Raw genomic sequence first — 55,979 nt, 5'->3', positions numbered from 1 at the left:
GGCTGTCCGGGTCGGGCCGCAGGCTGCTCTGCGAGGCGGCCTCGGCGGTGGCCGGCAGCGCGACCGACGCGGTGGTGGCGGCGCCGAGCAACGCGGTGGCTCTCAGGAAACTGCGTCGACCGGCGCCGGCCTGCGCGGCCTCGCCCTGTTCATGGGCATGCGAAGTACACACGAGTGCTCCGTGGGAGTGCGAAGAGGTCCGTGGAAGAAGTGCGAAGAGGTGCGTGGACGTCCGAAGAGGATCAGAGCGCGCGCAGCGTCCAGCTCCAGCGGTGGACGCCCGGGGGGACGAGGTAGGAGGGGAAGGTGTCGGGGCCGCAGGAGGCGGTGCCGAGGCCGCGGTGGGCCGCGTCGAGGTGCACCACGCAGCCGGGGCGCGGCACCAGTTCGTCGTGGTGGGCGGCGGCGGTCAGGTCCTCGGCGCGGTGGCGTGTGACGGAGACCTGGCGCGGCTCGTCCAGCGTGACCTGGAGACCCGTCGCGTCCGGCGCGGACAGCGTGAACCGCCGCACTCCGTGCCGGCCACCGCTCTCCTGCGGACGCAGATAGGGCGTGAACAGCGCGTCCACCGGCACGGAGTGGTGGCCCACCGGCGCGCCCGCGCTGCGGTCGGGGTACGACTCCCAGGGGCCCGGCCCGAACCACTCCAGCAGGTCCAGCCCCGCGACCGTCTCGAAGACCGAGCCGACCCGCGCCACGTCGTCCCACTCGTCCGGCAACTCGGCCTCCTCGTCGACCCGGATCCCGCCCTCGACCGGCGTGAACACCTGCCGGTGCCGGACCACACCGGTCGTGCCCGCGTACTCGGCGACGACCGTCACCGACACGCCGTCCCGGTCCACCGAGACCGGTTTGCGTACGAGCGTGTCCAGCCCCCAGGCCCGCCAGCGCGCCGCCATCCCGCCCAACTCGTCGTTGTCGGTGGGCGCCCGCCACAGCGAGAGCGTCGGAGCGACGGTGAGCAGGGGGTGGACGAGCAGCCCGTCGCCGTCGACCTCGATCCGCGCGGCCACCGCCGGTTCCTCCACGGGCTCGGCCGCGCGCAGCCGCAGCTGCGGCGCGCACACCTCGGTACCGCGCGGCGCCCACGGCAGGTCCTCCGCCGTCCGCACCCGCAGCGTCAGCCACGCCTCGCCGCCGTCCCTCGGCAGTTCGAACGGCAGCGGAACCACCGCCGTCTCACCCGGCCGCAGGTCCGGCAGCTCGGCCGGGGCAGTGAGCGAGCCGCCGTCCGCGAGGGACAGCTCCCACTCGGCCGCGAGCCAGTCCAGTCCGCGGAAGTGCTGGTGGTTGGAGACGACCAGCCCCTCGTGCCGGAAGCACTTCAGGCGCACCGGCGCCGCGAGCTCCCGGTGCTCGTACAGCACCGGCTTGGGGGTGCGGTCCGGGAAGACGACCCCGTCCGCGATGAACGCGCCGTCGTGGTACGGCTCCCCGAAGTCGCCGCCGTACGCCCAGCGGTGGCCGGGTGCGGCGACACCCCTGTCGTAGAGCCCGGCGCCCCCACGCCCGGCCGGTCTTCCGTCGTTCACACGCTGGAGGATTCCGTGGTCCCAGAACTCCCAGATGAACCCGCCCTGAAGACCCGGGGTGGCCTCGATGGCCGCCCAGTGGTCGGCCAGCGTGCCGTTGCTGTTGCCCATGGCGTGCGAGTACTCGCACTGGATGAGCGGCTTGGTCTGCACCCCGGACAGCGCGTGCGCCACGCACTCCTCCAGCGGCGCGTACATCGGGCAGGCGATGTCCGAGGCCAGGTCCGGGTCCGCCCAGCCGCGCTTGGCGGCGCCCTCGTACTGCAGGGGGCGGGTCGGGTCGTGCCGGCGCACCCAGCCCGCCGCCGCGTCGTGGTTCGCGCCGTAGTCCGACTCGTTGCCCAGCGACCAGACGATGACCGACGGGTGGTTCTTGTCGCGCAGCACCATGCGCGAGACCCGGTCCACGAAGGCGTTCAGATAGCGCGGGTCGTCGGCGATCTCGTGGGCGTGGTCGTGGGACTCGATGTCCGCCTCGTCGACGACGTAGAAGCCGAGCTCGTCGGCGAGGTCGTACAGGGACGGGTCGTTCGGGTAGTGCGCGGTGCGGATCGCGTTGAAGCCGAAACGCTTCAGCAGGACCAGGTCCGCGCGCATGTCGTCGTACGACACGGTGCGGCCGGTCAGCGGGTGGAAGTCGTGGCGGTTGACGCCCCGGATGAAGACCCGCTCGCCGTTGACCAGCAGGTCCCGGCCGACGATCTCCACGTCGCGGAAGCCGACGCGGTGGTGCGAGGTGTCGGCGACCGTTCCGTCGGCGCGGTGCAGGCGGACGGTCAGGCCGTACAGCTCGGGCGTCTCCGCCGTCCAGGTGCGCACGTCGGGGACGGTGACGCGCAGTCGTGCCTCGCCGAGGAAGTCGGAGACGCGCTCCTCCTCGGCGTTGATCCGGTCGAACTCCGCGTCCTGCGCCAGCAGATGCCCGTCGAGCTCCCCGGTGACGTACCACCCCTGGGGCAGGGGACCGCCCGCGTCCCGCACCTGGCAGTCGACGCGCAGATCACCGTCGTGGCGGGCCCGCACGGTCACGTCCGCGAGATGCAGCGGGTCGGTGGCGTACAGCAGCACCGACCGCGTGATCCCGCCGTGCCACCACTGGTCCTGGTCCTCGATGTGCGAGGCGTCCGACCACTTCACCACGGTCAGCCGTACGGCCGCCCGCTCTCCGGGGCGTACGACGCCGGACAGGTCGAACTCGGCGGCCAGATGGGAGTCCTTGGAGATGCCGACGGGCCGCCCGTCCACGTGCACCAGCAGCACGCTCTCGGCGGCGCCGACCTGGAGCACGATCCGGCGGCCGGCCCACTCGGCGGGGACGTCCACCTCACGTTCGTACACACCCGTCGGATTGGCCGCGGGCGACTGTGGAGGGAATTCTGTATACGGCATACGGACGTTGGTGTACTGCGGCAGGTCGTCCGTGCCCTGCAGGGTCCAGACGCCGGGGACGTACGACGAGGACCAGGAACCGCCGACCGGCGCGTCCGGAGCGGGCAGCAACCGGAAGCGCCAGTCACCGTCCAGGGGGAGTGCTCCGGAGCGCCGGTCGACGGCGTTCATGGGCAGTCGCCCCCAGGAGGTCACCTCGGGTGCCTCCCAGGGGCGCAGGGCGATCAGGGGGTCGAGGGGTGCGTCGCTCATGACCGTTCCGAAGTCGGTGTGGTGGGCCGGGGCAGGGCGCGGCCCTGCAGGCCCCAGGCGGGGTCGACGGGGATGCCGAGACGGTCCAGGACCGTGGGGGCGATGTCGATGAGGCGGGGCGTGTCGAGCCGGATGCCGTCGGGCCCGCCGGGCTCGGCGAGGATGACGAAGACCTCCCGTTCGGCACGCGTGTCGCCGCCGTGGCCGCCGGTGTCGAGGTGACCGTGGTCCGTGGTGACCAGCACGGTCCAGTGCTCGTCGGCGCGGCCGGGGTCCGAGCGCCGGGCGTCGATCGCCTCCAGCAGCCGCCCGAGGTGGGCGTCCTGGGCGAGCAGGGCGTCGTCGTAGGCGGGAGAGAGGGGGCCCGTGGCGTGGCCGGCCTCGTCGGTGGCGCCGAAGTACACGAACACGACGTCCGGGTCGTCCTCGGCGAGCCAGCGTGCCGCGGTGCGGGCGACGAGGCGGTCCGCGGTCTCGTAGCCGTCGGTTTCGCCGTCGTAGTGCACACGTCGGCCGATCGCGGCGCCGAGGACACCGCGGCGGACCAGTTCCGGCCAGGACACCACGGCCGCGGTGCGCAGACCGGGCCGGGCGGTGACGGCGCGGCTCAGGAAGTCGGGGTAGCGGGCGTAGTCGGCGCCGGCGAAGTCGTTGCCGGTCACCCCGTGCCGGTCGGGCCACACCCCGGTCAGCACGCTCGACCAGCCGGGTCCTGAGTCGGTGTAGGCCATGCTGGTCGACGGCCCGTTCTCGGCCTGGCCGTCCGTCTCGCCGTAGGGCAGCAGGCTGGTGCCGTGGGCGCCCGTGGCCATCAGGCCGTGCAGCACGGGCGCCGTGGACGGAGGGCGAAGCGGGACGGGGGTCCCCCCGGCCGGAGGCCGGGGGGACGGCAGCCGGTCGTGGCGCAGCCCGTCCATGCCCACCACGAGCACCTTGCCGGGCGCGGTGCCGTCCCTCGGCGCCCGTCCCCCCTCCGTGTCGACGTCCGTCACCGCGCACCCCTCTCGTCTCTCGTGCCTGCCGCACAGTCTGTGCCGACCCGCTCCGACCCGGTCGCGACGGTCCACGGCACGGCCCGGTCAACTCCCCTGTACCGCCCCCTCGGTGGCGCCCGCGATGAAACCGCGGGCGAAGACGGTGAAGACCACGACCAGCGGGATGGACGCCATGAGCACGCCGGCCATGACCATGCTGTAGTCGGTGGTGTGGCCGACATGGAGCTGGGCGAGCGCCACCTGGAGGGTGAGGTGGCTGGGGTCGGTGAGCACGACCAGCGGCCAGATGTAGTCGTTCCAGGCGCCGACGAAGGCGTAGATGGCGAGGAAGGACAGCGCCGGCTTGATCATCGGCAGCACGATGTTCCAGTACTGGCGGAAGAACCCGGCGCCGTCGATGCGCGCGGCGTCGAGGAGTTCGTCCGGCACGCCGTTCTCGATGTACTGGCGCAGCCAGAAGATGCCGAAGGCGTTGGCGAGGGCGGGCGGGACCAGGGCCTGGAGCGTGCCGACCCAGCCGATGTTCGACATCAGGATGAACTGCGGAAGGACGGCCAGCTGGAGCGGCAGCATCATGAACCCCAGCAGAGTGGCGAACAGCACCCTGCGGCCGGGAAAGTCGAACTTGGCGAAGGCGAAGGCCGCCAGGGAGTCGACGAACAGCACCAGAACGGTGGTGACGCACGCGACGATGACCGTGTTGAGCATCGACCCGAAGAAGTCGATGGTGTCCAGCACGTGCCGGACGTTCTCCAGCAGGTGCGAACCGGGGGTCATCTTCGGGGGGCTCTTGTAGATGTCCTCGGTGGTGTTGGTCGCCATGATGATCGTCCACACGAACGGGAAGACCGAGATCACGACGGCCAGGATCAGCACGATGTGCGCGGTCAGGCCCTTGGGGCGCCGGGACCGCCTGAGGTTCGCCGCGGTCATGACTTCCTCCCGCGCTGCACGATGCGCCAGTTGACGGCGACCAGCACCATGATCAGTACGAAGAAGGCCCACACGATGGCCGCTCCGTAGCCGTAGTCGTTGTTCACGAAGGCCGACTGGTAGAAGTACAGCAGCGTGGTCAGGCCCGCCTGGCCGGGGCCGCCGAGGTTGGGGTTGGCGGCGTTGGAGCCGAACAGGACCTGGGGTTCGCTGAAGCTCTGGAGACCGTTGATGGTCGAGATGACGACGGTGAACAGGATGATGGGCCGCATGATCGGCATGGTGATCTGGAAGAAGGTGCGGACGGGCCCGGCGCCGTCCAGCTTGGCCGCCTCGTAGATCTGCGCCGGGATGGCCTGGAGACCGGCCAGGTAGATGATCATGTTGTAGCCGGTCCACATCCAGGTCATCAGCAGTGCGATGACCAGCTTGATCAGCCACGGATTGCTCAGCCACGGGACGGGCGAGATGCCGACCGCGCCCAGGATCGCGTTGACCAGGCCGAAGTTGTTGCTGAACACCGCGCCGAAGAAGATCGACACGGCGACGATCGAGGTGACGTTCGGTACGTAGAGGGCGATGCGGTAGAAGCCCTTGAAGCGCCGCACCGAGTGCAGCAGCGTCGCGAGCACCAGGGCGCCGAACAGCGTGGGAACGGTGGACAGGACCCAGATCACCAGGGTGTTGCGGATCGACAGCCAGAAGACCGGGTCGTCCCACAGGAACCGGAACTGCTGCAGACCCACGAACTGCATGTCGCCCAGGCCGTCCCAGCGCTGGAAGGCCAGATACAGCGAATAGAAGACCGGGAAGAACGAGAAGGAGATGAAGATCAGAAAGAAGGGGGAGATCGCCAGGTACTGCCGCCAGTAGGACAGCAGCCCACGACGCCTGGGCCGCGCGGTGCCCGCAGGCGGCGTACGCCGCGGGCGGAAGCGAGCCGGGCCCGGCCCGCCGAGGTGCCGGGACACCTCGGCGGAGCCGGTGACCGGAGGGGACGACACCTCAGTTCACCCCCTGCCGGCGGGCGATCTGCTTGGCCTGGCTGACGGCGTCCTTCCAGGCGTCGTCGGGCTTCTTGCCCTTGGCCTCGACGGCGGTCAGTTCCGTCATGTAGGGGGCCATGACGGCGGCGTCGGCGGGCGCCTCGTAGCTGACCGGGATGGCCTCGGCGGCCGGGCCGAACACCTCGATGATCTTCTGCCCGCCGAAGAAGGCGTCGGGGCCCGTCATGGCCGGCATGGAGTACGCGGCCGGCGCGGCCGGGAAGATGGCGGCGTCGGTGAAGCCGCGGGCGTCGTTGGCCGGGCTGAGGATCCAGCTGATGATCTTGAACGCCTCTTCGGGGTTGCGGCACTGCTTGGGCAGGGCGAGGTAGGAGCCGCCCTGGTTGGCCGGTCCGCCCGGCATCGCGCAGACCCGCCACCGGCCCTTGGTGCCCGGGGCCGCCTGCTCGATGTCCAGCGCGTGCCAGGCCGCGCCGAGTTCGGTGGTCAGGTTCTTGCCGATGGCGGCGTTCCAGGAGTTGTCGTTGATCTTGGCGTCGAGACCGAGGGTGTAGGGGCGTATCGCCGTGGTCCACGCGGCGCGGATGTGGTGCTGGTCGCCGATGAAGTGGTTGTCCTTGTCGATGAACCGCTGGGTGCCCTGGCCGACGGCCATGGTGAACACCGAGCTGATGTTGTTGACCAGGTAGGTGCCGGGGACCTTCTTCTTCAGCTCGGTGCCGAGCGCGAAGTAGTCCTCCCACGTCTTGGCCCGGGCGGCGACCTTGTCGGGGTCGGTGGGCAGCCCGGCCTTGTCGAACAGGTCCGCGCGGTAGAAGAGCGCGGTGGGACCGATGTCGATCGGGAACCCGATCTGCTTGCCGTCCTCGGTCTGGGCGAGCTTGGTCTTCCACTCCAGGTACTGGGACGAGATCTTCTTGAAGCCCAGGTCGTTCAGGTCGAGGAAGCGGCCGGCGTTGGGCAGGAAGGACGCCATGTCCTCGCCCTTGATGCCGGTGATGTCGGGCACGGAGGTGCCCGCCGCGAGGGTGGTGGTGAGCTTCTGCTTGAAGTCGCCGCCGATGGAGGCGACGGTCAGCTTGACCTCGCTGCTGAAGTGCGTCCTGGCCTCCGCGACCACCTTGTCGCTGAGCGCGCCACCCCAGTACCACAGGGTGAGGTTCTTGCCGTTCTTGGTGCCGCCCGAGCCTGAGCCGCCGCCGCATGCGACGGTCAGGCCGGAGGCGGCCGCGGTGAGCGCGGCGGCCTGGAGGAAGCCTCTACGAGAAAGGTCCACGGGTCACTCCTGTTGTTCCTGTTCGACGTGCTGAGGGGAGGTTGAGGGTCAGTGCCGCCATGCGGAGGCGCGTGGGCCCACGGGCGTGTGCGGGGCCGGCGGGGTGACGGGAGCGTGGCGCACGGGCGGGCCGACGTCGGCCGGGACGCGGTCGGCCAGGAAGCCGTAGGCGCGTCGCAGTTCCGGGTCCGTCAGTGAGCCCCACCAGCGGTCGACGCCGTACCAGCCCGGGGCCGCGAGCGCCCCGCCGTGGTGCTGGACGGACAGCCCGGCCGCGAGGACCGCGAACCGCAGCCGCTGCTCCAGCGGCCAGCCGCCGAGCGAGGCCGCGACGAAGCTCGCGCCGAAGACGTCCCCGGCGCCCGTCGCGTCGAGGACGTCGACGCCCAGGGCCGGGACCTCCGCGTACTCGCCGGTGATCTGGTCGACGGCCACGGCGCCGTCCCCGCCCCGGGTCACCACGGCCACCGGCACCAGCTCGGAGAGCGTGCCGAGGGCGGCGACCGCGCTGTCGGTGCGGGTGTAGGCCATCGCCTCGGTCTCGTTGGGGAGGAAGGCGTGGCACAGGGCGAGCTGGTCGAGGAGGTCGCGGGACCACTGCTGGGTGGGGTCCCAGCCGACGTCGGCGTAGATCTGCGTGCCGTTGGCGGCCGCCTTGCCGATCCACGCGCGCGGTTCGGCCTCGATGTGCACGAGCGCCGTGCGCGCCTCGGGCGGGTCGCCCATCAGCGCGTCCTGCGAGTACGGCGGCTCCTGGCCGTGGGTGACGAGGGCCCGGTCGTGTCCGTGCGCGAGGGCGACGGTGACCGGGGTGGGCCAGTCGTCGGCCACGCGGGAGAGGGCGAGGTCGACGCCCTCCTGGCCGGCGAGGATCTCGCGGCAGTACGCGCCGTAGAAGTCGTCGCCGAAGACCGTGGCCAGCGAGGTCCGCAGGCCGAAGCGGGACGCGGCCACCGCCAGGTTGGCGATGCCGCCCGGGCCGCAGCCCATGCCGGCGGTCCAGATCTCCTCGCCCGGCGTGGGCGGCTTGCCCAGGCCCGTGAGGACGAGGTCGTAGAAGAGCAGCCCGGTGAGCAGCACGTCGGGCCGGTCGTCGTCCACGGAGGCCGTCCTCTCGTCAGTCAGCTCGTCAAAACTCTTCATTTCGGTGACCGGAATCGTGCGCCCCTCCGCGAGATTGGTCAATACCCGAGCAGAAGTGAGCATGGATTTGATTGAAGATGACGAGTACTGTTCATGCCGTGCTGGCAGAACGACGACACCAACTCATCCTGCGCGCCCTGCGCTCCGGCGGCCCCGCGGCCGTGACCGATCTCTCGGAGCAGCTGGGTGTGAGCCCCGCCACGATCCGGCGTGACCTGGTCAAACTCGAGGAGGAAGGCCTGCTCACACGTGTACATGGCGGCGCCGTCGTCGACGAGGGCGACCAGCCCTTCGCCGAGGTCGCCGAGGTGCGGGTGTCCGAGAAGGACGCCATAGCGGTGCGTGCGGCGGAGATGATCAGGGACGGTCAGTCGGTGCTGCTGGACATCGGCACCACCGCCTACCGGCTCGCCCGACAGTTGCACGGCCGCCGTCTCACCGTGATCACCAGCAACCTGGTGGTCTACGAGGAGCTCGCCGACGACGAGGGCATCGAGCTGGTGCTGCTCGGCGGCATGGTCCGCCGCGAGTACCGCTCCCTGGTCGGCTTCCTCACCGAGGACAACCTGCGCCAGCTCCACGCCGACTGGCTCTTCCTCGGCACCAGCGGGGTGCGGCCGGGCGGACAGGTGATGGACACGACGGTCGTCGAGGTGCCGGTCAAGCGCGCCATGATCAAGGCGAGCGACAAGGTCGTCCTGCTGGCGGACGCGGCGAAGTTCCCGGGTACGGGCATGGCGAGGGTCTGCGGTCCCCGGGACCTGGACGTGGTGGTGACCAACGCGCCGGTGGACGCGGCGACCCGCTCCTCCCTGGAGGAGGCGGGCGTCGAGGTGGTCCTGGCAGGAAAGGTGCAAGAGTGAAACTGACGATTCTGGGCGGCGGCGGGTTCCGGGTGCCGCTCGTGTACGGAGCGCTGCTGACGGACCGCGCCGAGGGGCGGGTGACCGAGGTCGTGCTGCACGACCTGGACGCCGGTCGACTGTATGCGGTCGCCCGTGTACTGGCTGAACAGGCCGCCGGAGTCCCCGACGCTCCCCGGGTGACCACCACGACCGACCTGGACGAGGCCCTGCGCGGCGCCGACTTCGTCTTCTCCGCGATCCGCGTCGGCGGCCTGGAGGGCCGCGCCGACGACGAACGGGTGGCCCTCGCGCAGGGCGTCCTCGGTCAGGAGACGGTCGGCGCCGGCGGCATCGCCTACGGTCTGCGGACGGTCCCCGTCGCCGTCGACATCGCCCGACGCGTCGCCCGCCTCGCCCCCGACGCCTGGGTCATCAACTTCACCAACCCGGCCGGCCTGGTCACCGAGGCCATGTCCCGCCATCTCGGCAACCGTGTCATCGGCATCTGCGACTCCCCGGTCGGCCTCGGCCGGCGGATCGCCCGCGTGCTCGGCGCCGACCCGCGCGAGGCCTTCATCGACTACGTCGGCCTCAACCACCTCGGCTGGGTGCGCGGCCTGCGCGTCGCCGGCCGCGACGAGCTCCCGCGCCTGCTCGCCGACGCCGACCTGCTCGGCTCCTTCGAGGAGGGCAAGCTCTTCGGCGCCGACTGGCTCCAGTCGCTCGGCGCGATCCCCAACGAATACCTGCACTACTACTACTTCAACCGCGAGGCCGTCCGCGCCTACCAGCAGGCCGAGAAGACCCGCGGCGCCTTCCTGTGCGACCAGCAGGCCCACTTCTACGAGGAGATGCGCGACCCCGACGCGGCGGCCCTGGCCGCCTGGAACCGCACCCGCGCCGAGCGCGAGGCCACCTACATGGCCGAGAACCGGGAGACGGCCGGCGCCGGCGAACGCGACGCCGACGACCTCTCCGGCGGCTACGAGAAGGTGGCCCTCGCCCTGATGCGGGCCATCGCCCGCGACGAACGCACCACCCTGATCCTCAACGTCCGCAACCGGAGCACGCTCTCGGTGCTCGACTCCGAGGCCGTCATCGAGGTGCCCTGCCTGGTCGACGCCAACGGAGCGCACCCGGTCGCCGTGGCCCCGCTGCCCGACCACGCCACCGGCCTGGTCTGCGCGGTGAAGGCGGTGGAGCGGGAGGTGCTCGCCGCCGCCGAGTCCGGCTCCCGTGCCACGGCGGTGAAGGCCTTCGCGCTGCACCCGCTGGTCGACTCGGTCAACGTGGCCCGCAGGCTGGTCGAGGACTACACCGAGGTCCACCCCGGGCTCGCGTACCTTAAGTAAGCGCCCCGACGGAAAGCGCTTCCCCTCCGCTCGCTTCCTGGAGACCCTTCATGCACGACGAACGCCGCCGGATCGAGGAGCGCGTCGAGCGCGCCCACAACCAGCGCATCAAGCCCGCGATCTACGCGGCCACCGTCCCCTTCGAGGTCGAGGCCTGGCAGGCGCCGGGGGAGCCGGTCACGTTCGAGGAGGCCGCGGCCGCGCGGTACACGCCCTTCGCCATGGACACCCCGTGGGGCCCGCCCTGGGGCACCACCTGGTTCCGGATGCGCGGCCAGGTGCCCGCCGAGTGGGCCGGAAAGCGGGTCGAGGCGGTCATCGACCTCGGGTTCGTGGGCGACTGGCCGGGCAACCAGGCCGAGGCGCTGGTGCACCTGCCCGACGGCCGGCCCCTGAAGGCGGTCAACCCGCTCAACCAGTACGTGCCGATCGCCAACCCGGCGACGGGCGGGGAGCAGATCGACTACCTGGTCGAAGCGGCCTCCAACCCCGACATCCTGGCCAACGACTTCGCGGCGCCGACGCCGCTCGGCGATGTACTGACGGCAGGCGACCGTCCACTGTATACATTCCGCCGCGCCGACCTGGCCGTCCTCGACGAGGAGGTCTGGCACCTCGACCTGGACCTCCAGGTGCTGCGCGAACTCATGGTCCACCTCAGCGAGCACGAACCGCGCCGGCACGAGATCCTGCACGCCCTGGACCGTGCGATGGACGCCCTCGACCTGGACGACGTCTCCGGCAGCGCCCCGGCCGTCCGCGAGGTGCTCGCCCCCGTCCTGGCCAGACCCGCCCACGCCAGCGCCCACACCGTCTCCGGTGTCGGCCACGCCCACATCGACTCCGCCTGGCTCTGGCCCATCCGTGAGACCAAGCGCAAGACGTCCCGCACCTTCTCCAACGTCACCTCGCTCGCCGACGAGTACGACGACTTCATCTTCGCCTGCTCCCAGGCCCAGCAGTACGAATGGGTCCGCGACAACTACCCGCACGTGTGGGCACGCATCCAGGAGTCCGTGAAGAAGGGCCAGTGGGCGCCGGTCGGCGGCATGTGGGTCGAGGCCGACGGCAACCTGCCCGGCGGCGAGGCCATCGCCCGCCAGCTCATCCACGGCAAGCGGTTCTTCATCGAGCACTTCGGCATCGAGACCAAGGGCGTCTGGCTCCCGGACTCCTTCGGCTACACCGCCGCCTACCCGCAGCTCGCCAAGCTCGCCGGCAACGACTGGTTCCTCACCCAGAAGATCTCCTGGAACCAGACCAACAAGTTCCCCCACCACACCTTCTGGTGGGAGGGCATCGACGGCACCCGGATCTTCACCCACTTCCCGCCGGTCGACACCTACAACGCCCGCTTCAGCGGCGAGGAGATGGACCGCGCGGTACGCAACTACTCCGAGAAGGGCGGCGGCACACGCTCCCTCGCCCCGTTCGGCTGGGGCGACGGCGGCGGCGGCCCCACCCGCGAGATCATGGAACGCGCGCGCAGGCTCGCCGACCTGGAGGGCTCGCCCAAGGTCGTCGTCGAACACCCCGACGACTTCTTCGCCAAGGCCCGCGAGGAGTACCCGGACGCCCCGGTCTGGAACGGCGAGCTCTACCTGGAGCTGCACCGCGCCACCTACACCTCCCAGGCCCGCACCAAGCAGGGCAACCGGCGCAGCGAGCACAAGCTGCGCGAGGCCGAGCTGTGGGCGACCACCGCGGCCCTGCACGCGCCGGGCTACACCTACCCGTACGAGAAGCTGGACCGCCTGTGGAAGACGGTGCTGCTGCACCAGTTCCACGACATCCTGCCCGGGTCGTCGATCGCCTGGGTGCACCGCGAGGCGGAGGCCGAGTACGCCCGGGTGGCGGCGGAGCTGGAGGAGCTGACGGCGGAGGCGATCACCGCGCTCGGCGCCGGCGGCACCCGGGTGTTCAACACGAGCCCGTTCGACCGGGCCGAGGTGGTCCGCACGGCCGACGGCGCACCGGCGTACGTGGAGGTGCCCGCGAACGGCAGCGCGCCCCTCACCCGCACCGAGCCTCCGCGTCCGGTCACGGTCACCGGCCGCGTCCTCGACAACGGTCTGGTCCGTGTACAGGTGGCGGACGACGGAACACTGTCCTCTGTATACGACATACGGGCGAACCGCGAAGTCCTCGCCGACCAGGGCAACCTGCTCCGCCTGCACACCGACCTCCCCAACTACTGGGACGCCTGGGACATCGACAAGCACTACAAGAACCGCTACACGGACCTGCTGGACGCCGAGTCGGTGACCGTCGTCGAAGAGGGCCCCCTCGTCGGCGCGATCCGCGTCACCCGCTCCTTCGGCAAGGGCTCCACGATCACCCAGACGATCACGGTCCGGGCGGGCAGCCCCCGCATCGACATCGAGACCGACATCGACTGGCACGAGGCCGAGAAGATCCTCAAGGCGGCCTTCCCGGTGGACATCCGGGCCCCGCACTCCTCCGCCGAGATCCAGTTCGGCCACATCCAGCGCCCCACCCACACCAACACCAGCTGGGAGGCGGCCCGCTTCGAGGTCTCCGGCCACCGCTGGGTGCACATCGGCGAACCCGGCTACGGCGTCGCCGTCATCAACGACTCGACGTACGGCCACGACGTCTCCCGTACGGTCCGCGAGGACGGCGGCACGACCACCACGGTCCGCCTCAGCCTGGTCCGCGCCCCGCGCATCCCGGACCCCGAGGCCGACCAGGGCCGGCACCGCTTCACCTACGCGCTCCTGCCCGGCGCGCGCATCGAGGACGCGGTCGCCGAGGGCTACGCCCTCAACCTGCCGCTGCGCGTGGCGGACGCGGGGGACGCGCCCGCTCCGGTCGTCTCCGTGGACGGCGAGGGCGTCACCGTGGAGGCGGTGAAGCTCGCCGACGACGAGTCCGGTGACGTCGTCGTACGGCTCTACGAGTCCCGCGGCGGCCGGGCCACCGGCACCCTGCGCACGGGCTTCCCGCTCGCGAGTGCGCAGGTCACCGACCTGCTGGAGCGCCCGCTGGAGCCGGCGGCCGTCGACGGGGACGGCGCGGTACCCGTCGCCCTGCGGCCCTTCCAGGTCCTGACCCTCCGTCTGAGGCGCGCGGAGGTGAGCTGACCCGTGGCCATGCAACGCTGGTTCACCGACGCCAAGTTGGGGATCTTCGTCCACTGGGGCATCTACGCCGTCGACGGCGTCCAGGAGTCCTGGTCGTTCTACGACGACATCGTGCCGCACGACCGGTACATGTCCCAGCTCGGCCGTTTCACCGGCGCCCACTACGACCCGAAGGCCTGGGCGGACCTCTTCGCCCGCGCCGGCGCCAGGTACGCCGTCCTCACCAGCCGTCACCACGACGGCGTCGCCCTGTGGGACACGGCGTACGGCGACCTCAACCTGGGCCGCGACTACCTCGCCGGCTACGCCGACGCCCTGCGCGAGAAGGGCCTCAAGGTCGGCCTGTACTACTCCCACTCCGACTGGAACCACCCCGACTACGCCTCCACCCGCAAGCCCGGCCGCCCGCCGGAGCTGGAGGACAACCGCTACTCCGAGGTCGCCGCCGAGGACGAGGACCTCGAGGCCTGGGAGCGGTTCATCGCCTACCGCGACGGTCAGATCCGCGAGCTGGCCTCCCGCTACCGGCCCGACCTGATGTGGTTCGACGGCGAGTGGGACCGCAGCGAGGAGCAGTGGCGCATCCCCGAACTCGCCGCGCTCATCCGTTCGTACGTACCCCACGTCGTCTTCAACGCCCGCATGCTCAGCGAGGGCGACTACGCCACTCCCGAGCAGGGCGCCCCCATCGTGCCGCCGGACGGCCCCTGGGAGCTGTGCCTGACGATCAACGACTCGTGGGGCTACCAGCACCACGACCACAACCACAAGTCGCTCACCCAGATCATCCGCTACTTCACCGAGACCATCGGCGGGGGCGGCAACCTGCTGCTCGACGTCGGCCCGATGGAGGACGGCACCATCCCGCAGCCGCAGGTGGAGCGCCTCGAAGGCCTGGGGGAGTGGATCCGCAAGCACGCCGAGGCCGTGTACGGGACGGTGCGGGGGCTCCCGGCCGGGCACCACTACGGGCCCAGCACCCTCTCCGCGGACCGCCGCACCCTCTATCTCACCCTGTTCGACATCCCACGCGCCGAGATCGGTGTCCGGGGACTGGTCACCCCGGTCCGCAGGGTCACGGTGCTCGGCACCGGGACGGAACTCGCCCACCGCGTCGTCGGCGGCCTGCACGAGGCCGTCGGGGTGCTGTGGATCGACCCGCCCGCCGGGTCCGACCTGGACCCGCACGCCACGGTGCTCGCCGTGGAACTCGACGGCGAGCTGGAGCTGTACCGGGGGGCGGGACGCTTCTGACGCTTCGGGCCGGCCGGTCGCTCCCCGTGACAGCGGCCGACCGACCCGATCCCCCGTTCCCCCGGGGATCCCCCGTCGATCCCCGATTCCCCCCGTTGGTCCCTTGGTGCTCCCACGGAGGTCCCCCGTGATCCCCCGCGTCCTCCGTGGGCCTTCGGTGTTACACCGTTAAGAGCACGCGCCCCGGGCCCTGATACACCCCGAGCGGAAAAAAGTCCCCCGGACTTTCGTCCGGGGGACTTCTTCGTACGATGAGCGGCCGTTGGCTAGAGCGGCAACACCGCCGCCGCAGAAGCCTGAACCCGGTCCTGGGTCTGACCCTGGCCCTGGTCCTGCACGGAGTCCGCCTGCGTCGGCACCGCCGCCAGCAGCGTCTCCGTCTCCTCGAGCCGCTGCGGCGGCAGCGACTGCGGCCGCAGCGGACGCGGACCCGACACCACCGTGTAGTCCTGCCCCAGGAACGGCGGCACGATCTCCCCCGGGTCCTCGCCGAGCGCCAACTGCACGGCGGCCCACGGCGCGTTGACCCCGCAGAGGGACAGCTGGTGCAGGCCGCCGGCCGGACGCGTGTTGACGTCCATCAGGACCGGCTGCTCGCCGAACATCCGGAACTGGATGTTGGACAGGTAGTGCAGCCCGAAGCCCTCGGCGATCCGCCTGGCCGGCTCCAGCCACTGCTCCTGGAGGGTGAAGCCCCGGCGGCGGCCGTTCTTGGTGCGGCCGATGGCCATGCGGACCCGGTTGTCGGGGCCGGTGAGGCAGTCCACGGACACCTCGGGCTGCTCCAGCCGGGGCATCACCAGCCAGTCCACCGGCTCGTCGGCCTGCTTCAGCGTCTCGACGACCACGTCCAGCTGGACGTAGGGGCTCGGGAAGCCGTTGAGGTGCATGAGCGAGAAGGGGGCGCGCGTGATCACGCGGAAGCCCACCCCGCCGGCGCCGGACGCGGGCTTGAAGCACGCCTTGTGTCCGCCGTCCTCCAACGCCTCGACCGCGGCCACGAGTTCGTCGGCGTCGCGGACCCGACACCACGGGGGCACGGGGACACCGATCGCCTGGACGGCCTCGTAGGCGATCACCTTGTCGTGGAAGACGGCCACCGCCTCGGGCGGCGGCGCCAGCAGCGCCGTGCCGACCGCCGCGAAGTCCGTGCGGTGGGCCACGATCGCCGCCTGGTGCAGCCGGGGCACGAACACGTCGATGCCGCGCCGCGCGCACTGGTCGAGCGCGTACTCCACGTACGCGGCCGGGGACAGGCCCTCCGGCTCCAGGTCGGCGGTGTCGGCGGCGGCCAGGACGGGTGAGTCGGCGTCCGCGTGCGTGGCATGGATCTCGACGGCGCGGTCGCTGGGATTTCGCCGCAGCTGATCCATGAAGAACACGTTCTCCGCGTACGTGCGGTTGAGCCAGACGCGTACGCGAGAGACCATGCAGGCCGCCTTTCAAGGGTTCGCGGGCAGGGCGAAGCAGGCCCGTGCCCGGGCAGGGTGGATGGAGGTACACCAAACCGCCCCGTGCGAAGGGACGTTCATGGCGGTGGTGTTGGGGCGATCATACGGCGTCCCGAGGGTGCCGCGTGCAACGCGCGTGTTACGGATTTGCCGATCATGTTCAGGTCGGTCCGGGCATCGGGTAATGACGCCTTGTCCCATGCGACGGAATGTGTTGTCGTGGTGCCGTTCGTGTGTTCGTCAGGGGCATGCGTGCCCGAGCGGGGGAACGGGGAGCGGGACGTGACGTCGACGGCCGGTGATGCCGGACAACTGCTGGCCATCAGCGATCTGCACATCGGGTATCCCGAGAACCGCGCCCTGGTCGAGCGCATGGTCCCGGAGTCCGACGGCGACTGGCTGCTCGTGGCCGGTGACGTCTCGGAGAGCGTCGCCGACATCAGCTGGACGCTGAAGACCCTCGCGAGCCGCTTCACCAAGGTCGTCTGGGCGCCCGGCAACCACGAACTGTGGACCCACCCCAAGGACACCGTCACCCTACGGGGCGTCGCCCGTTACGAGTACCTCGTCGAGCTGTGCCGCGACCTGGGCGTGACCACCCCCGAGGACCCCTACCCGGTGTGGGAGGGCCCCGGCGGCCCGGTGGCGGTCGCCCCACTGTTCCTGTTGTACGACTACTCGTTCCTGCCGGCCGGCTGCGCCACCAAGGAGGAGGGACTGGCGTACGCGCACCGGACCGGGGTGGTCTGCAACGACGAGTACCTGCTGCACCCCGACCCGTATCCGACCCGCGAGGACTGGTGCCGGGCCCGTGTCGCGGAGACGGAACGCCGGCTGGCCGCCCTGCCGCCCGACCTGCCCACGGTCCTCGTCAACCACTACCCGCTGGACCGGCACCCCACGGACGTGCTGTGGTATCCCGAGTTCGCCATGTGGTGCGGCACGACGCTGACGGCGGACTGGCACCGCCGCTTCCGCGTCGCCGCCATGGTCTACGGCCATCTGCACATCCCGCGGACCACCTGGCACGACGGCGTCCGCTTCGAGGAGGTTTCGGTGGGCTACCCCCGCGAGTGGAGCAAGCGCCCGCAGCCGCCGGGCCGGCTGCGCCGCATCCTGCCGACGGAGGACGGAACCGCGTGATCGAGCAGCTGCTGCCGGAGACGGTCGTCGCCGTGGAGGCCCACGGCGAGGAGGGCGTCCGTGAGTTCGGGGACGGGCCGCTGTACCCGGAGGAGGAGGCGCTCGTCGCGCGTGCCGTCGCCAAGCGCCGCCGTGAGTTCACCGTCGTACGCTCCTGCGCGCGGCGCGCCATGGAGAAGCTCGGGGTGCCCGCGCAGGCCGTGCTGCCCGGCGAGCGCGGCGCCCCGCAGTGGCCGGCCGGCCTGACCGGCAGCATGACCCACTGCGACGGCTACGGCGCCGCCGCGCTGGTCCGCGCCGCCGACCTGGCCTCCCTCGGCATCGACGCCGAACCCCACCAGCCGCTCCCGGAGGGCGTGCTGTCCGCCGTCGCCCTGCCGGCCGAGGCGGAACGCCTTCGCGGCCTGGCCGCGGACCATCCCGGGATCCACTGGGACCGGCTGCTGTTCAGCGCCAAGGAATCCGTCTACAAGGCGTGGTTCCCTCTCACTCGAAAGTGGCTGGACTTCAGCGAGGCCGACGTCGACATCGACGCGGGCCTCGCGCACGGCACCCAGGGCACCTTCCGGGCCCGGCTCCTCGTCCCCGGTCCGCTCCTCGGCGACCGCCGGCTCGGTCACTTCGACGGCCGCTGGACCGTGGGCCAGGGGCTGGTGGCGACGGCCATCGCGGTGCCGCACGCCTGAGCCCCGCCGTCGACCTCGTCACGGGCGGACGCCCGGGCGCGTTTCCCCACGCGCCCGAGCCTGTCCGTCATCCCCCGAGCCTCTCCGTCATCCCGTCAGGTCTCCGGGCACCAGCTGTGCAGCAGACGGAAGAACTCCTCCTCGTTGCCCGTCAGGCCGGCGGCCGCCAGGGCCCGTTCCGCCTCGGCCAGGACGGTGGGTGGGACCACCGGAGGGAAACGGTCGTGCGGCGGGTCGCAGATGTCGTCGCCGAAGGCGGCTCGGACGGTGTGCAGCAGGCGCAGGTAGGCCTGGACTGCGGTGCGCTCGCGGTCGGTCAGTACGGCAGTGGGCATCGGTCGGCTCTCCCCGTGTCGGCGTCGTCTCCCACGCGCCCTGACGGCGCGTACGCCACCCATGCGGCGGCGCACCCCCCAGCTTGCCGTCCACCACTGACAATCCGGCCTCGCTCCACCTCGGTTCGCCCGCTTAGCCGAGGTGGCAGCTCGCGGAATCCGATGGGGAAATCGGGCCCTGCGCTGGGATGACGGGCTTTTGGCGGACCGTCGGCGGCCAGGGTGACGGGAGGAGAGCGGGTGGTGCGGCGCGGGGACCTGTCGTCCGACGACCGAGGCCAGGCGACTGTCTACAGGCGACCGGCGGCAGTGCGGTCGGTGGTCGCCGGACGACTGACGGTTGGCGACTGTCTACAGATGACCGGAGGCAGGCCCGCGGTGGGCGGCAGGCGACTGGAGATTGTCTACAGGCGACCGGCGGTCGACGACAGGTGGCCGACGGCAGGTGACGGTCTACGAAATACTGATGGCCGACGGCAGGTGATGGTCTACAAAAGACTGGCGACCGCTGACCGGCAACCGGAGATCGACGACCGGCGTCCGGAGATCAACGCCCCGACGCCTCCCCGCCCCCGGTCCGCCCGATCCTCAGACCCCGCCCCGCTCTCGCCGCCCCAGATATCCCAGCGACGCCTCGATCCGCCCCGCCAGATGGTCCCGCTGCCCGCGCCCTCGTGCCGACGAGCCCGCCAGCCAGGCGCGGCACTTGCTGGCCAGCAGCAGCCCGAAGCGCTCGGCGTCCCGCTCGTCGGCCTGGTCGAAGCGGGTGCGCGCGGCGACCCTGTGGACCGTCGCCTGGAGGTCCGCCCCGTCGTGCAGTAAACGGGCGGCGACGGCCGCGCCCTCGACGTGGTGGCTGCAGTGGCCCGCCTTCATGTGCCACAGCTCGTGGCCGAGGATCACCAACTGGTGGTCGGGCGCGGTGCGTTCCTCGATGACGACGAGGTCCTGGTCGGTCATGTCGAGCCACAGCCCGCTGGCGGTGCCGGGCGGGAAGGGGGCCGTGCGGAAGTGGACGGGGCGGCCGCGGCGTCTGCTCATGCTGTCGCACAGGGCGGTGTACAGCTCGGCCGGCGCGGCCGGGGCCGGGAGGGTCAGCTCCGCGACCAGCTCGTCGCACAGGCGGCGCATGTCCTTGGCGATGCCCACAGTCAACTCCCGGATCACGACTCGGGCCGCTTCACGCTCTCCAGGAGCATGTCCAGCCACTCGGCGACCTTGTCCCGGTGCTGGTCGGTGGGCAGCTGTGCGGCCCGCCAGGCGATTCCGCGCACACCGTGGTCCTGCAGCAGCCGCTCCAGCGGGTCCTCTGCGGCCGCGGCCGCCTCCCGGGCGGCGAGCTTCTGCAGCAGTTCCTGCTCGATGTGCTGGAGAGCGCCCGCGAGGGCCTCAGGGTCCTCGGCCGTCAGGAAGCCGGCGTGGACGCGGAAGAAACGCTGGAGGGCGTCGCAGTGCTCCATCGTGGGGCGGCGGTCGCCGTTGATGAGGGCGCCCGCCTGCTGCCGTGACATGCCGGCGCCGTCGGCGATCTCCTGCTGGGTGTACTTGCGCCCGTTGGGCTTGAGCCGGGTGCGGCGCAGCAGGTCCAGCCGTTGCAGGAACCGGGCCTGTACGTCCGGTTCGCCGGCCGGGCGCCCGCTCAGCAGGGATTTGACGACGGGCTCCGGGACGCCGGAGGCGACGGAGAGCCGTCCGGTGTCGAAGACCTCCGCGTGCGGCACGCCGAGCCGGTCGGCGAGCGCGGTGACACGGGCGACGACGGCCGACAGCAGCACCGTGGCCGTGGCGCCCGGAACCTCGAAGCCATCCGTCACCGACAGGTCTCCTACGTCTCTCACGACCCTCTCACAGGCATACACGCGATCGCCGTGAACTGACCGGAGAGTAGCGGGTCTTTCGAACTCACATCCAGGTCTCGCCACAACTGTGGCCAATTTCAGCCGTCAATGAGCATGGAATGCCACGATAGTTGACATGTGAAGCGCTCGGGCAGCAGGATCGGGGCGCCGCGTGAAGGCCGCAGAGGCAAGAGGGGTGACCTCCCGATGGCATATCAGGCAGGTGGGCAGCGGTCGGCACCGCGGCCCGTCCCCGAGACTCCCGAGGCCCAGGCCTATCTCCTGGACTACGCGGCGTACCTGGAGGCCGTCCCCTTCCCGTCCGTCGTGCTCGACCACCGCTGGGACGTCGTCCTGGCCAACACAGCTTTCCGGACACTTTTCCGGGAGGTGGGCCCGCATCCGACGGCCCTGCCGGGCGACAACTTCCTCCGGTTCGTCCTCTTCCACCCCGACGCGTCCTCGGTCCTCGGCGACCACGAGTCCAGCTGGTGCCTGCCGATGCTGGCCCGCTTCGCGGCGACCCTGGAACGGCACGGGCACGACGCGGGACTCCAGGCGATCCGCCGCGAGATCGCCCAGGACCCGATCATGGAGGCCGCCTACCGGCAGGGCCTGCCGCACTGGATCCGCGCCGTCGGCGAGGAGGCCGTCGAGCACGACGGGGCGGTCCGGCCCCTGCGCCACCCGGACCCGCGCCGGGGCGCCACGGAGTGCCGTATCGTCGGCGAGACCCCGAGGACCCTGCAGGACATGGGATACACGCGGCTGACGATGGTGCTGCGCGAGGCCCCGGCCCCCGCGCCCCGCAGGGCGCGCCGGTTCCGCGGCACCGCGGGGCACCTCAGCGTGGTCCCGGCCCCCGAGGCCTGACCGGGCACCGTCGGCGTTCAGGTCGCCGACGGCGCCCAGGTCAGCGAAGACCGTCCTTGAGCGGGGGAGGCGTGTCCACCGGGGCCGGTTCCCGGGCCGTGCCGCGCTTCGCCGCCTGGATCTGCTCGTACACATGGGTGCGCAGCTCGGCGAAACGCGGGGCGACCCGGGTGTGCAACTGGTCGCGCTCCGGCGGAAGATCGACCTTCAGCTGCTCCTGCACGACGGTCGGCGAGGCGGACAGCACGACCACCCGCTCACCGAGGTAGACGGCCTCGTCGATGTCGTGGGTGACGAACAGGATCGTGATCCCGCGCTCCCGCCACAGGCCCCGTACCAGGTCCTCCAGGTCGGCTCGGGTCTGCGCGTCCACGGCCGCGAACGGCTCGTCCATCAGCAGGACGCGGGGCTCGTAGGCGAGGGCCCGGGCGATCGCCACCCGCTGCTGCATGCCGCCGGACAGCTGCCAGGGATACGCGGAGGAGGCGTCCGCGAGTCCCACAGACGTCAGGGCGTCGGCGACCAGCTCCCTGCGCCGTGCCTTGCTCAACCCCTTCTGTCTCAGCGGGAGTTCGACGTTCGGGCCGACCCGCATCCACGGGAACAGGCTGCGCCCGTACTCCTGGAACACGAACGCCATGCCGGGCGGCGGCCCGGTCACCTTCCGTCCCTCCAGCAGCACTTCACCGGCCGTGGGTGCCAGCAGGCCGCCCATGCACTTCAGCAGCGTCGTCTTGCCGCAGCCGGACGGGCCGACGAGACAGACCAGTTCACCGGCGTCGACCGTGAAGGTGAGGTCGCGCACCGCCTCCACCCGCCGCCCGGCTCCCTCGTAGACCTTCTTCAGGCCGCGTACGTCCAGCATGACCTGCCCTTTCCAAGACGTCACCGGGACCGCCGGGTGGAGGCGCGCAGACCGTGGTACCAGCCGAGCACCCGTCGCTCGACCAGCTGGAAGAGGACCGACAGGACGAAGCCCAGCAGGCCGAGGACGAGGATCCCGGTCCACATGCCGGGGATGGCGAAGCCGCGCTGGAACTGCACGATGGTGAAGCCGAGGCCGTTGCTGGCGGCGAACATCTCGCTGATGACCATGAGGATGATCCCGATGGACAGGGCCTGGCGCAGGCCCGCGAAGATCTGCGGGCTCGCCGAGCGCAGGACGAGATCCCTCAGGCGCGCCACGCCCGTGATGCCGTACGAGCGGGCCGTCTCCGCCATCACCGGGTCCACCGCCCGTACGCCCTCGACGGTGTTGAGCAGCACGGGCCACACGCAGCCGGCCGCGATCACCACGACCTTCATGGTGTCGCCGTAGCCGGCGAAGAGCATGATGACCGGCACCAGCACGGGCGGCGGCACCGCCCGCAGGAACTCCAGGACCGGCTCGCACACCGCCCGCACCCGCCGGTAGGAGCCGATGACGGTGCCCAGCGCGATCCCGGCGACGGCCGCCAGCGCGTAGCCGCCGGTGAGCCGCAGCACGCTCGGCAGCACGTCCGAGCGCAGCCGCTCGCCCGTCCACACGTCCGGGAAGGTCTCCAGGATCGTCCGCAGCGGCGGCCAGTACACGTCGGTGCTGTCGTCGGACGCCACCCACCACACCGCGACCAGCACGGTCGGCAGGGCGAGCACGAACCCCAGGCGCACCAGCACGCCTCTCACACCGCCACCTCCCCGCGCACCGACTGGTGCCAGGCCAGTGCCCGCCGCTCCACGGTCCGCGCGCCCACGTTGATCAGCAGGCCCAGCAGCCCCGCGACCACGATCAGCGCGTACATCTCGGGCACCGCCTGCGAGGTCTGCGCGACCGCGATCCGCGCGCCCAACCCCGGGGCTCCGATGACCAGTTCGGCGGTGATCGCGAGGATCAGCGCGACCGCCGCCGCGAGCCGTACGCCGGTCATGACGTACGGCAGCGCGGTGGGCCACAGCAGGTGCCTGATCCGTGCCCAGGTGCCCAGGCCGTAGGAGCGGGCCGTCTCCTCCGCGACCGGGTCGACGTCCTGGACGCCGTACAGGACCTGGATCAGGACCTGCCAGAAGGAGGCGTAGACGACGAGGAGGAGGACGGAGCGGAGTTCGGTGCCGTAGAGCAGGACCGCGAGGGGGATGAGGGCGACCGAGGGGATCGGGCGGAGGAACTCGATCGTCGACGCCGTCGCCTCGCGGAGGTGGGGGACGACGGAGATCACCACACCGGCCACGATTCCCGCGCCGACCGCGATCGCCAGGCCCAGGGCCCAGCCGGTGAGGGTGTCGCCGAGGGCGCTCCAGAAGGCGCGGTCGCCGAGTTCGTCGCCGAGGGCGTCGGCGATGCGGCTGGTGGGCGGGAAGTAGGCCTCCTCGACCAGGCCGAGCCGCGGCATCGCCTCGCCCAGGGCGAGGAAGGCCGCGAGTCCGGCCGTGCCGAGTGCGAGGTTCTCGCCCCTCACGGCAGCAGCTTGTCCAGGTCGGGGCTCGTCTTGAACAGGCCGTCCGCCTGGCCCAGCTTCATCAGGTCCTCGATGGACGAACGGTTCGCCTCGGCGGGCCACTTGGGCAGCGTGACCTGCTCCAGCACCGAGGCCGGGATCTTGGTGTAGGTGGTGATGATCTGGCGGACCTCGTCCGGGTGCGCGTCGGCGTAGGCGAGGGACTCGGCCGTGGCCTGCTGGAACCTCTTCACCACGTCCGGGCTCTGCTGGGCGTACTGCGTCGAGGTGAAGTACATGGCGACGGTGAGGTTCGGGGAGACGTCGACCATCGGTGAGGCGATCTCCGCCCCGCCCTGGGACTTGATCGTCGCGAGGGCGGGCTCGACGACCATCGCGGCGTCGATCCGGCCGCTGTCGAGGGCGGCGGGCATCTGGTCGAAGGGCAGCTCGACGAACTGGACCTTGTCGGGGTCGCCGCCCGCCTTGGCCACGGACGCGCGAACGGCCGTCTCGTTGATGTTCTTCAGGGTGTTGATGGCGACCTTCCTGCCCTCCAGGTCACCGGCGGACTTGATCGGGCTGCCCTTCTTCACGGTGAGCGCCTCGAAGTCCTTGCCCCGCACGCCCGTCGAGGCGATGCCGTTCGCGACGGCCCGCACGGGAACGCTGTTGGACTGGGCGACCATGAGGGACGTCATGTTGCTGAAGCCGAACTGGAACTGACCGCTGACCACCCCCGGCACGATCGCCGCGCCGCCCTGCGCGGTCGTGATCGACAGCTTCAGGCCCTGCTTGGCGTAGAAGCCCTTCTTCTCGCCGAGGTAGACGGGCGCCACGTCGACGATGGGAATGAGCCCGAGTTCGACGGTGGTGATGCCCCCGGACGACGTGTCCGGGGCCGGCGAACCGGAGCCGTCGGACGAGCCACAGGCCGCCGTGGCGAGCAGTAAGGTGCCGGCCGCGAGACCGGCGTACAGACGACGCATGGCTCCTCCTGTGCAGACAAAGGTGTTCCGACAGGCTGTGCGCACACCGCACAGTAGTGCCCAACTGGCGTGCAGGGAACGGAGAATCACGCGTTCGGCGGGGTCAATGGGCCCGGCTGACAAAATTGTCGACAGTCGCGTTCTCGGGTGGGCGCGCGAGCGGAGACGGCACCGGGACGGCGCGGTGGCGGCCGGCGTGGACATCGCCGTCCACGCCGGCCGCGGCTCACGCGCCTCCCGGCCTACAGATCCAGGACGAGCCGCTTGCCCCGGCAGCGCGACACGCAGATCATCATCGTCTCCCCGGCCTCCCGCTCCTCCGGCGTGAGGACCGAGTCCCGGTGCTCCGGGGTGCCTTCCAGCACGTCGGTCTCGCAGGTGCCGCACGTCCCCTCCGTGCAGGAGAAGAGCACCTCGACCCCGGCGGCCCGGACGGCGTCCAGCACGGACACGTCCGCCGCGACGGTCACCGTACGGCCGCTCTGCGCCAGCTCCACCTCGAACTCGGCGTCGTCGCCGGTCTGTTGCTCCTTCGGCTGGAACCGCTCGACGTGCAGCGCGCCGGACGGGCACCGCTCCTCGACCGCGTCGAGCAACGCGCCCGGACCGCAGCAGTACACGAGCGTCCCCTCGGGCAGCGCGTCCAGCACCGAGCCGAGGTCGAGCAGCCCGGTCTCGTCCTGCGGGGCGAGGGTGACCCGGTCGCCGTAGCGCGCCAACTCCTCGGTGAACGCCATGGAGTCGCGGGAGCGGCCGCCGTAGAGGAGGGTCCACTCGGCGCCCGCCGCCTCGGCGGCCGCGAGCATCGGCAGGATGGGGGTGATGCCGATGCCGCCCGCGATGAAGCGGTAGCGGGGCGCCGGCCGCAGGGCGAAGTGGTTGCGCGGGCCGCGCACCCGCACCTTGTCGCCCGGCCCCAACTGCTCGTGCACGAAGGCGGATCCGCCTCGCCCCTCGGGTTCTCGCAGCACCGCGACCCGCCAGGCGGCACGGTCCGCCGGGTCGCCGCACAGCGAGTACTGGCGCTCCAGCTCCGGGCCGAGGACGAGATCGACGTGGGCGCCCGGCTCCCAGCCGGGCAGCGGCTCGCCCAGCGGATGACGCAGGGTGAGCGCGAGCACCCCGTCGGCGGCCGGTTCCGTGCCGGCGACGACCAGTTCGGCTTCGTACACGGTCATGAGTCGTTTCCTTGCGGCGGGGGTCCCGGTCGGGGTCCCGGCTGGTGTCCGTCGGGGTGGCCGAGCATCCACTCCCACATCTCGATCGGGTCCTGAGCCGTGTGCTCGGCGCCGCAGTGACAGGTGCCGTGCAGGATGTCGGTGCCCGGCAGCCAGTCGATGCGGTAGATCTCGCGCGGCCCCGCGGACGGCAGACCGCTCACAGGACCTTCTCCACGGGCTTGTCGCCCTCCTCGACCAGCCGGGCGAGGATCCGGCGGGCGGCCAGGCCACCGGTGTCGATGTTGATGCTCAGCTCCTGGTAGCCGGTGCGCTCGGTGCCGAGCGTCTTCTGCAGCAGGTTGAGCGCGTCCACGTCCTGCATGACGACGGTGTGGTTGTTGCCGCGCAGGAACTCGGTGACCTCGTCGTCGTCCGTCGCCCAGTCCCGCGAGACCATCCAGAAGTCGTACACCTTGCCGTCCGACGACGGGGTGATCGCGTACGTGATCTCGGTGTGGAAGCCGTGCGGGTCGCTGCCGTCGGCCTCCGGCAGGACGCCCACCGGCGCGATCCGGCTGTGCAGCAGATACAGGCAGGGGGCGTGGTACTCGATGTCCTGCCAGCGGGTGATCCGGCCCTCGATGCCGGTCGAACGGGCGTAGAACGGCGGGCACTCGGCGTCGTCCATGTGCCGGCTCACCCGCACGATGCCCGCGCCCTCGTCCACCTCCGTGGTGATCGGCGTCTCCGCGACCTCCGGGGTGCCGATGTAGCCGCCGTGCAGATACGTCTCGTGGGACAGGTCGAGGAGGTTGTCGACCAGCAGCCCGTAGTCGGCGTCGATGGGCTCCATGCCGCGGACCGTGGTCCAGCCGGGGGAGTCGAGGTGGCGGGCGCGCGGGATGGTCTGCGGGTCGGCGAGCCCGGGGTCGCCGATCCACACCCAGATCAGGGAGTCCTGCTCGACCACGGGGTACGAGGCGACGCGCGCGGTGCGCGGGATGCGCTTCTGCCCCGGCACGTACACGCAGGTGCCGGTCGTGTCGTACGTGAAGCCGTGGTAGCCGCACACGATCCGGTCGCCGTCGAGACCGCTCTGCGAGAGCGGGTAGCGGCGGTGCACGCAGCGGTCGTGCAGGGCGACCGGGGTGCCCTCGCCCTCGGTGCGGTAGAAGACGAGCGGCTCGCCGAGGATCGTCCGGCCGAGCAACTCGCGGCCGACCTCGTGGCTGTAGGCGGCGACGTACCACTGGTTTCTGGCGAAAGTCGTCATGTGCGGCATGGCTGCGGCTCCCCTCGTTGGGTGATGGCGACATCGTCCGGAAGGCCGTCACTGCGCCGCAATACCTCTTCCGCCCCACGGAAGCGGATCGGTAAAAGGCCTGTTCAGGGTATGTAGTCCCTCGTGGGGTTGAGTCGGGATGGGCTCGGGCCAACACGCGGCACTGTGTCTGCATCGCTGGGCTGCCTGTCCGCTCCAGGGCTGTCGATTTACGAGGTTGATCCTAATTGGGGCTCTCGTGGTGATTAACTTTCCGCAATTCGTTGGTACAGCGGCAGAAGTTGCATCATCGCTGATCAGGCGTGCGCGTCGCCGTGAAATGAGGCCGTGGGGTCGAATCCGGGTCGAATTCGCCGCTCTTTGGGCCCTGTAGCACATAAGTGCAGGCCAAAGGGGTGGCGGACCTATGTGAAGCGGTTGTTTGAACCTGCCGGGCCACGAGTAGCCCGGCTTGGGCTCCGGCCGTGGCCGTTTGTGATGGAGTGTCAGGTGGGTCGCGACGCAGGCGAGAAGCCCGTTCATCGCGGACTTGGGTGCCGTTTCAAGAGCGTGGGTCGGTCAAACTGCCGTTCTCGGCGGGAGTCCAGTCGAGCGGGGCTCGGGTGACGCGTCGGCCCACCTCGCGGGCGCCGATGTCGACGCTGGTGAGGGAGAAGCGGCGGATCTTGGCGAGGAAGCAGTTGTCGAAGCTCGCCAGCGACAGGTCCGCAGGGACGGGGAGCGACATGACCTCCTCCATCCCGTTGGAAACGACCATCAACGGCCCCGTCCAGCAGGTGTTCGATTTCATCATCTAGGTCCGATTCTGGCCCAAGTGGCATGTGCTGACCAGGTGCGTCACCGGGACCATCGGCCGTCCGTTCCTCCCTGGCGACGAGTTCACCGAGTTCATCCGGACCGCGGACGGCACGGTGGAACTCGCCTGGAGGGTGGCGGAGCACGAGCGTGGCAAGCGAGTCACGATCGAGCTCGTGTACCTGCCCGGCTCCATCTCGTACACCTTCGAGGAGGTCCCCGAGGGCACCCTCTTCCGCCGAGTCTTCAACAACACGGACGAGGCACCGAGCGGGGTGGTGACCGCAGACACGGAGACCGCTTCCGTGGCGAACCTGAAGGCCCTCGTGGAGGGCATCCTGGCTCAGGAGAAGAAGGGCCCGTACTTCCCTAACGACCTCGTGCACGGTTGGCCGTAGCTCGGCGCCCAGGTAGCTCGTTGAGCTGTGCATGGTGGGGGCTGGGGCGCGCGAGTTGATCGTGGCGGAGTACCGGATCACCGGGCTGTCGCCGAGGGTGATCGCTGAACTCGTGCCTCATCTCGTCCTGCCGCCGGGTAGGCCTCGGTGATGTCGCGCCTCGCTGCTTCCCCCAGGCTGCCACCACAGGGAGTTGTCCGCTCGTCCACCCGTTCGGCAGCACGTCGCGCCTGCGGGCCGGGGCACGCCTAGCATGCTGACTGTGCGACCCATTCTCCCGAAGATCGAGGGCGGCCGGCTACAGGGCCTCCTGCAGCTCATCGAGGACGTCATCCACCTCGTCGTCGCGGCGCTTCTCGTACTGCTCGCGGGGCTTCTGACCGTCGGGGTTGTCCGAGACGTCATCAGGTCGATCCAGGGGCCGTACCGCGAGGAGACGGTCGTTCTCTCCGCCCTGGACAACGGCCTTGTGCTGTTCATCGTGGCCGAGCTGCTCCACACCGTCCGCCTCACCATCAGGAACCAGACCCTCGATGCGGAGCCGTTCCTCGTCGTCGGCCTCATTGCCGGCATCCGCAAGGTGCTCATCGTGACGGCCGAGGCGGAGAAGTCCTTCCGGTGGAACGTCGAGGGGATCGAACTGCTCATCCTGGCGGGGCTGATCCTCGTGATGGCGACAGCGGTGTACGTGTGGCGGCGCTCGACGCGGCCGGGAGACTACTTCCCGCTCCAGGAGGCGCGGCGCTCCCCGTCGCCGACTTCGTCACCCACCCCGGTGCGCGGGTCCTGATCCGTCACCTTCCGCCGCCGCGGCCGCGCGCACTCGCTGCTCCTCGCGAGCAGAGCCGACGTCCCGTTCCAGGGGTGTGCGGCTCACGGCCGTCGCGAGGTCCTCCAAGGCTTGCTTCTGCAGTTCCGCCTCGCGCCGCACGACCGGGCTCCGGTCCCCGGCGGCGCCCTCCCACGCGTGGAGCGCCTCCTCCACGCGCCCCCAGTCCGGATTCCTGTGCTCGCGCACGGCGGCTGCCGCCTGCGCCGTGTCCGCCTCCAGGGCGTCGGCGAACCGCTCCGCCTCGGGGACGACACGGCTGTCGGCCCGCGGGACGTGGCTCTCCGTGAGCATCGCCGCGCGGCCGAACCCCTTGAGCGCCTCCTGCGCCTCCTGTGCCTCGCGCGACGTCAGACCCCTGGGGCGGACTGGTTCCTGCCTTGCCCGGTCGTATGCCTCCTGCCAGGCGGCACGTGCCTCCCTGCTCGCCAGCAGTGCCCTGCGCATGTCGGCGTGATGCTCCCGGGTCGGTTCGGCGTAGTTGCGGAGCACTGCGGCCGCGTAGCGGCCGTTGGCTGCGAGCCAGTCCGCGAGCCGGCCCGGCAGCCGGGGTGTCTCCCATGCGGGGAACACCAGGTACGCCAGCATTGCCAGGGCCCCGCCGAGCAGGGTGAGCACCACCCGCTCGGGGACCGTCTGCTCCCATGCCTGGCCGCCCATGCCGAGCAGGAAGACGACGTACGCGGCGGTGAAGCACTGGGAGTAGGCGTAGCCGGTCCGGATCAGCGTGTACGACAGGCCCGCCGAGACCACTGCCAGCGCGCCGAACACATGGGCATCCGGTCCCAGGGCCTGCACCATCACGGTGGCGAGCGCGACCCCCGCCAGGGTCCCGGCGAGACGGGCCACCGCACGCGCGTACGTCCGGTGGAAGTCCGGCCGCATCACCATCACCGAGGCGATGGGCGCCCAGTAGCCGTGGCCCAGGGGGAGCCGGGCGGCGATCAGATAGCCGAGCGTGGCCACCGCCGCCAGGCGGACGGCGTGCCGGAACACGGGCGAGTCCTGGCGGAGCTCACGGCGGACCGCCCGGAGGACGACCGGGACCAGCCGGAACATTGTCGGGCGTACCAGGAACTGGGTGCCCGCAGGGCCGGGCAGCGTGGGCGTCCTCCCGCGCGCGCCACCACTCCCGGCGATCTCCAACGCCTCGCCGAGCAGTTCCACGAGCCGCTCGGCGGCCTGCCTCGCGGGGCCCTCCAGTACCTCGTGCTCCTCGTCGACGCGCAGGACGTCTGCGCTCCCGGGCCGCACCTCGGCGGGAGTGCCGCGGCGGATCGAACGGGCGACCGCATCCAGGACGTCGGCGGCCGCGTCGAGCAACTCCCGCGCGCGGTCCCGCCCGGGTCCCTCCGCCGGGGCGCCGACGTCCGGGTCGGCGAGTGCGGCGACGACCGGCCGAATGCGCTCGGCGAGTCCCCGGGGGCCGTGGAGGGCGGGGGGACGGGTGCGGGCCTGTGATGGCGTCACGGCGGCCGCGTCCCGGGCCGTCATCAACGGTTCCGGGTCGAACGGGGCGGTCGGGTCGTGCCGCAGCCGGCGGGCGTAGTCCGCCACGGCGGCCAGGGCGTCGGCGAGCGCGTCACGATGCGCTCCCCAACGGCGGATCGGGAACAGCAGGATCAGCACGGCCTGCGTCACGCCCCCGAGCGCGATGACCCCGGCGTGCTCCAGGGCTCGCCCGACGCTCGTGGGCAGGGTGATGGTCACCAGCATGCTGCCGACCGTCGTCGCTGCGACGATCCCAGCGGTCGATCCGACGGCCCACGCCATTCCCGCGGCAAAGGCCCATACGGCCAGCAGTGGGAGGAACGTCACGAGTCGCCCCGCCGCCAGGTAGCCCACGAAGGTGCTGAGCGCCAAACCCGCGCCCGCGCCGAGCGCGATCACCTTGCGTGGACGCCAGGTGCGCTGGAAGGTGGCCCCACCTGCGGAGTAGGCACCGAGGGCGGCGGACGCGGCATACGCAGGGGAGACCAGCCACAGCGCCGGCCCGATGACGATGGCCACCCCAGCGGCCGTACGCAGCGCGAGCAGGGGTTCCAGCCGCGTCTCTTCGATCGTGAGCCCGGATCGCACGACCTCCCCGAAGGCCCGCAGCCACGTCACGGGTGTGAGCCTAGCCGGAACGCCCTGCCGGGTCGCGTCGGCCGCGCCGCCGCCTCCTAGCGGCGCCGCGCTCGGCGGACGCGCGATCCCGGGCCGACCTACACTCACAAACCGGCACCCTCGCGTACAGGGGGATCGATGACCACACCCCCAGCGCCAGCTGTCAGCCCCAGCGGCCGCGGCTCGACGTCGTCCTCGTGGCCGATCCGGGATGGCCAACGGAGGTCGCGAAGCGACTGAAGAAGGGTGACGGACCTGGCCTACCTGGACTGCACCCGCCCCGTCATCGCCATGATCGGCCCGCCGGAGCACATCGCGCTGCTGTCGCTGCCCATGCTCAGCCTGATGCGCGCCGCCCACCGCCTGAGGGGAGCGGCCCTCGGCGTGATCGGAGCGCTGATCCCGGAGTCCGCCAACACCCTGCCACCCGGGAGATCCAGTACACCAGCGAGGCACCGCACGGCCGCGGGCGGTTGCGGCTGTTAGGCGGGATGGTCCGCGCCAACCGGCCCTGGCTGTGCTGTTCACCGGCCTCTCCCGAGCTCGCTGGCGTGTTCGCCACCGCGGCGTTCGGCCTCATGAGCAGCGACATCTGGGGTCACCCTTTACGTGGGGCCGCTCCGCGACGCGGTGTTCGCCCTGCTGTCGATCCGCACGCCCGTCCGACTCCCCGGGCAGTCGGACGCCTTGGCCTGGCAGGGCAATACAGGGAGGCCAATTGGGCCCGACCTGCGCATGCGTTCGCGCGCCCCGTCGGCCAGGCTGAATGGGAAGCCCAGGGGCCGGGAGCCACCCCGGCGCCCGCAGCCGGAGGTTGCCGTCATGACCGTGATGTCCATCGCCAGGTTCGAAAGGTTCTTCCGCGCGGCCGCGGGGCTGGACGTCGACAAGAACGATCTCAAGCGCTACAGCGACTTCGTCGACGCCAAGCTCTACGATCTGCTGACCGTCGCCCAGGCCACTGCCAAGGCCAACGGGCGCGACATCATCCGGACCTGTGACCTACCGATCACGAAAGGCCTGCAGGAGAGCATTCACCACTTCCGGAAGATCGACCAGGAAGTAGAACTCAAACCGATCCTGGAACAGCTCGCCACCCACCCCGCTCTGGACCGCACGCCCGACGAGGAGACCGAGGCGGCCTATCCGGACATCATCGGCGGACTCAGCCTGGCCCTTGCTCAGTGCTTCAAGATCCTCCACCCCGACCTGAAGAACCCCCAGACCCAGCACTGGGACGAGGCCCGAGCCGTCATCGACCTCCTGCTGTGAGTGGCGACCGGACCAGGCGGTGCAGACCACGGCCAAACAGCGTCAGCGCGCTCTGCTTCCTCGGCTGCCGCAACGATCTGCTGGCTCGCCGCAGGCCCTCCTCCACGTCCAAGGTGCCGCCGAAAGCGGTCCTGGTCGGTGAGCTGGCCGAGACCGCGGCGGGCACCCGCCGGCTGCTGGAGCCGACCGCTGTGCGGCTTGCGGGGATCCGCACGATCCCCTACCGGCTGGTGTCGTAAGTCGGTCCCGAAGCCCGACCGATCCGCAAGGGCAAGCCCCAGCACCCCAGGCTGATCGGCCCACATCCCGGGTGTCGCAGAGCTCAGATTGTGGCGGCTCGACCTCGCAGGGATCATCGAAGGCATGGACAGGAACATGTCCGTCGGGTCCGGGGAGCGGCTGCTGGAGGAACTGGTCAGAGCAGCCCAGCTGGCATCAACTGCGGAACTGCCTGTGGTCGTGAACCGGTATGCCGAGGCCATGGGTCTGGGCAGGGCCGTTATCTATCTGGTCGACATCCAGCAAAGACTGCTGGTGCCGCTTGTCGAAAACGAGCCGGAACTGGAGCTCGACACTTCGCTGGCCGGATGGGCCTACCGCACCGACTCTCTCCGAGTGGAAGAAGGCCCCTCCGGCGGTCTGCACGTATGGCTGCCCCTGGCCGACGGGGCGGAGCGGCTGGGTGTCGTAGAGCTGAACATGAGCACCCTGGACGGGCTCAAGCTACGGCGCTGCCAGACGATGGCGTTGATCCTGGCGCTGATCACCACATCCAAGCGCACCTACAGCGACACCATCGCACAGCGCATGCGTACCAGGCCGATGCACTTGCCCACGGAGATGGTGAGGGCTTTTCTCCCTCCCCGGTCGATCGGCACCGGGCGGGTCGTTTCGACGGCGGTCCTGGAGCCTGCGTACGAACTGGGCGGCGACGCGTTCGACCACTCGTTCACCGAGGACGTTCTGCACGCCACAATCCTTGACGGCATGGGGCACAACCTGGCGTCCGGACTTGCCACCTCTGTCGCCATGGCAGGCTGCCGTAACGCCCGGCGCAGCGGGGCAGACCTGAACGAACTCGCGGGCACCGTGGACGAGGCGCTGGCGAAGTGGCTTCCGGAGCAGTTCTGCACGGGTGTCTTCACCCAGTTGCACATGCCCACCGGCGTGCTGCGCTGGTGCAACTGCGGCCACCCGCCTCCGTTGCTCATCCGTCGCCACCGCCTGCTCCACAATGCGTTGGAGCGGCCACCTGAGCCTCCTTTGGGTCTGCCCGCCAGTCTCGCCGGGACCGTCCGTCACGTGCACGAGGTCAGCCTCGAACCCGGTGACCGAATACTGCTCTACTCAGACGGCGTCGTAGAGTCACGCGACGAGGCAGGCGAAGCGTTCGGCCTGGAACGCTTCACCGACTACATCATCCGGTCGACCGCAGCAGGGCAGAGCGCCCCGGAAGCGCTGCGCCTGCTCATCCACGCCATCCTCGAGCATCGGCACAACAAACTCAGCGACGACGCCACGATCTTGATGTTCGAGTGGCAGCCCCCTGATCCGTCACGGTGATCCGGAGTTCGCTCTCGTCGCACTGACGCCGAGCCGATTGGCCGCCAGCGAGCCACCGGTACCGCCTGGGCTCGACATTGCCCGTACGGTGCCGCCGGCCGGGGCGTGGGACAGCGGCGGCCCCCGCCGGGACAGCGCAGCGCCGCGAGGCCTACGCCAACGACCAGGGCTCGCCCGCCCCCTGCTCGCCACCACCACGTGGACAACGGCGGATACCCGCGGCCGGCGGCCAGGAACGGAGGAATAAACGACAAAAGGGTCGAAATGTAACAGTAGGAGGCCTCGATCGGGGGGGCTTTCCGAGTGGCAACTTCACGTGCATGACACGAGTAGGTGCTTTTCGGAAGGAGATGATTGAAAATGACGCTTACTGTCCGTCGCGAGGCACTGCCTGCGCTGTGGGATTCCTTCCGCGAGTTCGAGGACCGCTTTGACCGTCTCGGACAGCTGTGGCGGTCGGCCGTTCCCGGCGGCGGTGGGTTCGCCCCGGACGCCTGGGTGCCGCCGGCCGGGCAACGTCACCGCGCAGTGTGGGTCCTGCCGGCCAACGTCGATACCCCCCGCACCGCCCGGCACCACGTCGGGGAGAAGCTGGCGGAGTGGGGCGTGCCGCCGGCCAGCATCGGCGATGCCCAGCTGGTCACCACCGAACTGACCACGAACGCTTTGCGGCACACCAGTTCCACCCGGATCCGGGTAGAACTGGTACTGACCGGCGCCGAGATCGAGGTCGCCGTCATCGACCGCGGTCCGCACCGCCCGCTGACCCTGCGCACCCCCGGCGGCCTCCTCGAGGGCGGGCGCGGCCTCGCCCTGGTCGACGCGCTCGCCTCCCGGTGGGGACACCGCCGGCGCGGCGAGGGGACCGAGGTCTGGGCGGTCCTGCAGACCTCGCACGCCGGCCACCCGTGAGGCAGGCGTGCGACGCCACGCGGTGCCGTCATGGCAAGACCGGCTCAGGGAGGTACTCAGGAAGCGTGGTTTCTCATGCTTGGATCGGGTCGGCCCTCTTGTCGGGGTGGGCAGCGGTGACGGGACGTAGCTCGCTTGCGCGCAACCCGACCTTGCGGAACGGCGCGTGAATAACGTCGCTGCTGACCGGCCGATGCAGGTCGTCGACAGCCGTCTCGCGGCTCACGATCAGGTAGGGATTGGTGCTGTCCGGCCAGCGCCGATACCGCTCGGCGATCCAAGCGGTGGCCAGTTCCATGGGTGAGTTCGTCCAGGTAGACGATGTGGTCTGGACGGCCGGCACGTCGTACTCGTTGCTGTCCGCGGGCCCGGTCCAAGTCGTCCAGCAGAAGCCGGGCGATGGCACAGGGAAAGAGCGCATGGACGGCGGCCAACGCGACGATCAGCCGTCCCCGGGCATCAGCGATCGAGTTCGGCAGGCCCTTGAGCCGGTCCGACGGCAGCAGCCGGGGCAGATGGCGGGCAACGGCCAGCTCAACGGTGCGGGCGCGGCCGCGGAAGACCATGCGCTCGCGTCGCAGAGCCCGGAACATCGAGCGGCGGCCGACGTGAACGCCTCGGGCGACGGAGCCGCGCAGAGGTTCGATGGCCGCCTCGATGTGTTCCTTGGTGACCTTTCTCGGGCCGCCGAGGCCGTCCTGCGCCCAGTTCCGCAAGACTGGGGCAACACAGCGGACATAGCGCTGGATGGTCTCCGGCTCTAGGGACTGGCTCGGCTTGCTGCCCTGGCCGGCCAGCACGTCGATCCAGACGTGTGTCGGCTCGCTGAACGCCGCTGGCAGTCCGTGCGCGATGGTGCGAGCTTTCGACACGTAGGTATCGACGGGCTGAATCGCGGCCTGGCGCCTGATAGTCACTCAGCGGACAATCTGTGCCACATTCTGTTGTCCGAGGGGGGCTGGCATGGGCGTGCTGTGGCCGTTGGAGCCAGCAACGGGAGCCAAACACCGCTTGTACAAGAGCTACTTCGACGCGTGGTGGCCGATCCTGCTCCAGCCCAGCCCGCGGTCGGGCCGCAGCTGGTCGAAGGTGACATTTCTCGACGCGTTCGCCGGGCCGGGCCGCTACGAGGCCGGCGAAGAGGGCTCCCCGGTGTTCAACCTGCGCGGACTGCTGAACCACCCCTTGGCGCACAGGATGGGCCTGTCCCGGGAGCGCGTACAGCTGATCTTCATCGAGAAGGACCGTGCTGCTTACGAGCACCTGGTGAACGAGTTACACGAGAACTTCGGGCCCTTGGACCAGTTGCCCGTGCGGGTGGAGGTGCGGCGCGGTGAGGCGGGCCGGGACAGCGACCTGCTCCTGACCGAGCTGCAGGCGTGGGGCCAGCCGATCCTCGGAGTCTTCGACAGCTGGGGCAACGTCAACACCCCCCTGTCCGTGATGGGCCGCATCGCGGCGAACCCCGCCAGCGAGGTCATCGTCACCTTCGGGCCGAACTGGTTCAGCCGCCGCAAGGAGCTCAACGAGGACATCGTCGACGGCGTGTTCGGCGGCCGGCAGCACTGGATCCACGTGGCCGCAGCACGCGACAGCGAAGAGATGTGGCGGGCCTGGCTGGACAGCTACCGCAAGGCCCTGCACCGTGTCGGCTTCGACTATCGCCTGCAGTTCGAGGTCGTGCCGAAGACAGGGAAGCCGCTGTACCTGGTCTTCGGCACCAAACATCCAGCGGGCGTGAAGGTGATGAAGGACGCCATGTGGCGGGTCGACAAGAGCGACGGCATGCGCTTCCGCGATCCCCGCGTCCGCAACGCCGTTGCCGTCGGGCAGGTCTCGCTGTTCGACGAGGGTGAGGTGACAGACCCCGAGCTGCTGACCCTGGTCCAGCAGCGCCTTCGCCACGGGCCCGTCAGCCTGGAACAGCTGGAGCAGTGGCTCCTGCTGGAGACGTCGCAGTGGCGTGCCCGGGACGCGAAGAAGGCTCTCCAGGCCCTGGACGGAGACGGCCGGGTGGTTCTGCCCGCCGGCCGCCTGACCAAGGCCAGTGTGGTCAGCCTGCGCTGACGATCTCCCGGGTCGGCATCTGGTCCCAGGTGCGCCCCTCGAGCTCGCGCCCAAGAGACTTCGGCGTACGCCCGCCCCACTGCTTGAAGAAGAACGCCACACCGGCGTCCGTGCACACGTCGCGGATGCCGGTCACCCACTCCTGCTGCATCGGCCGAAAACGCGGCCCGGACTCGCCGCCCGCGATGACCCAGTCGATGTCCGTGACGTCCAGGCCGTCCAGCGGGCCAAGCAGCGGCTCGCACGACAAGAACCGTACGGCGGCCGGAACGCGGCGCAGGTCGTCCACTCGGACGAGCTCCTTCGCGCTCTCCACCGACACCCCCATCCACACGTTTGCCGGCCACTCCAGCTTGTCGGAGATCTGCCGCAGACGGTGCGCCCGTTTGGTCAGCACCTGGTAGGTGTGCTGCGGGGTGTCGGCCATCACCTGGAAGACCTGCCGGACGAAGTCCAGCGGCACGCGGGCGTGGAAGAGGTCGGACATCGAGTTGACGAAGACCGTCCGGGGGCTGCGCCACCCGTACGGAATCCGCAGCGCGTCCGGATGCACCGTCAGGCCGAAGCCCGGGCCGGACGTCCGCGGGTCCCCGTCGTTCTGATACTTGGCCTGCCCCATCGCCTGGAGACGCTTGGCCAACGTCATGGCATAGCAGTTGTCGCATCCCGGTGACACCCGGTCACATCCGGTCGTCGGGTTCCACGTCGCCTCGGTCCACTCGATCGCACTGCGGTCACTCACCGGCCGGCCCTCCATCCCCTCGAACCGAACCTGTCCACCGGCGGCGCAGCCGCGGCCCGCTGCATGCCCAACGAACCGCTGCACTACCGGACACCGGCATCCAACCATCTGACGCCCGCGCCGTACCCACTACCCCAAACATCGAACATGCGTTCCTCTTCTTGTGCTAGTGCGCGTGATACGAACAGGCCATCCAGCTGCACTCGACTGGCGTTGATCGCGACATCCCCCGAGCCGTTCATGCTGTGGGCCGCAGTGATTCCGGGTCCGGAACCGCGGCCGCCGCCCCGGCCTCTCGGGCAGCGCGTTCCGCCCGGACCCGACGCAGCGCCAGGGCGCGTGTGGCCTCGGCTTCACAGCGGCGCTGGAGACGAGCCGTTTCGATCGGGGCCAGCTGTGCATCCGAGGACCGTGCCGTCCAGGATCACAAACGCCTTGGTGAAGGCGGTCTTCACCGCCCCAGCGAGGCTCGGAGCGAGAGCGACCAGGAGGCCGACGGCCTCGGGCACCGGATGAGGTGCCCCGCACCCGTGCACTGATCGGTGCCGGAAAGAAAGACCCTTGGTGGCTCACCCTCTTTGCTATTTCCTTGGGGTTGCTCGCCACCTATAGCGCGTTCTTATCGGGCTTGGGCATGTATTTCGTATTGCAGGAGGCTCCGCAAGCGGTCGCCGCCGCCTGTGGTTTCTGCGCGGGACTGGTCGTGTACCTGCTACTGGGCGCGGCGGGTTGGTCGCTCCTGAACAGACTTGACCGGACCGGACGGCGGGACGGGCTGGTGCACAGGGGCACGGACGCGGTGCTCGCCTGCGTTCGCGCCCTGGAGGCGCCGGACGCGGAGTGTGCCGGACTCCTCCAGGAGGTCGACGCCTTGTACCGCCGGACCGAGCCCCGCGTGCTGCACGCGCACCGCACCCGCGGCACGATGGGGAGCTCCTCGCCACGGCGGACCGTCGCGCGGCAGCACGCCGAACTGGTGGCGGGCGCGCTCCGCCGCGACCTGTGCCGGGTGGACGCTGAACCGCAGGAGGCGCTGCGGGATCTGGCGGGAAAGCTGGTCACGGTCTGCGAGCGCTATGCCGAGGGACGGGTGGGCTGGCTGCTGCCCGAGGCGGACCTGGAGGACGTGGAGCCGGTGACACTCACCCGCCAGAGGCTCCGAGAAACGGCGCACATGGTGGGGGTGATGGTCGCCATGTTCTGCGGAGCCCTTGCCGCATGGCTGGGCTGCCGGGCGGCCGGTCTGCAGAAGGGCCTCCCGTTGGAACTCGCGCCGGTGGTGGGGATGGTGCTCGGCGGGTTGCTGGCCGGCGGCTGGCAGCGCATGGTGCGGGTGGCGGAACTGTTGCCGGGACGGTAGCGCTTCGACGGGGGAGCCGTGCGCCGGGGCAGCACCGGTCCGGTGCGTGACGGCGGACGATGGTGCTGCTGTGCTTCGGCCGGCGGCGGGATCATGGCAGCGGACGGTCCTACGGGTTTTCGATCGTGAGCCTGCCGGCAAGGCGATCATGGCGACTCCGCCGCTTGCTTTGAGCGTCCGGAGACGCCGTCTTCTCCCCAGGAACCAGGCTCGCAGGGACGCGGCGGCACAGACCCAGGTGGTTTCGATAAGTGCTTGGACCAGGGCCCCGACGAGTCCGATGACCAGCATCTGGAGGACGGGATCTCCGCGCGAGTGGTCGACGAACTGGGGCAGGACGGCCATCAGCGACACGATGCTCTTCGGGTTCGCGACTCCGATCAGGAAGCCCTGCCGTACCGATCGCGCCCACGACATCCTGGCCGGGACGTCGTCGGCCGTGGCGAGGGGCTCGTTCTCGGAGCTGGACCGGGCGGAGCGCAGCGCACCGACGCCCAGCCGGAACAGGTAGCACGCGAGTGGAGTGCTGGGCCGACAAGGGCTACCGGGGCGCCGGCGGCACCATACGCGTGCCCTACTGGGAGCGCTGGGAGACGTTGTCCGCAGGTCAGCAGGCCGTCAACCGCTCCGACGCGAAGATCCGCGCACTCATCGAGCAGGCCATGGCCACCCTCAAAACCTGGCGACTCCTGCGCAAGCTGCGATGCTCCACCACCCGCATCACCAGCCTCGTCCAGGCCGTCCCTCACCCTGCACCTGACCTGCTCAAACTGAGGTTGGAAAAGGCTCACTGTCAGACGATCATCACGCTCGGCAATCGCGCGACCTAGGTGCTGGGACGGCCGGGGCGCCGCAGGCCTTATCGGCGCGCTGGGACGCTCTCGGCACCCGGGATTTGAGGTGCTGCCATTCGCCGGCGCTCACATGGCGCTCCAGAGATTTCAGTACGGTGCGCACCAGCTTCTCGCTGCCGCCCTCGACCGCATAGGGGAATTCGCTCCGGACCCGTGCGAAGAACTCCTCGTTGCTCATCTTTACGGGCGTCTCGGCCGGTTTCCAGCCGTCGTAGTAGACGCCTCTGACGATGGTCGGCAGTTGGGCGCCGAACTGTACGGCCGTCTCGACCGGGAGACGATCCCGGAGCGGGTGCAGCACGGCCCGCAGTGCCGCATACGACTGCTTGCGCCGTTCCTTGGGCCACTCGAAAGCCTCCTCGACGTCCTTGAGGAGCCGATTGGCCTTGTCCACCATGGTGTCGAACGAGGAGAAACCTGTCTCAACCATTTGAGTGGGCCTTTCGTTCTGGGCGCCTCACGGGCTCAGTCCGCGAGGTCGGCCTTGCCGAACAGGACCGCGTAACTGGAGGGGAGTTGGCTGATGATCTGATTCAGCTCCCCGCCGGTGACAGCGTCGGCAACGGTGGTCAGGACCGCGCTGGCGTCCCACTGCGCCGTACGCGGCCGGGCATGGGTGCGCTCGGCGACCCGGCGGTAGAACTCTTCGATCCCGAAGCTCCGCGCCTGCCGCGGCGTTGCATGGTCCAGAACCTGTCCCAGCGGGCCGGGCAGCTGGGATGCGAGGTCCTTGACCTCTCCCGGGCTGATCCGTTGGGCCAGCACTTCCAGCACGGCGTTGGTGACGTCCGCGGCTTCGTGCTGGTCGTTGTATTCGCCTCGCTCGCGTACACGGGCGAGGAATCCGTCGTATTTCATCGCTGCCTTCCTTCTGCCCGCTCCGGTCACCGCTGGTCATGGGGGTCGCCCGGTGCCCCGTGTGGTCGGCCGGGTCCGTCCGTCGGCGCGTAGCTGCCGTTCGCAAGGCCCTTGGCGCGGGACTCTCGCACGGATTCACGCAGCGCACGGCGGAAGCGCCCGGGGCCCCAGGAACGGCCGTCCACGGCCTGTTCGAGTTGGTCGCGGCTGGTCGGGCCGGTTTCTTGGAGCGCGTGGGTGATCTGTTCGATCTCGTCGTCGAGGCGTTGTTCGGCCATGGCGGACGTACGGCTTGCCGGGCCCGCGGTGCCGGCCATTCCCGGCGAGTACAGGGTGCTGCCCGGTCCGGTGCCCGGGCGGTAGCGGCGGGCTCCGGCGCGCTCCCGCTCCCGGCGGCGGGCGGTGCGGTCGGCGATCCGCAGTTCCCGCTCGTGCGCGGCCTGGCGGACGTGCGCGGGCCGGAGGCGGTCTCGTGCGTCCTGTGGCGCGGGCTCGTTGCGCCAGGCTGCCTCGGTTTCCTCAGCGGTGAGCGGCCGGGCGATGTTCTCCAGGGACTGTTGTTCGGCCCGGACACCGAAGAAGACCTCGGCCAGTCCGCCCAGCGCCATGACTGCCGCTCCGACGAGGAAGCCGATGGCCACCAGGTTGGCATCGCCACTGTGAATCAAGTGGCCGAACAGCAGCGGGCCGGTGATTCCGCCCACGGCCGTGCCGATCGCGAAGAACAGCGAGATGGACAGGGCTCGGGTCTCCATGGGGAAGACCTCGCTCACCGTCAGGTAGGCCGAGCTCGCTCCCGCGGACGCCACGAAGAAGGTCAGCGAGACCAGTAGGAAGAACCACCATGCGGTGAGGGAGCCGTTGGCCAGCAGGACGGCGAGGACGACTGCCACGACTGCCGAGCCGAAGTAGGTGCCCGCGATCATCGGCTTTCTGCCGACGGTGTCGAACAGTCGGCCGAGAAGGAGTGGTCCGAGGAAGTTGGCAATGGCGAAGAGGGCAAGGAAGTAGGGGATCGAGCCGGAGCCGATGTCGAAGAAGCCGTTCAGGATCGTACCCAGGTCGAAGACGATCGCGTTGTACAGGAACGCCTGTCCGACGAAGAGCGCCAGACCGAGAACGGCGCGACGCGGGTACCGCCGCAGAGCCACGCCGGCGATCTCCGTGAACGGGATGACGTCGCGCTGCCGTACGGTGACCGCCTCGCCCGGTTCCGGCAGCGCGCGGTCGGTCTCTTGGCGCACCTCGGCCTCGATCCGGTCGACAATGCGTTCAGCCTCGTCTTCATGCCCGTGGATGAACAGCCAGCGCGGACTCTCCGGCACATGGCGGCGTACCAGCATGATGCCCAGGCCCAGAATGCCGCCCAGGCCGAAGGCCAGCCGCCAGCCGAGGTCGGCTGCCAGCAGACTCTCGTTGAGAAGCAGCACGGCGACCAGGCTGCCGAGCGCCGCACCGACCCAGTAGCTGCCGTTGATGGCCAGGTCCACCTGCCCGCGGTTGCGGGCAGGAATCAGCTCGTCGATGGCCGAGTTGATCGCGGCATACTCTCCGCCGATGCCCATACCGGTGATGAAGCGGGCGAGGTAGAGGTACCAGGCGTCGTGGGCGAACGCGGTCGCGACGGTGGCGAGGATGTAGATGCCGAGCGTGAGCATGAATAGCTTCTTGCGCCCGTAGCGGTCGGTGAGTCTCCCGAACAGGAGGGCGCCCGCACATGCGCCTGCCACGTAGATGGCCGCGGCAGTGCCTATGTCGGCGCTGGTCAGGTTGATGCCGCTGCCCGGCTCGGTCATACGGGCGGCAACCGCCCCGACGATCGTCACTTCGAGTCCGTCCAGGATCCAGACGGTTCCCAGACCGATGACGATCCGCCAGTGGAACCCGGACCACGGCAGCCGGTCAAGCCGGGCGGGGACCTTGGTCGTGACGATACCGAGCTCGCCAGTGGTGGTCATGCCATGCCTCCTCGTTCAGGGCCACGAGCTGTTGCCAGAAGAGGGACAGAACAGGCCGGACGGGACCGGTCCGCATAGGGTGGTCTTCCGTGCTGCGCTGCCACCTTCTGGGACACCGTTTCCGCTTTCTCCATGAGGGCGACACGATGCTCTGGCACTGCGCGCGTGGCTGCGGAGCGGAGGGAAGCAAGCGATATCCCACGGCCCAGGACGCCGAGCGTTACGCACGGGCATTCGACCGCGAGGACCAGGCGGACATGGGCCGGCGAGCCCCGCTGGGCCTGCTCCCCCTTCGGCTGCTGCGCGCCTGGCGCCTGCGGCGCCGGAAGGAAGCCAGTGGGGAGTCGCATCCCGAGTCTCCGCCGCCATGAGGGGTTGTCATACGAGACGTCGTTCATAAGTCACCCCGGATGTCGAGCCTCGCCGGCCGGCCGCGGTGCCGGACGGGTGTCCGGAACCGCGGCGTTCGCGTCTCAGCCGCTACTCCCGGTGTTTTCACTCGTCTCGCTGATCTCGACGTGCCGGGGCTTTGCGACCTCGGCCTTGGGGACGGTGATGGTGAGCACCCCGTCCGACATCTGCGCATTGATCTTTTCGGTGTCGACCTCTCCGGGCAGCCGCAGCCGGTACTCGAAGGCTCCGGTGCGGCGGGTGCTCCGGCGCAGGACGCCTTTGCGTTCCTTCTCCTTGATCTCTCCGGTGACCACCAGCTCCTGGCCGCTCGCTTCGACGTCGATGTCCTTGCTCTTGACGCCGGGGAGTTCGATCTCGACGTGGAAGGCGTCGTCGGACTCCGTGACATCCGCCAGGGGTGTCCACGCGACTGGGGCCGCCGCGCCGCCCACCGTGGATTCGATCAGTCCGCTCATCTCGCTGAGCAGTTGGTCGAACTCCGTCAGCGGATTGCGTGCCCAGCCAAGGGGCCTGTCCTGCATTGCGCCACCGCGGTGGCGCCTGACGGGTGTGGTCATTCCCATCGCCTCCTTCTCCTTCTCGTGATCTCGTCGCCCGTTGGGTGTCATGCGAGCCAAGCGGACTCCTTCGGACGGGTGTGCGGGGAGCTGTCGGTGCCGCCGGGCACGGCCGTGCGGCCCAGGTAGCGGTGCACGAAGTGGACGCTCATCGCGCCTTCGCCGACCGCGGAGGCCACGCGCTTCACCGATCCGCTGCGGACATCGCCGGCGGCGAAGACGCCAGGCAGGCTGGTCTCCAGCGTCAGGCAGTCGCGACCCTGGCTCTGCCACAGTCCGGGAACGGAGCAGGCCTGCGCCTCCGCGCCGGTGAGCACGTAGCCGCGCGCGTCGAGGGCGAGCGCGCCTGACAGCCACTCGGTGTGGGGGTCGGCGCCGGTGAAGACGAAAAGGGCCCGCACCTCGAGGTGGCGGTGTTCGCCCGTACGGTGGTCGACCACGTCGACCGCCTCCAGCGTTTTGTCGCCGAGTGCCTCGGTCATCTCGGTGTGCAGCAGCACGCGCACCCGCGGGTGGCGCTCGACCTGATCGATCAGGTAGCGGGACATGTGCGCCTCGAGGCTCGGCCCACGGACGAGCAGATATACCTGCGGTGCGTACCCGGCCAGGAAGAGCACGGCCTGGCCTGCGGAGTTGCCGCCGCCGACGACGGCCACCGGGTCGGTGCGGCACTGCTGGGCCTCGTAGACGGTCGCCGAGTAGTGGACGCTCGCGCCTTCCAATGGCTCGATGCCGGGCACTTGGAGGCGGCGGTAGCGGGCGCCGGTGGCCAGGATGACGGTGCGGGCGGTGATCTCGCTGCCGTCGGCGAACCCGACGGCGTAGTGGCCGTCCCGCGGTTCGAGGCGGGCCGCCTCCGCCGGGACGCTGATCCGGGCGCCGAACTTGCCCGCCTGCAGCACCCCGCGCTCAGTGAGTTCGGCACCGGAGATGCCGGACGGGAAGCCGAAGCAGTTGTCGATGCGGGAGGATGTCCCGGCCTGGCCGCCGGTAGCCATCGCCTCGACCACGGTCGTGCCGAGGCCCTCCGAGGCGGCGTTCACCGCGGCGGCGAGACCGGCGGGACCGGAGCCGACGATGAGGAGATCGCCGCGGCCGTTGCCCAAGGGCAGGGGCGGCAAGCCGATCAACCGGGCCAGTTCGGCGTTGCTCGGATTACGCAGCAGGGTCGCGTCACGCCAGATCACCAGCGGCGTCTGTTCTGGACCGACCGCGAAGCGGCGCAGCAGCGCCTCGGCCTCCTCGTCCGTCTCCAGATCGATCCAGCGGTGCGGCAGCCGGTTGCGGGCGGCGAACTCGCGCAGCCGCCGGGTGTCGGGCGAATAACGCGAGCCGATGATGCGGAAACCGGCGCCCTGCCCGACGAGCAGGGCACGGCGGCCCAGGCAGGCGCGCAGCACCACATCACCAAGGATGGAGTCCCGGGTCACCAGGTCACGCAGCTGATCCATGGACAGGGCGAGGATCTCGCCGGGGTCCCTGACCACGGCGGTGTAGAAGGCCACCTGTCCGTTCAGGAGTCCGAGTTCGCCGATGAAGCGGCCGGGGCCGTGCACACGCAGCAGGCGTTCGCCAGGCGTGCCGTATCCCTCGACGATGGCGACCGAGCCACTGAGGACGACGTAGAACGTCTCGCACCGCTCCCCCTCCCGGATCAGCACGTCACCGGCGTCAGCCGCGCGCCGCCGGCCATGCTGCGCCAGGCGGGCCGTCTGGTCGTCCGACAGACGGGGATAGGCGCCGTAGAGGTCGGGAGTCTCGAAGGGGACGCTCTCCAGCGTCTCGTCCGGCACCGGCGCTGCGCTTGGCCGCGTCTCGTCGCCGGGCATCACACGAACGCCTCGTGGACGAAGCACCACCGCCAGTCCTCGCCGGGCTCCAGCGAGGCCACGATCGGATGGCCGTCGGCGGCGGCGTGACGGCGGGCGTGCCGGTTCGGCGAGGAATCGCAGCAGCCGACGTGGCCGCAGGTCAGGCAGAGCCTGAGGTGGACCCAGGGAGAACGCGTGGCCAGGCATTCCTCGCACCCAGGAGCGCGCGGGGTGACGGGGCGTACGAGGGCGAGGTGGGGGTCGGTCCGTACGGTCATGGCTGATCACCCTTTCCCGGCCGGTTCGTGGCCCGCGATCGAGTGCTCCACCCACTGCCGCAGGGCGGGGGCAGGTGCGGCACCCGACTGTCGGGCGATGGTCTGTCCTTTGTCGAGGACAAGCAGCGTCGGTACCGCCTGGACCTCGAACCGCCGCGCCAGGCGCGGGTTCCTGTCGATGTCGACCTTGACCAGTTTGATCGTTCCCGCGAGATCGGCGGCGACCTTCTCCAGCGCGGGGCTCACCATGCGGCAGGGGCCGCACCAGGTGGCCCACAAGTCGACGACGACGGGCACGGTGGCCTGCTCGACGACCTCGGTGAAGTCGTCGTCGCCCGCGTCGGCCATCCACGGCAGAGGCTGCTTGCAGTTGCCGCACCTGGGGCGGCCCTCGGCGGCCACGGGTACCCGGTTGGTGCGCCCGCAGTGCGGACAGGTGACGTTGGTGGCTCGCACGGTACTCATGCCGCCCTCGCTCCCTTCACGTCCTCGGGCTGGTCGTAGGTGACCACCAGCTCTCCGTGCTCGGCGTCGACGCGGACCTTGGCGCCGTCCTGGACGTCACCGCGCAGCAGGGCCCGCCCGACCAGTGTCTCGACCTCGTGGGAGATGTAACGCCGCAGTGGCCGGGCCCCGTACACCGGGTCGTAGCCCTGGTGGGCAATCAACTCCCGGGCCGCGTCGGTGAGTTCGACGGTGATGCGGCGTTCGGCGAGACGGCGGCGCAGTTCGTCGAACTGCAGCTCCACGATCCGCTCGATCTGCCGCTCGCCGAGCGGTTTGAACAGCACGATGTCGTCGACGCGGTTGAGGAATTCCGGGCGGAAGTGCCCGCGCAGTTCGCCCATCACCAGGGCACGGGCGTCCGGCTTGATCTCACCCTCGGCGGTGGCGCCGTCGAGGAGGTGCTCGGATCCGATGTTGGACGTCATGATGATCACGGTGTTGCGGAAGTCGACGGTGCGGCCCTGGGCGTCGGTGATGCGGCCGTCGTCGAGGATCTGCAGCAGCGTGTTGAAGACATCGGTGTGTGCCTTCTCGATCTCGTCGAACAGCACGACCGAGTACGGCTTGCGGCGTACGGCCTCGGTGAGCTGGCCGCCTTCCTCGTAGCCGACGTATCCCGGCGGGGCCCCCATGAGCCGGCTGACGGTGTGCCGCTCCTGGTACTCGCTCATGTCGAGGCGGACCATGTTCTCCTCGGAGTCGAACAGGGCCCGGGCGAGGGTCTTGGCCAGCTCGGTCTTCCCGACGCCGGTGGGGCCGAGGAAGATGAACGAGCCGATGGGGCGGCGAGGGTCGCGGATGCCGGAGCGGGCCCGGATGATGGCGTCGGCGACGAGCTTGACGGCCTCGTCCTGGCCGATGACGCGCTCGCGCAGTATCTCGTCGAGGCGCAGCAGTTTCTCGCGTTCGCCCTCCTGGAGGCGGGAGACGGGGATGCCGGTCCAGGCGGCGACGATCTCGGCGATCTCCTCCTCGGTGACGACCTCGCGCAGCAGCCGGTTCTGCCCTTGTTTGGCGGCCAGTTGTTCCTCCTCTGCTGCGAGCCGGCGTTCCAGGTCCTGGAGGCGGCCGTAGCGGAGTTCGGCGGCGCGGTTGAGGTCGTAGGCGCGTTCGGCCTCCTCCGCTTCGTGGCGGACCTGCTCCAGTTCCTGGCGCAGTTCCTGCACGCGGCGGATCGCCTGCCGTTCGGCCTCCCACTGGGCGTGTTTGGCGTCGGCCTCGCCGCGCAGGTCGGCCAGTTCCCTGCGCAGCTCCTCCAGGCGGGCCTTGCTGGCGGCGTCGGTCTCCTTGGACAGGGCCGCTTCCTCGATCTCCAGGCGGGTCACCCGGCGGGTGACCTCGTCGAGTTCGGCGGGCATGGAGTCGATCTCCGTACGCAGCCGGGCACAGGCCTCGTCGACGAGGTCGATGGCCTTGTCGGGCAGGAACCGGTCGGTGATGTAGCGGTGGGAGAGCGTCGCCGCCGCGACCAGCGCCGTGTCCTGGATCTTGACACCGTGGAAGACCTCCAGGCGTTCACGCAGGCCGCGCAGGATGGAGATGGTGTCCTCCACGCTGGGTTCGTCGACCAGGACCTGCTGGAAGCGGCGTTCGAGGGCGGCGTCCTTCTCGATGTGCTTGCGGTACTCGTCCAGGGTGGTCGCGCCGATCATGTGCAGTTCACCGCGTGCCAGCATGGGCTTGAGCATGTTGCCCGCGTCCATGGCACCTTCGGCGGCGCCCGCGCCGACAACCGTGTGCAACTCGTCGACGAAGAGCAGGATCCGCCCCTCGGCGGCCTTTACCTCGCTCAGCACGGCCTTGAGGCGCTCCTCGAACTCGCCGCGGTACTTGGCGCCCGCCACGAGCGAGCCCATGTCGAGGGCGAACACCGTCTTGTCGCGCAGTCCTTCGGGCACGTCACCGCGCACGATGCGCTGGGCCAGACCCTCCACGATGGCGGTCTTGCCGACGCCGGGGTCGCCGATCAGGACAGGGTTGTTCTTGCTCTTGCGGCTGAGGATCTGGGTGACGCGGCGAATCTCGGCGTCCCGGCCGATGACGGGGTCGAGGCGCCCGGTCCTGGCCTCGGCGACGAGATCGCGGCCGTACTTCTCCAGGGCCTCGTAGGCCACCTCGGGGTTGGCGGAGGTCACGCGCTGGTTGCCGCGGACCTGGGTGAGCGCGCCGAGGAAGGACTCCCGGGTCACGCCGTGCTCCTTCAGCATGCGCCCGGCGGCGGTCGCCGAGCCCTCCTCGGCCAGGGCCAGCAGCAGGTGTTCCACGGACACGTACTCGTCCTTGAGACGTTTGGCCTCCCGCTCCGCCGCGTCCAACAGCCGGGCCAGGCGCTGGGTGACGAAGACCTGCCCCGGTGCCGCGCCCGGGCCGGTCACCTTGGGCCGGCGGGAGAGCTCCTCGCGTACGGCCGCACGCAACTCCTCGGGCTCGGTGCCCGCCTGCTGCAGCAGCCGCGGGATCAGGCCCTCCTCCTGGTCGAGGAGGGCGAGGAGCAGATGCTCGCCGTCGACCTCGGTGTGGCCCAGGCGGCCTGCGGCGCTCTGGGCCTCCTGCAGGGCTTCCTGGGACTTCTGTGTCAGGCGGTTCATGTCCATGGTGGTAGATCACTCCTCACGCCTGCACGCCGCAGCGCGGCTTCGAGCAAGCTGATGCGGTCGAGCAGGTCGAGCACCAGACCGAGGGATGCGTAGTTCAGGCACAGCCCGGTGCGCAGCCGCTGGACGCGGGCCAGGGCGGCCGGGGCCGTGGGGGCGAACACCAGCCGTCCGGAGGCGTCACGGCCGGCGTCCACCAGTCCGAGGGCGACGAACCGACGGATCAGGTCGGGATGGAGGCCTGAGCGGCGGGCCACGGTCTCCAGGGAGAGCCTGGGCACGGGCACGATCGCGTACTGCACGCCCACCTCGTGCGTGCGTGCGTGGGACGGGCGGGCCTCGGCCGGTCGGTCGCTCATCAGGTCCTCCTGGGGTCGAACGAGGAGACAGCGGCAAGTTCCTCCAGCAGCTCGCGCTCCCGGTCGCTCAGCCGGGGCGGCACCATGATCCGCAGCTCCGCGTACAGGTCTCCGTTCGCGCCGCGAGGGCCCGGCATGCCCTCGCCGCGCAGCCGCAGGCGCCGTCCGCTGGAGGACCCGGCGGGCACGGTCACCTTCGCCGTGGCACCGCTCGGCGTGCGAACCGGCACGGTCGCGCCCAGCGCCGCCTCCCACGGGGTGACCGGAAGCCTTACGTGGACGTCCCGGCCGTCGAGGCGGAACTCGGGGTGCGGCTGGATCCGCACCCTCAGGTACAGGTCCCCGGCGGGAGCGTCGTCGCCGCTCCCACGCCCGCCCTCCCCGGCCAGCCGGATGCGCTGCCCGTCGGTGGTGCCGGGCGGCACGTCCACCTGGTAGCGCCGTTGCCCGGCCGGCCCGGCGAGGGTGACCGTACGGCGGCCGCCCCGATAGGCCTCCTCGACGGTGAGCGGCAGTTCGGCCTCCTGGTCGGCGCCGGGCACACGCATCCGCCCGGCGCCGCCGAACAGAGAGCCGAACAGATCCTCGACATCGACCCCCTCGCCCCCGAAGCCTGCCGTGGAGTACCTCACCCGGGGACCGCCGCCGGTGGTCCCCCAGAAGCCGCTTCCGGCTCCGGCACCGGCGGCGACCCGCTCCTCCCAGTCCTCCGGGACCTTCCGGAAGTCCTCGCCGAAGCGGTCGTACCGGGCTCGCTGCTCCGGATCGGACAGGACACTGAAGGCCTCATTGATCTCCTTGAACCGCTCCTCCGCCTGGGGGTCCTTGTTGACGTCGGGGTGGTACCTGCGGGCCAGGGTGCGGTAAGCCCGCTGGATCTCGTCCCGGTCGGCGGTGCGCGCAACGCCGAGCACCTCGTAGAAGTCGCGTGCCATGGACGGTCACTCCCGCTTCGCGACAGTCACGGCGGCAGGCCGCAGCTGCCGCTCGGCCTCCCCGTAACCGGGTCGCAGCACCTGGACCACGGTGTTCGGATCGGCGTCGGGATCCTGGACCACGCCGACCACCTCGTGCCGGGCCGGGTCGAACGACACGCCCCGTTCTGCGTGGCGCGGGTAGCCCAGCCGCTCCAGGACGTTCACGGCCTGGTCACGCACAGCCCGGACACCTTCGACAATCGCACCGGGGTCGGCGGCCGCGTGGCTCAGGGCAAGTTCCAGGTTGTCGACGACGGGCAGGAAGGCCGCAGCCGTACGGGCGCGTTCGGCCGCGGCCTCCCGCTCCAGTTCCCTGGCGTGGCGTTTGCGCAGGTTGTCGAGGTCGGCCAGGGCGCGGCGCCAGCGGTCCTCGGCCTCTCGCAGCGCGGCCGCGTACTCGTCCTCGGGTGCGGCGGTGCCGGATGCGGCGTCGGGCCCCGGCTCGGCCTCCTCGGCGGGCGGTCCGGACTGCTCAAGGTCCCCGCGCGGCGGCTGTACGGCGCCTTCGGGCGGCGGGTCGGGCTCTCGGTCCCGGGGTGGGATGGGCATGGCGGGCACCTCAGCCCTTGTCGAACTCGGCGTCGATCACGTCGTCGTCCCCGGCGCCGCCTGGCGCGGCCCCGCCGGTACCGGATCCGTCCGGTGAGCCGGTGCCCGCCGGGCCACCCGCTGCGGCTCCCGCCTGGTGGGCCGCGAGCCCGGCGAAGACCTGCTGGAGTTCGGAGGTCAGCGGCCGGACCTTGTCCACCCCGGCCTCGTTCTTGACCGCCTCGCGGGCCTCGGCCACCAGCATCTCGGCGCGGGCCCTCTCGTGTGCGGGCGCGGCGTCGCCGAGTTCGCCGAGGCGCTTTTCGACCTGGTAGGCGATGGCGTCCAGTTCGTTGCGGGCGTCGACGGCCTCGCGCAGGGCCTGGTCCTCGCCGCGGTTACGCTCGGCCTCCTGGACCATCCGCTCGACCTCACTTCGGTCCAGGTTGGAGCTCTCGCTGATGGTGATGCCCTGCTCCTTGCCGGTGTCCTTGTCCCGCGCGGTGACGTTGAGGATGCCGTTGGCGTCGATGTCGAAGGTGACCTCGACCTGCGGCTCGCCGCGCGGCGCGGGGCGGATGTCGGTGAGCTGGAAGCGACCCAGGACCCGGTTGTCGGCCGCCCTCTCACGCTCGCCCTGCAGGACGACGACATCGACAGCGGGCTGGTTGTCCTCGGCGGTGGAGAAGGTCTCGGTGCGGCGCACCGGGATGGTGGTGTTCCGCTCGATGATCTTCGTCATCACGCCACCGCGTGTCTCCACGCCCAGTGACAACGGGGTGACATCGAGCAGCAGGACATCCTTGACCTCGCCCTTGAGGACCCCGGCCTGGATCGCGGCGCCCATCGCCACGACCTCGTCGGGGTTGACGCTCATGTTGGGGTCCTTGCCGCCGGTCAGCCTCCGCACCAGGGCCTGGACGGCGGGGATGCGTGTGGAGCCGCCGACGAGGATGACCTCGTCGATGTCGCTGTCACTGACCTTGGCGTCGTCCATGGCCTGCCGCACCGGGCCCAGGCAGCGCTCCACAAGGTCGCCGGTGATCTGCTCGAACGTGGACCGCATGATCGTCGTGGTCAGATGCTTGGGCCCGGAGGCGTCGGCCGTGATGAACGGCAGGCTGACCTGTGTCTGGGTCACCGAGCTGAGCTCGGTCTTGGCCTTCTCGGCGGCCTCGAACAGGCGTTGCAGGGCCTGCGGATCCTGGCGGAGGTCGATGCCGTTCTCCTTCTGGAAGCCGTCGGCGAGCTGGTCGACCAGCCGTCGGTCGAAGTCGTCGCCGCCCAGATGGCTGTCACCCGCCGTGGACCGTACCTCCACCACGCCGTCGCCGACATCGAGGATGCTGACGTCGAAGGTGCCACCGCCCAGGTCGAAGACGAGCACCGTCTCGTGCTGCTTCTTGTCCATGCCGTAGGCGAGAGCGGCCGCGGTCGGCTCGTTGATGATCCGCAGCACTTCCAGGCCGGCGATCCGTCCGGCGTCCTTGGTAGCGGTGCGCTGGGCGTCGTTGAAGTAGGCGGGCACCGTGATGACCGCCTCCGTGACCCGCTCGCCCAGCTGCTTGGAGGCGTCGTCGGCGAGCTTGCGCAGCACCTGCGCGCTGATCTCCTCAGGCGCGTAGAGCTTGTCGCGCACCTTGAAGCGGGCGGCGCCGCCGTCTCCCTCGACCACGTCGTACGCGACGGCCTTGGCCTCTTCGGAGATCTCGTCGAAGTGCCGGCCGATGAACCGCTTGGCCGAGTAGATGGTGCCCTTGGGGTTGAGGATCGCCTGTCGGCGGGCCAGCTGGCCCACCAGGCGCTCGCCGGTGTCGGTGAAGGCCACCACGGACGGCGTCGTGCGGTTGCCCTCGCTGTTGGGAACGACCGCCGACTCGCCGCCCTCCCAGACGGCGATCACCGAGTTCGTGGTGCCCAGGTCGATGCCTACTGCCTTGGCCATGAGGAACTCCTTCCGCGACGGGCGGCCCCGTTCGCCCTCGGAGTCGCGCCCGGTCTTCCGCACTCGATCAGGTGACGGCGGGACCGCTTCGCGGGCGGCTGCTCTTCCAAGCCCCGCTGCTTGTGCCGGTACCGGTCCCGCTGGGCAACTCGGCCAGTAGCTGCACCGCCTCGTCGGCGACCGCTTCGTCGGCGACGACGTCGTACCGGCTGGGCTGCATGAAGCTCACCGACGCGAAGTCCCGGCGGCCACGCTGGGCCGCGTGCACCAGCAGGCCGAGCAGAGCACCGACAAGTGCTCCAAAGACCAGCCCGTACAAGGCGAGGAGCAGCCCCGACACGACCGGGTCCAACCAGTTCAGCAGCCCGAAGATCCACCCGATCAGCGCGCCGGGCAGGGCACCGCTCGCCGCGCCCTGCAGCGCGGCCCCGCCATGTCCCATGCGGCCGGTCACCTGCTCGACCAGGCGCACGTCCTGCCCGATGATGGCCACCCTCTCGACGGGAAAACCCTGATCGGACAGGTGATCGACGGCGCGTTCCGCCTCCTGGTAGGTCGTGTACGAGGCGATGGTCCTGCGGACCTGCTCGTTCATCAGCCAGTCCTTCCTGCCACGGCCACCGGTGCGCCCCGGCGATCCCTGACAGGCCCAGAGTTGCAAGAGAGCAGCGCGCTCCGCCTGCACCCGGCAGGTCAGGAATCGACGCAGTGAGTCACTCCAGGAGAACAAGGCCACATCCTGATAAGCCGGATGACCTTGCCCAGGCTGGGTACGTGGGGCTCGCAAAGGCGTGGATCCCACGATTCACTCGATCGCCTCCGAAGACCGGAGAACGGAGTGATCTATGGCCCGCCGTCCGTCACAGAGGTTGTCCTCTGACGTCTCCGGCCGGGAAGTGTCCCGTCTCCCGAGCGACACCGCGGGCACCGAACGGCGCGACCCCCGTCCGCTCGCGGTGCTGGATCCGCACGGGCTGCTGGTGCTGTCCCGCACCCTCTTCACCTGCACGGAGCAGAGTGAGATCGTGCGTCTGGCCATGCGGCACGTCAGTGCCCTTGGTCCTTACAACGCCGAGGCCGGATACCTCGCGACGGGCGACGGTCTGTCTCGCGTCCCCGGCCACGACGCGGGAGCGCCAACGATCGACGACGCACGCATGAAAGAGTTGGGCGAGGCTGACGGCTCCGTATCCCTTCCGGAGCGGTCCTGGAACTGGGCCTTCGGCCTGCGTGGGGCCGGCGGTCTGCTCGGCTACATCGTGGTCTCCTCCCACTCCGGACCCGATGAGCAGGGGCACTTCCTCCTCTCGACCCTCGTGGGACTCACATCGGCGGCCCTGTCACTGGCGGCCACGCGCGCCTCGCAGCACGACAACGCCGGCGAACTGAGCCGACTCCGCACCGAACGGGACACCGCACTGCGGCAGCTGGACACGATGCGCTCCGAGCTGCACCTGCAGAAGACCGTGCACGAGACCCTCGCCCGTGTCGCTGCCCGGGGCGGCGGCGAGGACGCCATCACCCAAGCGCTGTACGAGCTCACCGGGCTGTCAGCGCTCATCGAGGACCAGTTCGGCAACCTGAGGTCCTGGGCCGGTCCCGGCCAGCCCGCCCCTCATCCGGTGCGGTCCCCGACCTACCAGGAAGAGATGCTGCGCCAGGTCGCGCGCGAGGCTGGCCCGGTCAGGGTCAAGGCCCGGCTGATCGCCCTGGCCCGGCCACGAGGCGACGTCCTCGGCGTACTCGCCCTCGAGGACCCCGAGGCGACGGCCGACGAGCACACCATGTTCGCCTTGGATCACGCCCAGCGCGTGCTCGCTCAGGAGCTCCTGCATATGCGCGAGCTCACCGAGGTCGAACTGCGGCTGCGCCGCCAGCTGATCGACGACCTGCTGGAGGGCACTGACGAGAAGAGCGCCTACTCCCGGGCCGAAGCCCTCGGCCACGACCTGCAACGTACCCATTACGTGGTCGTGGTGCACTGGCCGGGCAACGCCGCAGACGACTCCTTCACCCGGGCCGTCGAGCACGCAATGGCCACGACGGCGGCCCGTCCGTTGATCACCCGTCGCGGTGACCGCGTGGTTCTGCTGACCGAAGCGAGGCCCGACCACGATGCGGTGCACGCGGCGCTGGCCCATGAGCTGGGGAGGCCCGACGGCGCGATCGGGGTGAGCACCCGCTGCGACTCCCCGGACGGCGTTCCCCGCTGCTATCAGGAGGCACTGCGGGCCCTGGAGGTGCGGCAGAACTCCCGCCAGCGCAGCGGGACGACGTTCTTCGACGACCTCGGGCTGTACCGGATACTGGGGCCCGGCAACGATCTCCGGGAACTCGAAGGCTTCGTGCGAGAGTGGCTCGGCCAGCTGATCGACTACGACGCAGGGCACGACACGGAGTTGGTGGAAACGCTCTCGCGCTACTTCGACTGCGGAGGCAACTACGACGATGCGGCCGCCGCGCTGACGGTCCACCGCAGCACCCTGCGCTACCGGCTGCAGCGCATCCGTGAGATCGCTGACCGCGACCTGGCGGATGTGGACACCCGGCTCAATCTGCAGGTGGCAACGCGCGTATGGAAGATCATCCTGGATGGGCGGAGCTGATCGCGGATACCCGGAGGGGTCGGCGCAGCGGGTCAGTCAGGCAGTCGAATGGTCGCCTTTGACCTCGCCGGACACATCACATTGGTCAAAGTTGATGTCGACCAGTCCCCCAGCCGCCCGGCTATTCGAGGTACAGATGGTGCCCACCCTGCTGGTGCTCCACAAAGGGCAGGTCATCGCGTGGCAGACAGACGCGGCACCTGTGGGCGTCCTGCGCCCGTGGGTGGAGAAGACCCTCCCAGGGCACCGGCCCGGCTTCCCTCCGCAAGAGGCACGAGAGCCGTCCAGGCCAGGGAAATATGAGCCCATGCTTGTCAAGTTTTCTTCTCTGAGCTATATGAATGGTGTACGGGCATCGCAGACCGGATCCGTCGTTCGAAAGGAGATGACCAGTGATGCTCATGCGTACCGACCCGTTCCGTGAACTGGATCG

Annotated in this window: 53 protein-coding genes and 4 pseudogenes (2 of these 57 cut by a window edge); 20 read left to right on the top strand and 37 right to left on the bottom strand. The window is 70.2% G+C overall.

Translation table 11 applies throughout. The features are described from left to right. The 7 genes from ACPT94_RS08595 to ACPT94_RS08565 all read right to left on the bottom strand — a co-directional run. Nucleotides 1-172, bottom strand: the 5' end (the start) of a protein-coding gene (locus ACPT94_RS08595; RefSeq protein ID WP_425245562.1) for a LamG-like jellyroll fold domain-containing protein. 1,655 nt of this gene lie to the left of the window's left edge; 172 of the gene's 1,827 nt are visible here — the first part of the coding sequence; its start codon is at nt 170-172; its stop codon lies off the left edge, out of view. A gap of 70 nt (nt 173-242) precedes the next feature. Next, nucleotides 243-3,173, bottom strand: a complete 2,931-nt coding sequence (locus ACPT94_RS08590; RefSeq protein WP_425245561.1) for a glycoside hydrolase family 2 TIM barrel-domain containing protein — start codon at nt 3,171-3,173, stop codon at nt 243-245. Continuing rightward, entirely contained in the window at nt 3,170-4,090 is a 921-nt protein-coding gene (locus ACPT94_RS08585) for an alkaline phosphatase family protein (protein ID WP_425245626.1), read from the bottom strand. The genes ACPT94_RS08590 and ACPT94_RS08585 overlap by 4 nt, the downstream gene beginning before the upstream one ends. A 162-nt stretch (nt 4,091-4,252) precedes the next feature. Beyond that, nucleotides 4,253-5,101, bottom strand: coding sequence for a carbohydrate ABC transporter permease (locus tag ACPT94_RS08580; RefSeq protein WP_360341251.1), 849 nt, complete (start codon nt 5,099-5,101; stop codon nt 4,253-4,255). Continuing rightward, nucleotides 5,098-5,982: a carbohydrate ABC transporter permease gene (locus tag ACPT94_RS08575; RefSeq protein ID WP_360341359.1), complete on the bottom strand. Its 885-nt coding sequence runs from the start codon at nt 5,980-5,982 to the stop codon at nt 5,098-5,100. Before ACPT94_RS08575 ends, ACPT94_RS08580 begins: the two co-directional genes overlap by 4 nt. Before the next feature lie 124 nt (nt 5,983-6,106). Next, a complete protein-coding gene (locus ACPT94_RS08570) occupies nt 6,107-7,384 on the bottom strand; it encodes an extracellular solute-binding protein (RefSeq protein WP_425245560.1) in 1,278 nt (425 codons plus the stop codon). 48 nt (nt 7,385-7,432) lie between these two features. Then, complete coding sequence (locus ACPT94_RS08565; protein WP_360341356.1) at nt 7,433-8,485, bottom strand: carbohydrate kinase family protein; 1,053 nt, start codon at nt 8,483-8,485, stop codon at nt 7,433-7,435. A 140-nt stretch (nt 8,486-8,625) separates the two neighbouring features. On the opposite strand from ACPT94_RS08565, the gene ACPT94_RS08560 reads away from it, so the two are divergent. From ACPT94_RS08560 to ACPT94_RS08545, 4 genes are read left to right on the top strand one after another with little or no spacing between them, the layout of a single operon-like run. Beyond that, entirely contained in the window at nt 8,626-9,390 is a 765-nt protein-coding gene (locus ACPT94_RS08560) for a DeoR/GlpR family DNA-binding transcription regulator (RefSeq protein WP_360341245.1), read from the top strand. Then, the gene (locus ACPT94_RS08555) at nt 9,387-10,724 is read left to right on the top strand and encodes a 6-phospho-beta-glucosidase (RefSeq protein ID WP_360341242.1); all 1,338 of its coding nucleotides are present in this window, start codon (nt 9,387-9,389) and stop codon (nt 10,722-10,724) included. The genes ACPT94_RS08560 and ACPT94_RS08555 overlap by 4 nt, the downstream gene beginning before the upstream one ends. 50 nt (nt 10,725-10,774) lie before the next feature. After that, nucleotides 10,775-13,828 carry an alpha-mannosidase gene (locus tag ACPT94_RS08550; protein ID WP_360341239.1) on the top strand — a complete coding sequence of 1,018 codons (3,054 nt, stop codon included), beginning with the start codon at nt 10,775-10,777 and terminating at the stop codon, nt 13,826-13,828. Nucleotides 13,829-13,831: 3 nt separating this feature from the next. Further along, nucleotides 13,832-15,082 carry an alpha-L-fucosidase gene (locus tag ACPT94_RS08545; protein WP_360341237.1) on the top strand — a complete coding sequence of 417 codons (1,251 nt, stop codon included), beginning with the start codon at nt 13,832-13,834 and terminating at the stop codon, nt 15,080-15,082. A gap of 266 nt (nt 15,083-15,348) precedes the next feature. On the opposite strand, the gene ACPT94_RS08540 is transcribed toward ACPT94_RS08545, so the two are convergent. Continuing rightward, nucleotides 15,349-16,512, bottom strand: a complete 1,164-nt coding sequence (locus ACPT94_RS08540; RefSeq protein ID WP_425245559.1) for an ATP-grasp domain-containing protein — start codon at nt 16,510-16,512, stop codon at nt 15,349-15,351. Nucleotides 16,513-16,815: 303 nt separating this feature from the next. Here ACPT94_RS08540 and ACPT94_RS08535 point away from each other — a divergent pair, with 303 nt between their 5' ends. Continuing rightward, nucleotides 16,816-17,676, top strand: coding sequence for a metallophosphoesterase family protein (locus ACPT94_RS08535; protein ID WP_360341353.1), 861 nt, complete (start codon nt 16,816-16,818; stop codon nt 17,674-17,676). Beyond that, nucleotides 17,673-18,362: a 4'-phosphopantetheinyl transferase family protein gene (locus ACPT94_RS08530; RefSeq protein WP_360341231.1), complete on the top strand. Its 690-nt coding sequence runs from the start codon at nt 17,673-17,675 to the stop codon at nt 18,360-18,362. The genes ACPT94_RS08535 and ACPT94_RS08530 overlap by 4 nt, the downstream gene beginning before the upstream one ends. Before the next feature lie 95 nt (nt 18,363-18,457). Here ACPT94_RS08530 and ACPT94_RS08525 read toward each other — a convergent pair whose 3' ends face one another. The 3 genes from ACPT94_RS08525 to ACPT94_RS08515 all read right to left on the bottom strand — a co-directional run bounded on the left by ACPT94_RS08525 (nt 18,458) and on the right by ACPT94_RS08515 (nt 20,511). Beyond that, nucleotides 18,458-18,697: a hypothetical protein gene (locus ACPT94_RS08525; RefSeq protein ID WP_360341228.1), complete on the bottom strand. Its 240-nt coding sequence runs from the start codon at nt 18,695-18,697 to the stop codon at nt 18,458-18,460. 588 nt (nt 18,698-19,285) lie between these two features. Next, nucleotides 19,286-19,828: a toxin-antitoxin system, toxin component gene (locus tag ACPT94_RS08520; protein ID WP_360341350.1), complete on the bottom strand. Its 543-nt coding sequence runs from the start codon at nt 19,826-19,828 to the stop codon at nt 19,286-19,288. A gap of 32 nt (nt 19,829-19,860) precedes the next feature. After that, nucleotides 19,861-20,511, bottom strand: coding sequence for a helix-turn-helix domain-containing protein (locus ACPT94_RS08515; protein WP_360341225.1), 651 nt, complete (start codon nt 20,509-20,511; stop codon nt 19,861-19,863). A 231-nt stretch (nt 20,512-20,742) separates the two neighbouring features. Between ACPT94_RS08515 and ACPT94_RS08510 the strand changes: the two genes are divergently transcribed. Then, complete coding sequence (locus ACPT94_RS08510; RefSeq protein WP_425245558.1) at nt 20,743-21,408, top strand: MmyB family transcriptional regulator; 666 nt, start codon at nt 20,743-20,745, stop codon at nt 21,406-21,408. A 40-nt stretch (nt 21,409-21,448) separates the two neighbouring features. On the opposite strand, the gene ACPT94_RS08505 is transcribed toward ACPT94_RS08510, so the two are convergent. The 8 genes from ACPT94_RS08505 to ACPT94_RS08470 all read right to left on the bottom strand — a co-directional run bounded on the left by ACPT94_RS08505 (nt 21,449) and on the right by ACPT94_RS08470 (nt 27,980). After that, nucleotides 21,449-22,273 carry an ABC transporter ATP-binding protein gene (locus ACPT94_RS08505; RefSeq protein WP_425245557.1) on the bottom strand — a complete coding sequence of 275 codons (825 nt, stop codon included), beginning with the start codon at nt 22,271-22,273 and terminating at the stop codon, nt 21,449-21,451. 20 nt (nt 22,274-22,293) lie between these two features. Next, nucleotides 22,294-23,073 carry an ABC transporter permease gene (locus ACPT94_RS08500; protein ID WP_425245556.1) on the bottom strand — a complete coding sequence of 260 codons (780 nt, stop codon included), beginning with the start codon at nt 23,071-23,073 and terminating at the stop codon, nt 22,294-22,296. Beyond that, entirely contained in the window at nt 23,070-23,843 is a 774-nt protein-coding gene (locus tag ACPT94_RS08495; protein WP_425245555.1) for an ABC transporter permease, read from the bottom strand. Before ACPT94_RS08495 ends, ACPT94_RS08500 begins: the two co-directional genes overlap by 4 nt. Continuing rightward, nucleotides 23,840-24,811, bottom strand: coding sequence for an ABC transporter substrate-binding protein (locus ACPT94_RS08490; RefSeq protein ID WP_425245554.1), 972 nt, complete (start codon nt 24,809-24,811; stop codon nt 23,840-23,842). The genes ACPT94_RS08495 and ACPT94_RS08490 overlap by 4 nt, the downstream gene beginning before the upstream one ends. Before the next feature lie 242 nt (nt 24,812-25,053). Then, complete coding sequence (locus ACPT94_RS08485; RefSeq protein WP_360341208.1) at nt 25,054-25,989, bottom strand: PDR/VanB family oxidoreductase; 936 nt, start codon at nt 25,987-25,989, stop codon at nt 25,054-25,056. Further along, complete coding sequence (locus tag ACPT94_RS08480; RefSeq protein WP_425245553.1) at nt 25,986-26,192, bottom strand: hypothetical protein; 207 nt, start codon at nt 26,190-26,192, stop codon at nt 25,986-25,988. The genes ACPT94_RS08485 and ACPT94_RS08480 overlap by 4 nt, the downstream gene beginning before the upstream one ends. Beyond that, entirely contained in the window at nt 26,189-27,253 is a 1,065-nt protein-coding gene (locus ACPT94_RS08475) for a Rieske 2Fe-2S domain-containing protein (protein WP_425245552.1), read from the bottom strand. Before ACPT94_RS08475 ends, ACPT94_RS08480 begins: the two co-directional genes overlap by 4 nt. A 541-nt stretch (nt 27,254-27,794) precedes the next feature. Beyond that, nucleotides 27,795-27,980, bottom strand: a complete 186-nt coding sequence (locus ACPT94_RS08470; protein WP_425245551.1) for a substrate-binding domain-containing protein — start codon at nt 27,978-27,980, stop codon at nt 27,795-27,797. A gap of 94 nt (nt 27,981-28,074) precedes the next feature. On the opposite strand from ACPT94_RS08470, the gene ACPT94_RS08465 reads away from it, so the two are divergent. Continuing rightward, complete coding sequence (locus ACPT94_RS08465) at nt 28,075-28,446, top strand: SRPBCC family protein (RefSeq protein ID WP_425245550.1); 372 nt, start codon at nt 28,075-28,077, stop codon at nt 28,444-28,446. A gap of 253 nt (nt 28,447-28,699) precedes the next feature. Next, on the top strand, nt 28,700-29,236 hold the full coding sequence (locus ACPT94_RS08460; protein ID WP_425245549.1) for a phosphate-starvation-inducible PsiE family protein: 537 nt from the start codon (nt 28,700-28,702) through the stop codon (nt 29,234-29,236). Here ACPT94_RS08460 and ACPT94_RS08455 read toward each other — a convergent pair. Continuing rightward, complete coding sequence (locus tag ACPT94_RS08455; protein ID WP_425245548.1) at nt 29,210-31,384, bottom strand: FUSC family protein; 2,175 nt, start codon at nt 31,382-31,384, stop codon at nt 29,210-29,212. The two genes, ACPT94_RS08460 and ACPT94_RS08455, sit on opposite strands and share 27 nt — an antisense overlap. A 246-nt stretch (nt 31,385-31,630) precedes the next feature. Here ACPT94_RS08455 and ACPT94_RS08450 point away from each other — a divergent pair, with 246 nt between their 5' ends. The 5 genes and pseudogenes from ACPT94_RS08450 (at nt 31,631) to ACPT94_RS08430 (ending at nt 35,131) form a co-directional block, all read left to right on the top strand. Next, entirely contained in the window at nt 31,631-31,870 is a 240-nt protein-coding gene (locus ACPT94_RS08450) for a hypothetical protein (protein ID WP_425245547.1), read from the top strand. A 336-nt stretch (nt 31,871-32,206) separates the two neighbouring features. After that, entirely contained in the window at nt 32,207-32,656 is a 450-nt protein-coding gene (locus tag ACPT94_RS08445) for a DUF1931 family protein (RefSeq protein WP_425245546.1), read from the top strand. A 125-nt stretch (nt 32,657-32,781) separates the two neighbouring features. Further along, nucleotides 32,782-32,955 (top strand): annotated as a pseudogene (locus tag ACPT94_RS08440) (ISNCY family transposase); the annotation flags it as partial. A 64-nt stretch (nt 32,956-33,019) separates the two neighbouring features. Next, nucleotides 33,020-34,219, top strand: coding sequence for a PP2C family protein-serine/threonine phosphatase (locus tag ACPT94_RS08435; RefSeq protein WP_425245545.1), 1,200 nt, complete (start codon nt 33,020-33,022; stop codon nt 34,217-34,219). Nucleotides 34,220-34,579: 360 nt separating this feature from the next. Further along, nucleotides 34,580-35,131, top strand: coding sequence for an ATP-binding protein (locus tag ACPT94_RS08430; protein WP_425245544.1), 552 nt, complete (start codon nt 34,580-34,582; stop codon nt 35,129-35,131). Between the two features lie 73 nt (nt 35,132-35,204). Here the strand turns inward: ACPT94_RS08430 and ACPT94_RS08425 are convergent, their stop codons facing one another. Continuing rightward, nucleotides 35,205-35,429, bottom strand: a complete 225-nt coding sequence (locus ACPT94_RS08425; RefSeq protein WP_425245543.1) for a hypothetical protein — start codon at nt 35,427-35,429, stop codon at nt 35,205-35,207. Here ACPT94_RS08425 and ACPT94_RS08420 point away from each other — a divergent pair. Together ACPT94_RS08420 and ACPT94_RS08415 are read left to right on the top strand one after the other, a co-directional pair. Then, complete coding sequence (locus ACPT94_RS08420) at nt 35,428-35,895, top strand: hypothetical protein (protein WP_425245542.1); 468 nt, start codon at nt 35,428-35,430, stop codon at nt 35,893-35,895. The two genes, ACPT94_RS08425 and ACPT94_RS08420, sit on opposite strands and share 2 nt — an antisense overlap. Nucleotides 35,896-36,094: 199 nt before the next feature. Continuing rightward, nucleotides 36,095-37,198: a three-Cys-motif partner protein TcmP gene (locus ACPT94_RS08415; RefSeq protein WP_425245541.1), complete on the top strand. Its 1,104-nt coding sequence runs from the start codon at nt 36,095-36,097 to the stop codon at nt 37,196-37,198. Here ACPT94_RS08415 and ACPT94_RS08410 read toward each other — a convergent pair. Beyond that, nucleotides 37,185-37,940 (bottom strand): DUF5131 family protein, encoded by a 756-nt coding sequence (locus ACPT94_RS08410; protein ID WP_425245540.1) that lies wholly within the window; start codon nt 37,938-37,940, stop codon nt 37,185-37,187. The genes ACPT94_RS08415 and ACPT94_RS08410 overlap by 14 nt on opposite strands. 404 nt (nt 37,941-38,344) lie before the next feature. Then, nucleotides 38,345-38,449: pseudogene (locus ACPT94_RS08405) on the bottom strand (IS5/IS1182 family transposase); the annotation flags it as partial. Nucleotides 38,450-38,574: 125 nt separating this feature from the next. On the opposite strand from ACPT94_RS08405, the gene ACPT94_RS08400 reads away from it, so the two are divergent. Continuing rightward, the gene (locus tag ACPT94_RS08400; RefSeq protein ID WP_425245539.1) at nt 38,575-39,300 is read left to right on the top strand and encodes a hypothetical protein; all 726 of its coding nucleotides are present in this window, start codon (nt 38,575-38,577) and stop codon (nt 39,298-39,300) included. Nucleotides 39,301-39,501: 201 nt separating this feature from the next. Here the strand turns inward: ACPT94_RS08400 and ACPT94_RS08395 are convergent. Beyond that, nucleotides 39,502-39,783 (bottom strand): annotated as a pseudogene (locus ACPT94_RS08395) (LysE family translocator); the annotation flags it as partial. A 35-nt stretch (nt 39,784-39,818) separates the two neighbouring features. On the opposite strand from ACPT94_RS08395, the pseudogene ACPT94_RS08390 reads away from it, so the two are divergent. Beyond that, nucleotides 39,819-40,074, top strand: a pseudogene (locus ACPT94_RS08390) (transposase family protein); the annotation flags it as partial. A gap of 30 nt (nt 40,075-40,104) precedes the next feature. On the opposite strand, the gene ACPT94_RS08385 reads toward ACPT94_RS08390, so the two are convergent. The 13 genes from ACPT94_RS08385 to ACPT94_RS08325 form a co-directional block, all read right to left on the bottom strand. Next, nucleotides 40,105-40,584, bottom strand: a complete 480-nt coding sequence (locus tag ACPT94_RS08385; RefSeq protein WP_425245538.1) for a DUF2267 domain-containing protein — start codon at nt 40,582-40,584, stop codon at nt 40,105-40,107. A 35-nt stretch (nt 40,585-40,619) separates the two neighbouring features. Next, nucleotides 40,620-41,012, bottom strand: coding sequence for a DUF2267 domain-containing protein (locus tag ACPT94_RS08380; RefSeq protein WP_425245537.1), 393 nt, complete (start codon nt 41,010-41,012; stop codon nt 40,620-40,622). 26 nt (nt 41,013-41,038) lie between these two features. Beyond that, nucleotides 41,039-42,970: an MFS transporter gene (locus ACPT94_RS08375; protein WP_425245536.1), complete on the bottom strand. Its 1,932-nt coding sequence runs from the start codon at nt 42,968-42,970 to the stop codon at nt 41,039-41,041. 473 nt (nt 42,971-43,443) lie between these two features. Beyond that, nucleotides 43,444-43,941: an Hsp20/alpha crystallin family protein gene (locus tag ACPT94_RS08370; RefSeq protein WP_425245535.1), complete on the bottom strand. Its 498-nt coding sequence runs from the start codon at nt 43,939-43,941 to the stop codon at nt 43,444-43,446. A gap of 47 nt (nt 43,942-43,988) precedes the next feature. Continuing rightward, nucleotides 43,989-45,770 carry an FAD-dependent oxidoreductase gene (locus ACPT94_RS08365; protein ID WP_425245534.1) on the bottom strand — a complete coding sequence of 594 codons (1,782 nt, stop codon included), beginning with the start codon at nt 45,768-45,770 and terminating at the stop codon, nt 43,989-43,991. Next, nucleotides 45,770-46,030, bottom strand: a complete 261-nt coding sequence (locus ACPT94_RS08360; RefSeq protein WP_075033266.1) for a UBP-type zinc finger domain-containing protein — start codon at nt 46,028-46,030, stop codon at nt 45,770-45,772. Before ACPT94_RS08360 ends, ACPT94_RS08365 begins: the two co-directional genes overlap by 1 nt. A 6-nt stretch (nt 46,031-46,036) precedes the next feature. Then, nucleotides 46,037-46,495 carry a thioredoxin gene (gene trxA / locus ACPT94_RS08355; protein ID WP_425245533.1) on the bottom strand — a complete coding sequence of 153 codons (459 nt, stop codon included), beginning with the start codon at nt 46,493-46,495 and terminating at the stop codon, nt 46,037-46,039. Next, nucleotides 46,492-49,131, bottom strand: coding sequence for an ATP-dependent chaperone ClpB (gene clpB / locus ACPT94_RS08350; RefSeq protein WP_425245532.1), 2,640 nt, complete (start codon nt 49,129-49,131; stop codon nt 46,492-46,494). Before clpB ends, trxA begins: the two co-directional genes overlap by 4 nt. Then, on the bottom strand, nt 49,122-49,490 hold the full coding sequence (locus tag ACPT94_RS08345) for a chaperone modulator CbpM (protein ID WP_425245531.1): 369 nt from the start codon (nt 49,488-49,490) through the stop codon (nt 49,122-49,124). The genes clpB and ACPT94_RS08345 overlap by 10 nt, the downstream gene beginning before the upstream one ends. Next, complete coding sequence (locus ACPT94_RS08340) at nt 49,490-50,425, bottom strand: DnaJ C-terminal domain-containing protein (protein ID WP_425245530.1); 936 nt, start codon at nt 50,423-50,425, stop codon at nt 49,490-49,492. Before ACPT94_RS08340 ends, ACPT94_RS08345 begins: the two co-directional genes overlap by 1 nt. 6 nt (nt 50,426-50,431) lie before the next feature. After that, nucleotides 50,432-51,016 (bottom strand): nucleotide exchange factor GrpE, encoded by a 585-nt coding sequence (locus tag ACPT94_RS08335; protein ID WP_425245529.1) that lies wholly within the window; start codon nt 51,014-51,016, stop codon nt 50,432-50,434. Between the two features lie 10 nt (nt 51,017-51,026). Then, on the bottom strand, nt 51,027-52,940 hold the full coding sequence (gene dnaK, locus ACPT94_RS08330; protein ID WP_425245528.1) for a molecular chaperone DnaK: 1,914 nt from the start codon (nt 52,938-52,940) through the stop codon (nt 51,027-51,029). 67 nt (nt 52,941-53,007) lie between these two features. Beyond that, complete coding sequence (locus ACPT94_RS08325) at nt 53,008-53,535, bottom strand: YflT domain-containing protein (RefSeq protein WP_425245527.1); 528 nt, start codon at nt 53,533-53,535, stop codon at nt 53,008-53,010. A 301-nt stretch (nt 53,536-53,836) separates the two neighbouring features. Here ACPT94_RS08325 and ACPT94_RS08320 point away from each other — a divergent pair, with 301 nt between their 5' ends. Both ACPT94_RS08320 and ACPT94_RS08315 read left to right on the top strand, forming a co-directional pair. After that, complete coding sequence (locus ACPT94_RS08320; RefSeq protein ID WP_425245526.1) at nt 53,837-55,546, top strand: PucR family transcriptional regulator; 1,710 nt, start codon at nt 53,837-53,839, stop codon at nt 55,544-55,546. A gap of 395 nt (nt 55,547-55,941) precedes the next feature. Beyond that, nucleotides 55,942-55,979: the beginning of an Hsp20/alpha crystallin family protein gene (locus tag ACPT94_RS08315; protein WP_425245525.1), read on the top strand. It continues 385 nt past the right edge of the window; 38 of the gene's 423 nt are visible here — the first part of the coding sequence; the start codon lies at nt 55,942-55,944; its stop codon lies beyond the right edge, outside the window.

The organism is Streptomyces aurantiaciflavus (assembly GCF_049808595.1).
GTDB lineage: Bacteria > Actinomycetota > Actinomycetes > Streptomycetales > Streptomycetaceae > Streptomyces.
Note: the sequence above shows the minus strand (reverse complement) of the source record. Positions and strands in the feature narration are given on the sequence as shown.

Bases quoted from the DNA above. Each gene is read 5' to 3' on its own strand.
- ACPT94_RS08590 (WP_425245561.1), bottom strand. From the start codon at position 3,173: ATGAGCGACGCACCCCTCGACCCCCTGATCGCCCTGCGCCCCTGGGAG.
- ACPT94_RS08585 (WP_425245626.1), bottom strand. From the start codon at position 4,090: ATGGACGGGCTGCGCCACGACCGGCTGCCGTCCCCCCGGCCTCCGGCC.
- ACPT94_RS08580 (WP_360341251.1), bottom strand. From the start codon at position 5,101: ATGACCGCGGCGAACCTCAGGCGGTCCCGGCGCCCCAAGGGCCTGACC.
- ACPT94_RS08550 (WP_360341239.1), top strand. From the start codon at position 10,775: ATGCACGACGAACGCCGCCGGATCGAGGAGCGCGTCGAGCGCGCCCAC.
- ACPT94_RS08540 (WP_425245559.1), bottom strand. From the start codon at position 16,512: ATGGTCTCTCGCGTACGCGTCTGGCTCAACCGCACGTACGCGGAGAAC.
- ACPT94_RS08525 (WP_360341228.1), bottom strand. From the start codon at position 18,697: ATGCCCACTGCCGTACTGACCGACCGCGAGCGCACCGCAGTCCAGGCC.
- ACPT94_RS08520 (WP_360341350.1), bottom strand. From the start codon at position 19,828: ATGCGCCGCCTGTGCGACGAGCTGGTCGCGGAGCTGACCCTCCCGGCC.
- ACPT94_RS08510 (WP_425245558.1), top strand. From the start codon at position 20,743: ATGGCATATCAGGCAGGTGGGCAGCGGTCGGCACCGCGGCCCGTCCCC.
- ACPT94_RS08505 (WP_425245557.1), bottom strand. From the start codon at position 22,273: ATGCTGGACGTACGCGGCCTGAAGAAGGTCTACGAGGGAGCCGGGCGG.
- ACPT94_RS08490 (WP_425245554.1), bottom strand. From the start codon at position 24,811: ATGCGTCGTCTGTACGCCGGTCTCGCGGCCGGCACCTTACTGCTCGCC.
- ACPT94_RS08485 (WP_360341208.1), bottom strand. From the start codon at position 25,989: ATGACCGTGTACGAAGCCGAACTGGTCGTCGCCGGCACGGAACCGGCC.
- ACPT94_RS08475 (WP_425245552.1), bottom strand. From the start codon at position 27,253: ATGCCGCACATGACGACTTTCGCCAGAAACCAGTGGTACGTCGCCGCC.
- ACPT94_RS08470 (WP_425245551.1), bottom strand. From the start codon at position 27,980: ATGTCGCTCCCCGTCCCTGCGGACCTGTCGCTGGCGAGCTTCGACAAC.
- ACPT94_RS08460 (WP_425245549.1), top strand. From the start codon at position 28,700: ATGCTGACTGTGCGACCCATTCTCCCGAAGATCGAGGGCGGCCGGCTA.
- ACPT94_RS08445 (WP_425245546.1), top strand. From the start codon at position 32,207: ATGACCGTGATGTCCATCGCCAGGTTCGAAAGGTTCTTCCGCGCGGCC.
- ACPT94_RS08435 (WP_425245545.1), top strand. From the start codon at position 33,020: ATGGACAGGAACATGTCCGTCGGGTCCGGGGAGCGGCTGCTGGAGGAA.
- ACPT94_RS08430 (WP_425245544.1), top strand. From the start codon at position 34,580: ATGACGCTTACTGTCCGTCGCGAGGCACTGCCTGCGCTGTGGGATTCC.
- ACPT94_RS08420 (WP_425245542.1), top strand. From the start codon at position 35,428: ATGGGTGAGTTCGTCCAGGTAGACGATGTGGTCTGGACGGCCGGCACG.
- ACPT94_RS08425 (WP_425245543.1), bottom strand. From the start codon at position 35,429: ATGGAACTGGCCACCGCTTGGATCGCCGAGCGGTATCGGCGCTGGCCG.
- ACPT94_RS08415 (WP_425245541.1), top strand. From the start codon at position 36,095: ATGGGCGTGCTGTGGCCGTTGGAGCCAGCAACGGGAGCCAAACACCGC.
- ACPT94_RS08400 (WP_425245539.1), top strand. From the start codon at position 38,575: ATGTATTTCGTATTGCAGGAGGCTCCGCAAGCGGTCGCCGCCGCCTGT.
- ACPT94_RS08385 (WP_425245538.1), bottom strand. From the start codon at position 40,584: ATGGTTGAGACAGGTTTCTCCTCGTTCGACACCATGGTGGACAAGGCC.
- ACPT94_RS08380 (WP_425245537.1), bottom strand. From the start codon at position 41,012: ATGAAATACGACGGATTCCTCGCCCGTGTACGCGAGCGAGGCGAATAC.
- ACPT94_RS08375 (WP_425245536.1), bottom strand. From the start codon at position 42,970: ATGACCACCACTGGCGAGCTCGGTATCGTCACGACCAAGGTCCCCGCC.
- ACPT94_RS08370 (WP_425245535.1), bottom strand. From the start codon at position 43,941: ATGACCACACCCGTCAGGCGCCACCGCGGTGGCGCAATGCAGGACAGG.
- ACPT94_RS08365 (WP_425245534.1), bottom strand. From the start codon at position 45,770: ATGCCCGGCGACGAGACGCGGCCAAGCGCAGCGCCGGTGCCGGACGAG.
- ACPT94_RS08360 (WP_075033266.1), bottom strand. From the start codon at position 46,030: ATGACCGTACGGACCGACCCCCACCTCGCCCTCGTACGCCCCGTCACC.
- trxA (WP_425245533.1), bottom strand. From the start codon at position 46,495: ATGAGTACCGTGCGAGCCACCAACGTCACCTGTCCGCACTGCGGGCGC.
- clpB (WP_425245532.1), bottom strand. From the start codon at position 49,131: ATGGACATGAACCGCCTGACACAGAAGTCCCAGGAAGCCCTGCAGGAG.
- ACPT94_RS08345 (WP_425245531.1), bottom strand. From the start codon at position 49,490: ATGAGCGACCGACCGGCCGAGGCCCGCCCGTCCCACGCACGCACGCAC.
- ACPT94_RS08340 (WP_425245530.1), bottom strand. From the start codon at position 50,425: ATGGCACGCGACTTCTACGAGGTGCTCGGCGTTGCGCGCACCGCCGAC.
- ACPT94_RS08335 (WP_425245529.1), bottom strand. From the start codon at position 51,016: ATGCCCATCCCACCCCGGGACCGAGAGCCCGACCCGCCGCCCGAAGGC.
- dnaK (WP_425245528.1), bottom strand. From the start codon at position 52,940: ATGGCCAAGGCAGTAGGCATCGACCTGGGCACCACGAACTCGGTGATC.
- ACPT94_RS08325 (WP_425245527.1), bottom strand. From the start codon at position 53,535: ATGAACGAGCAGGTCCGCAGGACCATCGCCTCGTACACGACCTACCAG.